Here is a 57,671-nt window from a genome sequence, read left to right as displayed (position 1 = left end):
GAACTTCATTACCAATGCTGTAAAGTATAGACATCCAGACAGACAGCCCATAATTAATCTTAGTGCAACAAGTGAAAACGGATTCATAGTTCTTTCTATTGAAGACAATGGGTTAGGTATTGATTTAAAGAAATATGGCGAAAAATTATTTGGCATGTACAAGACCTTTCATGACCATAGTGATTCTAGAGGTATTGGTCTTTACATTACAAAAAACCAAATAGAGGCAATGAACGGTAAGGTTACAGTTGCCAGTGAGGTAGGCCTAGGTACTACTTTCAAAATATATTTTAATGAACAAAATTGAGAGTATTTGTATTATTGATGATGATCCGATTACGGTATTTGGCATTCAAAAAATGTTAAGTCTCGTGGTTGATTGTGATGATATTGCAGTATACCGTAATGGTAAATTGGCAATTGAGGGTATAAAGAAGCGAATAGAAGAAAACAAAAAAGCTCCTCAAGTCATTTTCCTTGATATAAACATGCCCATTATGGATGGATGGCAATTCCTAGATGAGTTTATCACTTTAGATTTAATGAATAAAGTAAGGGTTAACATCATCACCTCTTCCATAGACACTTTTGACTTACAGAACTGGGAAAATTTCAAGAAAAAAACAGAACATACCATTACTTATAATAACAAACCTATCCGTAAAGAACACGTTGCCGAGATTACCAAAATTGCATAGTAAAAGCTTATCTGTTTTTGCTTATTTTTGATATATGCGACGAATATCAATCAGAACTACTCCCTTTCTACTCACTATTTTTTTTATAGTCGTGCTTATCTGTTATTCATGCGAAACAGAACAGGAGGACAAAACCGCAGATTACAAAACACATTTTGAACTTAGTAACGGTACTGAAACAGCTACCTATCTAGAAACTATAGATTTCTACATTCACCTAGCCAAAGAGTTTCCTGAAATTAATATGCAAACCATTGGCGAAACAGATAGTGGATACCCTCTTCATATCATTACTTATAATCCAGATGGCGATTTCAACTTTCAAAAAATAAACGACAAAAAGACTATTCTATTTGTAAATAACGGCATTCACCCTGGCGAAAGCGATGGTATTGACGCCACTATGATGTTATATAGGAATCTAGCTACCGGCAAATTAAAAACACCCAAAAACACCGTGTTGGTTACCATACCTATTTACAATATAGGAGGTGCATTAAACAGAAACAGTACTACCCGTGCCAACCAAAACGGACCAAAATCATACGGCTTTAGAGGAAATGCTTTAAATTATGACCTTAATAGGGATTTCATAAAGGCAGACACAAAAAATGCCCGTACCTTTTTTGAAATCTTCCATATGGTCAATCCTGATATTTTTATTGACAATCATGTAAGCAACGGAGCGGACTATCAATATACACTAACACACCTGTTTACACAACACAATAAATTGGGTGGGGAATTAGGCGATTATGTAAATACTAAAATGATGCCCGCATTAGAGAAATCGCTACAGGACGCAAATTGGGATATTACACCTTACGTAAACGTCTTTAACCAAGTACCTGAAAAGGGATTTTCTCAGTTTATGGATTACCCTAGATATTCCACAGGCTACACCACATTGTGGAATACCTTAGGTATGATGGTAGAAACCCACATGCTAAAACCCTACAAACAGAGAGTAGAAGGCACGTACGAGCTTATGACAAAAATGATTGCCTTGGCAGAGACGGATTATAAAGAAATAAAACGGTTAAGAACCGAGGCAAAATATAGACATAAGGATTGGACCCACTACCCCACTAAATGGGAAATAGACACCACCAAAACAACAATATTGGATTTTAAGGGATATGAGGGAGATACGCTTACGAGCGAGATTACAGGATTTACACGACTTAAATATGATAGAAACCGGCCTTTTACTAAAAAAGTCGAATATCAGAATTTTTATAAGCCTATTGATTCCGTAACAGTTCCCAAAGCATATGTAATTAGAAAAGGATGGCGCAGAGTTCTTTCACTATTGGAGCTAAATCAAATTAAGTATAGTACAATACAAAAAGATACTATAATTAGTGTTGAGACGTATAAAATAGACCATTACAAGACATTAAACTACCCGTACGAAGGGCATTATCCTCACTATAATACTACAGTTTCTCAATCAACAGAAAAAATAAGATTCCAACAAGGTGATATTTTAATTCCTACAGATCAAAAAGGAATACGGTATATCATGGAAGCTTTGGAACCAGAAACTAAGGATTCTTTTTCTAACTGGAATTTTTTCGACTCCATATTGCAACAAAAAGAAGGATTTTCTCCGTATGTTTTTGAAGATGAGGCAACACAACTACTAAAGGAAAATCAGGTATTGAAAGACAGTTTTCTAGCCAAAAAAACTACGGATTCTATTTTTAACAGTAATTGGTACGCCCAACTAGATTATCTCTTTAAGCATTCCAATCATTATGAGGCGGCCCATATGCAATATCCGGTGTATAGAATCAAGAAAGATTAATACCTACCTACGCACCAAAAAGAATTTTAATATTATTGTAAGAGTTTTGCAGCGCTTCTTGAATTTTCTTGGGCCCTTTCCACTTCACCTTCATAATACCCTCTTTTTTTTCTGGCTTTAGTTTACCTGTGTAACTGGTTCTCATGGCATACCAGTGTACCTCTTTTAAGGTAAACACCCCATTATTGCTAAATATATGATAGGTTGTTTTTAAGAAATTCTCTATCCGTAAATCTTTTACACCGGTCTCCTCCATCACTTCCCTTACGGCGCAAGCCTCAATAGATTCGCCCTTATCCAATTTCCCTTTTGGTAAATCCCATTTATCGTTTCTGTAAATAAACAACACTTCTCCCAGGTCATTTGTAACCACGCCACCAGCAGCAACTACAAGCGGAATTCTATGTGTGAATTTCTTAAGAATATCCTCGTGATTTGGGTGATAGATGTAGGCTTCGGTCAATTTTTTCTTCCTCAACGCCTTTATAGCTTCCTGAATAGAAGCCTCGTTCAACAAAAAATATTCACCGCCACCAGTTTCCGAGAGCTTATTTGTTAAGATCAAAGGCAATTCGTTCACAAAAACTTTATACATTTGCGTCATGGTTTTAGACAAAAATACCGCCAAGAAAACGGCCGAACTTCTATTGCAAATTAATGCAATTAAGTTGAAACCGGAAAATCCTTTCTCATGGGCTTCCGGATGGAAATCTCCAATCTATTGTGATAATAGAATAATACTCTCCTACCCTGTCATAAGAAACTTCATAAGAGAAGAAATGGCAAAGCAGGTAGAAACGCTTTATGGCAAACCGGATATAATTGCCGGAGTAGCTACAGGTGCTATAGGAATCGGTGCTTTAGTAGCAGATTTTTTAGGACTTCCGTTCATTTACGTACGCCCTGAACCTAAAGCACATGGGCGTAAAAATCAGATTGAAGGACAGTTAGAACCCAACCAAACCGTTGTGGTTATTGAAGATTTGATCAGTACGGGAAAAAGCAGTTTAAACGCTGTAGATGCTCTAAAAGAATCCGGAGCCAACGTTAAAGGCATGTTGGCTATTTTTACCTATGGTTTTGATGTTGCCCAAACTAATTTTGAAGAAAGAAATGTCTCTTTAAATACACTCAGTGATTACGACCATTTGATAGAGCAAGCTTCAGAAACTCATTTTATTAAAGAAGACCAGTTAAATACCTTGTTAGAATGGAGAAAAAATCCATCTAAATGGGAACAATAATATTGATATGCACATAGAAACACCCCAAAAGAATATAGCCAAAGGAGATAAGGAGGTTTTTGATTTCCTAACCGATTTAAAGAATTTCGAAAAATTAATGCCGGAGAATATCGATAAATTTGAGGTCATCAATGAAGATCGTTTTCTTTTTGCGTTAAAAGGAATGCCACAAATTGTATTGCAACGTCAAACGCAAACACCAAATAGTCAGATTGTTCTGGGTGCAGCAAGTGACAAACTACCTTTTACCCTAACTGCAGATATCATTGCAGTAAGTGATACAGAAAGCAAAGTTTCGTTAAGTTTTGAAGGTCAGTTCAATGCTATGATGGCCATGATGATCAAACATCCAATAACAAATTTCATGGGTACTTTATCTGAAAACTTAACGAAAATTTAATTAGTAAAGGAGCTTTACCTCTTTAATATCAAATTCCTTGATTACGTTGTCCTCCAGAACTATTTGTAGTTTTCCTGTAGGTGAAACTCCGCGAATAAAACCCATAAACAGTTCATTTTCTTTATTCTCAAAAGTAGAAGGTTTGTCTTTTCTAAAAAGAACCTTTTCGTAAGTTTGCCAAAGACTTTCAGTGCTTCTGGAATGTGAATCTAAGAAAGCTGATTTCAAGTTTTCTATCAGTTCCAACAGTAACTCGTCCAGGTTGAAATTCTTGCCCAATATCAGTTTTAAGGAGGATGCATTTTCAAGCTCGCCAAAAAAGGTTTGGTTAACATTAAGGCCAATTCCTATAATACCGGTATTTATTAAATTTCCAGAAAGAATATTTTCAATGAGAATACCACAAATTTTTGAAGTACCTGACAGAATGTCGTTGGGCCATTTAATACTTAAATCTGGCACGTGATGCGCCTTTAAAGTTTTGTACACGGCTAAAGAGACACAAATATTCAATACAAAATAATCATTCACACTTAAATTCAAACCCTTCCTTAACACACTAAAAGTAAGGTTTTTACCAGAATCAGACTCCCACTTAGCGCCCATTTGCCCTTTTCCACTACGTTGTTCTTTTGCCGTCACCACAGTAAAATCAGCCCCTAAACCATCAGACAACAAACGCTTAAAATATGCGTTTGTAGAGTCCGTGGCATCAAGTTTGATTATGTTCATGCTAAGTTCTTTTAGAATATATTGTATCTATTATAAAAAACTAGCTCTAAAAGAACAAAAAAATAATAACTTTGTACAAACTAAAATTTTTGAATGCAAAAAAGCAAAGCCAGTGCAGATGAACTAATTGCATTGATATTACAGGGGATAGAAGAAGTTAAAGGTCAAGATATACATTTACTTGATCTCAGAGATATAGAAAACACCGTTTGCGACTACTTTATAATTAGTAATGGTACTTCAAATACGCACGTAAACGCAATAGTAGGGTCGATTCGTAAAATCGTTAGTAAATCCATACAAGATAAACCTTGGCATGTAGAAGGTGAAGATAATGCCGAATGGGTGTTAATGGATTACGTCAATGTTGTAGTGCATGTTTTCCAAAAACAAATTCGAGAATATTATGATATTGAAGGACTTTGGGGAGATGCCAAAGTAACCAAAATAGAGAGTAGCAGTAGTTTGAATCAGTAAAAAAATATAATGGCTAAAGATAACAATACGAATACAAAAAAACCGAAGTTCAGCTCATGGTGGATATATGGATTGATCGCAATACTTTTAATTGGTTTTCAATTTATAGGCAGTGGCAATTTAGCCAGCACCAGAAAGACAACAACTTCTGAGTTGCAAGAATACCTTAGAAACGGTGATGTCAAGGAAATAATGATCATTACCAATACACGCCAGGCAAAAGTTTTCCTTACGGAAGAAGCTATGGCCAAAGACGTTCATAAGGATGTAGCTGAAAAGCCATTTCTTCCTGCAACTGGTGCTGTTCCCCAATATGTATTGGATTATGGGGATTTACAGAACTTTGAGAATGAAATAAAGAACATAAAAAAAGAGAACAATTTAGATACTATTGTTGATTACGATACCGACAATAACTATCTAATGGACCTTCTATTAGGCATATTACCATTTGTATTGATTATTGGTATATGGATTTATCTGATGAGAAGAATGTCTGGCGGCGGCGGCGGTGGCGCTGGTGGTCAAATCTTTAATATAGGCAAATCTAAAGCAAAGCTTTTTGATGAAAAGACAGATACCAGAACCTCATTTAAGGATGTTGCCGGTCTTGAAGGTGCAAAAGAAGAAGTAGAGGAAATTGTAGAATTCCTCAGAAACCCGGACAAGTACACTTCTTTAGGCGGGAAAATACCAAAAGGAGCGCTTCTAGTAGGCCCTCCGGGAACAGGTAAGACACTTTTGGCCAAAGCTGTTGCAGGAGAAGCTAAAGTGCCTTTCTTCTCACTGTCTGGGTCTGATTTCGTTGAAATGTTTGTGGGTGTTGGTGCATCTAGAGTACGTGACCTATTTAAACAAGCAAAAGATAAATCACCTGCCATTATATTTATAGATGAAATTGATGCTATTGGTCGTGCTCGGGGTAAAAATAACTTTACCGGTTCTAATGATGAACGAGAAAACACGCTAAACCAATTATTGACGGAGATGGATGGTTTTGGAACAAACACTAACGTTATTGTACTGGCTGCTACCAACCGCGCAGATGTATTGGATAAAGCTTTGATGCGTGCGGGTCGTTTTGACAGACAGATATACGTAGACCTGCCGGACATTAGAGAAAGAAAAGAAATTTTTGAGGTTCACTTAAGACCCATTAAAACATCTGAAGCTTTGGATCTAGAGTTTTTAGCAAGACAAACACCAGGATTTTCTGGTGCAGATATAGCCAATGTTTGTAATGAAGCTGCATTGATAGCCGCTAGAAAAGAGAAGAAAGCTGTATCCAAACAAGATTTCTTAGACGCTGTGGACAGAATTGTTGGCGGATTAGAGAAAAAGAACAAAATTATAACCCCTGGCGAAAAGGAAACTATCGCTTACCACGAGGCCGGTCATGCCACTACAAGCTGGATGCTTGAGCACGCTGCACCGTTGGTGAAGGTTACTATTGTTCCAAGGGGCCAATCCTTAGGTGCCGCATGGTACTTACCAGAAGAACGCCTTATTGTTCGTCCGGAGCAGATGTTAGATGAAATGTGTGCTACCATGGGCGGCAGAGCTGCTGAAAAAGTTATTTTTAACAAAATATCTACCGGGGCGTTAAGTGACTTGGAAAAAGTAACCAAACAAGCCAGGGCAATGGTTACCATTTATGGTCTTAATGATGAGATCGGTAACATAACCTATTACGATTCCTCAGGACAAGATTCATACGGTTTCTCTAAACCTTACAGCGAAGACACTGCTCGTAAAATCGATAAGGAAATATCTAAAATTATCGAGGAGCAATACCAAAGAGCTATTCAGGTATTGACCGATAATAAAGATAAACTAACAGTTCTGGCTGAAAGGTTATTGGAAAAAGAAGTCATCTTCAAAGAAGATTTAGAGAAAATTTTCGGTAAAAGATCTTTCGGTGAAGAGTTTGATTTAAAAGGTCAGGAAAAAATTGCTGATGATACATTATCCGCCGAGGATAAGTTAGCTGAAGAAGGTGAAGAAAATAAATAACAACATTTAACGTTTTCTTTAACTAGAGGAGAACGCATATTGAGTTTTATAAGAGCAAATGGGGCTATTTGACAAATTATTCGGCGGCGGTAAGCAAAAGAAGGTTTCCAAAGAAACAGCGGAAACCAGAGGTGCGCATATGCCCGACCTGAACATTCCTGTAGATGAGAAATTTACCATACATTTTAAACAAAATGGCGGTAAATTTCTTTACTGCGATTCATTTTCGGAAATTTCTCAAGCGGTAAAAAACATCGTTAATGAGAACAGTTGGCAAGAACATCCCTTTTATGTTATAAATCAAAAACTTAAAGAGAAGTTCTCTAAGGAGAATATTAGCTTTACTGACAGAAGTAGAGATAGTGAAGTTTTTTTTACAACTTGCGAGCATCTAATTGCTCAAAATGGCTCTATATTAGTTTGTTCGAACCAGCTTATGGACAAGAAACTGAACGAACTTCCTTATAATGTAATCGTATTTGCTACCACTAGCCAATTGGTTGAGTCCATAGGTGAAGGTTTAAAAACGATTAAAAAGAAATACGGCCACAATATCCCTGCGAACATTACTACATTAAAGCATTTTCAAGCCAATGAAGGAAATTCAAACGATTTCCTAACGTACGGGAGCAGCTCTAAAAATCTGTATCTTTTACTTTTGGAAGACCTATAATAACATGAAGGAAGTTTTAAGGCGTTCAATTACAGGAGCTGTTTACATCTTTTTATTGTTGTCCGCGGTCTTTTTAAGTTCAGATGCCTTTGACTTTTTGTTCATGATTTTTGGGCTTGCTTGCTTAAATGAATACAAAAAGCTGGTAGACTTAAAAGGACTTCATATTTATGGTGCCTATTTAATTCTTTGGTGGGCATTCATATACTTTGTAAGTGACATGACATTGGTCTACGTTCTATTGGGCTGTACCCTTGTTGTAAATTGCATGTTGCTTTTTTACCTTTTCTCAAAAAGGACCAAACTTTTCAATACCGTTCAAAAATTTCTTATTGGTTTATTCTATGTAGGAGGAGGTTGCATCTTCCTTACAATGATCCCATATACCAATAATGACTTTGCCAAGTTTCTAATTATAGGTATTTTTATCTTAATTTGGGTAAATGATTCGTTTGCTTACATTGTGGGTCGTAGCTTTGGGCGGACCAAGTTATTTTCTGCGGTGTCACCAAAGAAAACTATAGAAGGTGCTCTTGGCGGATTAGTTTTTGCCGTTGGATCAGCTTATTTTATGGCTAAATATGAACCTATTTTAAACCCCATTCAATGGGTAATATTAGCTGTAGTGATTGTAATATCGGGTAATCTGGGAGATTTAATAGAGTCCAAATTTAAAAGAACGGCAGGCGTAAAAGATAGTGGTGCTATTTTACCCGGCCATGGCGGCATGCTAGATCGCCTAGATAGTTTAATATTTGCAGCGCCGTTTGCGTACTTAACCTTAAAAATATTTGCCCATGTTTCATAGAGAGGGTCAAAAAATTATTCTGATCACCTTTTTTATAGTCGCAGCAGTTATACTCGGCTCTCAATATGCTATAGAAATTCCATGGCTTCGATTAGGAATTCAATTATTGGCCGTAGTATTTTTAATTTTAATTCTTCAATTTTTTAGAAACCCAACTCGTAAAGTAGCAAAGAACTTTGATGACATATTGGCTCCCGTAGATGGCAAAGTGGTTGTTATTGAAGAGGTTGAAGAAACAGAATTCTTTAAGGATAAACGTATACAGGTATCTATTTTCATGTCTCCAACAAACGTTCATGTTACACGTTATCCTGTGAGCGGAAGCGTAAAATATTCAAAATATCATCCTGGAAAATATTTGGTGGCATGGCATCCTAAATCCAGCACAGAGAACGAACGAACCACTGTAGTTATCCGTACACCGAAATTTGGAGATATCCTTTACAGACAGATTGCGGGTGCCTTAGCGCGACGAATAGTGAACTATGCGGAAGAAGGTGACAACGTTCAACAAGGTGAAGATGCAGGTTTTATAAAATTCGGTTCTAGAGTAGATTTGTTTTTACCCTTAGATTGCGCGATTACCGTTAAACTAAACCAAAAAGTAATAGGTGCAGAGACTTGTGTTGCCGCAGTTCTAAAAAAGAATGAAGAAGGAGAAATTACATACTGATTTCGACAGGGCGGTAGAGTTCATGAACAACTTTACCGAACCTCTGCCAGCCGATCTACTGCTTAAGCTCTACGCCTATTATAAAATAGCGAATAGAAACTATAGCAATCCAGGAAGTAGAACTCCTTTAATCAATGCATTTAAGGCCAATGCCCTAATTCAGGCTAAAAACATTAAACGAGATGATGCAATGAAAGCATATATAAAGCTCGTTAAGGCTGAAGTCAAAAATAAAAAATAATATTTTTCAATTATTACAAGACCGATTTATTCATAAAGGTCTTTTTTATCTGCCTTACAAAGCTCATAGATAAAACCACCCAATTTTTCAGTTACGTCCTTGAAAAAACGTTCACCTTTTTCTTTTGTAGACTTATGAGGATTACCAACACCAGTATCTTCACTTATTTTTGACCATTCCCTTTCAGCCCAAGCCCAACCTTCCGAAAAGGCTTTAATCTTATACTTCTTAGAAAATCCATCTCCCCATTCCTCTTTAGGTAACACCAAATCTGGCTGAAGGTAGAGCATTAGACTAGTCTCCATTTCATCTGCATGATCTCCTTTTTCATCAAAATACAAATCCTTGTCCAACACGCCTGGAAAAAAACAAAAGCTAATGAACATTTTAGGAAACTTGTACCCTAGTTCACGAACCAATGGCTTAAAATTATTGCCTCCGTGGCCATTAAAAATCAAAAGCTTGTAAATTCCCTGTCTGTTCAAGACCTCAACAATATCAGTCAATATTGCCAACTGTGTACTCGGATTTAAGTTTATATCAAGATAGATATCAGATTGGCCCGTATTAACCCCAAACGGAATAGTAGGCAACACAATAGGTTTACATCCTTTGTCCCATGCAATGCGCGCAGACTCCGCGGTCATATGGTCTGCTTGAAAATTATCCGTTGCATAAGGCAAATGATAATTATGGGCCTCTGTAGCTCCCCATGGCAATATGGCTAAATCAAATTTCTCATTCTTCAAGGCTTTCCAATTGGTCTCCGCTAAAATATATGGTCTCATAAATGACTGTTATCTAAAAAAATAATATACTAGGTTTAAGTAAACATCGGCTTATGCTAAAGTATAAAAAGCCATCACACTATTGTTTTACTATCGTGAACAGCTGATTCAAAATAGGTAAAATAAAAACCGCAAAATATAGTAATCATAAAATAGATAGCAACAAGCCAACTACCAAAAGTGATATAGTTATTTAATCCAAACCAATCTCCCGAAAATAATAATAACAGCAATCCTAATGCCCCTCTAAACAACTCTATATAAACAGCGTAGTGCTTACGGTCCATTAGTGTTGTGTATCCATAAATACCGGTAAAGACTACAAAGCCAAATAACAAAAGGCCACTTACACCTATCTCCGTATAATTGTAGAACATAAACCATAAAAACAATGTGGTGGTAATAAGCTGAAAAATTGCATAGCTTTTTAAGGCATTGGAGGCCGGTGTTTCATAGCGCTGGAAGGTATAAACATCCTTAATTACCTGAATAGGATATCTTGTCTTTACATCACTAGGCCGCCAACCCGTTGGCATAAACCATATGCGTATTTTATCCCAGTAGCTTTTCGTATGCCAAGCATCTTTAATCAACCGCCAAATATGTTGGAAATTAATAGGAATTGGATTCCACGTAGAAGCAGGTTTCAAAACACCATATTGAGGCGGCACATCTTTCAGTTCTTCTTGAAACGTACCAAACCAACGATCCCAAACACAAAGAATCTGACCTAAATTCTTATCTATATATTCCGGGTTGATAGCATGGTGAACCCTATGTTGAGACGGCGTAACTATTATATATTCCGCCCAACCCAGTTTACCTATATGTTGTGTATGATACCAAAATTGCGCAAACAAGTGAACGGGAGCTAGAATAGCTATGATCTCGTTAGGCACCCCAAAAAAAGCAGCAGGAATCAATAACAGAGGAAAATAACCGATTAAATTAGAAATCGATTGACGCAGCGCACATGCCAAATTGAACTCTTCACTACTATGATGAATAACATGTTGGTTCCAAAAAAAATTTACTTTGTGATTCAACCGATGGTTCCAATAGCCAGCAAAATCTATTACTACAAAAGCCACAAGCCAAAGAAGCCATGTACTTTCTAATTTAAATACCGCCAAATGCTCTAGTAAAAAAGGATAGGTAATCAAAATAAAACCCAAACCCAAAGTATCTTTTATAATGTTTGTAAAACCGGAGCTGATACTTGAAACAGAGTCCATTACCTTATGTTTCTGATTTTTAACAAAATAGCCATATCCTATTTCTATGACTAAAAGCACCACAAAAAAAGGAATTGCATATAAAAGAGCCTTAGCATAAGTTTCCACCTAGGATGTTTTAAATTTTGAATATTGACGCAAACTTTTTAAGTTCTGTCTTAATTAAATGGTCCCACCATGATATGAGCTCGAAAAGTGCCAGGATCCATTAACCAAGGCATTCCCTTTTCATGAGGTTTTATTGGCAACCCAGTAGATTCTGCAGTAGCAAAAGGCGTATAAATTACATAACGGTATTGCCCATCTCCCAATTCACCCGTTTCTTTGTCATAGGCCTCATCACTTCCGTAATAAATATAAAGCATACTGGGCACGATAGGCATTTGCCACTTACCCGCAGCTACTTCAGCACCTTGAATTTCACGTTTCTCTTTAGTGTTTTTTCCTTCAGCGGTTAACTCCCTTCCTCTTTTCATAAAAGGTTCCAATGTTTTGGAATAGCAAGCAACACTTACCCCTTCTTTTTCCGGGTCATCTCCAATACATATTAAATTACTAGTACCCTCCCTTAACACCATTAATTTTCCAGAGCTATCATACCCATAAACCATGGCTGTATTTTTATCAGCTTCCGGTGCCGGGAGGACCGCGGTTTTAATTTGAATATCAGTTGATAGTATCCCGGTCTTAGTTTCTTGTGAAGTCACAAAACAAACCGACAATAGAGTTGTTAGAAATATAATTTTTTTCATATCATATTGGTTTTACATAAATATAAACATGAAAAGTTAATTAAAAAGATTAACGGAACAAAAAAGAAGGACCCCGAAGTCAGAAAGTGGGGGAACAAATATATTCATGACAAATGGGGCCTCCAATGACTTAAGCAGATTGAACAAATCTCAAAAAATATGTATCCAAGTAAGAATATGGAGCTACTATTAACCAATTTTCGATACTGCAAATCTGATAAGACATTACAATATACGCCTATAAATGAATTTTGGTTCATTTATAAATGTTAAAATTTTAAGACTTTATAGCATCCCAACAGATAGAAAATGTTTGATTAATAATTTCGTCGGTAACATCTACCTTATCCAAAGACAATTGTCTTGCCAATGTATTTGCATAACCATATAACATTGGTATTATCAAATCATTATCTATATCCTTAACAATCAGCTCTTCTTTACCTCGATCCAAAAGATTATTTATAAAACTAATAAACTGCTCGTCTAGCTTATTGCTTTCCGCGGAAACATAGGATGAATATCTAAACTGATGCATAAAAATAACCTCCGAACTATTGGAAACACGGAACTTTAAAACATTTGACCAAATTACTTGAAATTGTTTTTTAAGAGGTAGATGTTGAATGGACGGAAGTATAGAAAGTGTACCCCCCATCAATAAATGCATATATAATTCATTAAGCAACTGCTCCTTACTATCAAAATATATATAAAGTGTTCCCGCTGCTACTTTTGCTTTTTTTGCTATTGATGACATGGTTAGTTTATCAAGCCCCACCTCTGAAGTCAGCTCTGTAGCCGCCTTAAAAATCGAATTTATTTTGGTGTCGTCTTTTAATCTCACATTACTGATATTACAATTAAAGTGAATATAAATTCATTTATAAATTTACAACTTAATATTAAATAAAATCCATAAATCCCTGAATACAGGGAGAATGAAATACAATCAACGTCATACCTTTGACGTTAAAGAATAACAAAAGGTTGTCACCAAGCCTATTAATACAATTAAACTATATGATTTTCTTTTTCGGCACGCGCGCCAGTAAAATCAAGGAACGAAAACTGAGGAGAACAACATGTCTTTACTGCCAATCGCAAGATTCTTTTACCGTATCTACCTATGGCAACTATTTTCACTTCTTCTGGATACCAATGTTCCCGCTTTGGAAAAAGCACATAGCAGAATGTAGTCATTGTAAAAAAAGTTACGCATTTGCAGAGTTTACCCCTGAGATGCTCAAAAGCCTTGAGGTAGAAAATAATACAAACCCTGCCAAACGACCCTTGTGGCAGAGCTCAGGATGTTTGATTCTTGTTTTATTTTTCATAATCGTCTTTTCATTGTCAATTTTTGGAGTTTATTCTCGCTCCGGAGATACCAATAACACTGCCGATATAGACCCCAGAAAAGAATGGTTGGATGCTGATTTAAAAAAAGTTGCCAAATTAACTAAAAACCATAAAGATTCTATTTCAACATCTCTAAAAAGTTGTGTTGATTATGAAATAGTAAGTGGGGTAGATACAGAAAACATTGAATACTATTCAAAGCAGAACGCAAACAAACTTTTAATACTTTTAAGAATAAAAGATATTAAAAAGATTGAACCCAAATTTAGAAAAGACATTCTTGAAATATTAGAAGATTGTATTTATCAAATAGATTCACAAAAACAATTCGATTCGCTCTATATTGGTATTAAAGGAAAGTGGAATACCGTTCTTGTACGCACACCCACACAGGAAGATATTAGAGGACGATTTGCCGATAAATACAAACTACTCCCCTTTTATGGGAATGACAGCCCTAATCGCCCTTTAACAAAACAGCCGGATACTCTATTAATAGAATAACCGACTGTATTTAATTTAGTAGAAAAGCTTACTCCAAACTAGCTAAACTTTTCTCTAATGTTTCTATTTTAGCCTCAGCATCCGCTTGCTTTTGGCGCTCTATACTTATCACTTTTTCTGGTGCATTATTAACAAAACGCTCATTGGAAAGTTTCTTCTGTACGGATTTTAAAAAGCCTTTAGTATACTTCAATTCTTCTTCTATCTTTTTAATTTCTGCCTCAATATCTATTGCGCCACTCATGGGCACAAAGTATTCATTACTCTTTACTCTAAAAGACAAAGCGCCGTCTACCGTGGTCTCAACATAAGATACTTCAGAAATATTAGTCAGTTTTTCTATAACTACGTCCCAAATTTTAGCCAAATCACCTTCGTTTAAAACCATAAGCTCTAAACTCTCCTTCATTGGTATATTCTTTTCTTTTCGGATATTTCTAACCCCAGAAACAACTTCAGCCGCAATATCAAAACTGTCAATAAGTACTTCGTCTACCTTCTCCACTTTTGGCCATTCAGCAACAACCAAAGCATTTTCCGGTGTACGTTCCGTAATGTGTTGCCACACCTCTTCTGTTAAGAAGGGCATAAACGGATGTAACAGTTTCAAGTTTTGTTCAAACAAAGAAATAACCGCTTCGTAAGTAGTCCTATCAATAGGTTTTTGGTAATCAGGTTTTATAATCTCCAACAACCAGGAACTATAATCATCCCAAACCAATTTATAAATAGCCATTAAAGCATCCGAAATACGGTATTTACTAAAATGGTCTTCAATCTCAACCAAGGTTTTATTGAATTTGGCTTTATACCAATCAATTCCTAGTTTAGACGCTTCAGGTTGCGGTAAATCTGCTATTTCCCACCCTTTTAACAGTCGGAAACCATTCCATATTTTATTGGCGAAGTTCTTCCCTTGTTGGCATAAATCTTCATCGAACATTAGATCGTTACCCGCAGCAGAACTTAATAAAAGTCCAACACGAACACCATCTGCACCGTAATCCTCTATCAATTTAAGTGCATCTGGTGAATTTCCTAGCGACTTAGACATTTTTCTACGTTGCTTATCCCGTACCAACCCAGTAAAATATACATTTTGAAAAGGACGCTCATCACGATATTCATACCCGGAAATAATCATTCTGGCCACCCAAAAGAAAATAATATCCGGACCCGTAACCAAATCGTTGGTAGGATAATAATAGTTTACTTCTTCATTGTCAGGTTCCAAAATACCGTTAAAAACACTTATTGGCCATAACCACGAAGAAAACCAAGTATCCAAAGCATCTTCATCTTGCCTAAGGTTAGCTTCTGTCAAATTGGCATTCCCCGACTTTTCTTGCGCCAATTTCAAGGCCTCTCCGGCAGTTTCTGCAACTACAAAATCTTCTTGCCCGTCACCGAAATAGAAAGCGGGAATCTGTTGTCCCCACCACAGCTGACGGGAAATATTCCAATCGCGAATATTCTCCATCCAATGGCGATACGTATTCTCGAATTTTTTTGGGAAGAACTTTACTTCTTCAGTTTCAAGTACTGCCTTGATAGCAGGCTTTACTAAATCTTCCATCTTTAAGAACCATTGATCACTCAAACGTGGCTCAATGACCGCTTTAGTACGTTCAGAAGTACCAACTTTATTTACGTAGTTCTCTTTCTTTACCAAAAATCCTTTTTCTTCAAGTTCCTTGGTAATTTCTTTTCGGACAACAAAACGGTCCTTGCCTTCGTAATGCAGTCCAAATGAGTTTAAAGTAGCATTAGCATTGAAAATATCTATGGTTTCAAGATTATGCTTTTCCCCTAATGCCTTATCGTTAATATCATGAGCTGGAGTTATTTTTAAACAACCTGTTCCAAATTCAATATCTACATATTCATCTTCTATGATAGGTATTACCCTTCCGGAAATAGGGACCACTACTTTCTTACCACGTAAATGGCGGTACCGTTCATCATTAGGGTTAATGCAAATAGCAGTATCCCCTAAGATTGTTTCAGGCCTTGTTGTAGCAATAGTTACACGCTCATCAGAACCTTCAATTGGGTAAGACAAGTAATATAAAAGACCTTGCTTTTCCTCATAGATGACCTCTTCATCAGAAAGTGTGGTCTGCGCTTCTGGATCCCAGTTAACCATACGATGCCCTCTATAAATCAGACCTTTATTGAATAAATCAACAAAAACCTTGATTACAGATTGGTACATGTCATCATCCATGGTAAACTTCGTGCGTTTCCAATCGCAGGATGCTCCTAATTTTTTAAGTTGCCCAAGAATAGCACCACCGTATTCATCCGTCCAATCCCACGCATGTTTTAGAAACTCTTCTCTACTTAAATCAGCCTTATCAATACCTTCTGATTTTAATTTAGCCACAACTTTGGCCTCAGTGGCAATAGAAGCATGGTCCATACCAGGCACCCAACATGCATTTTTCCCCATTAGACGCGCTCTTCTAATTAATACATCTTGTATGGTATTATTAAGCATATGCCCCATATGAAGTACTCCAGTAACATTTGGAGGAGGAATTACTATAGTATACGGCTCTCTTTCATCTGGCGTAGAAGAAAAATAGTCATGCTCCATCCAGTAGTCATACCAGTGGCTTTCAGCTTTTAAGGCCTCATATTTAGAAGGGATATCCATATTTTTGGAACGGTTTTTGTCTAAGGAATGACGGTCGTAACAATAAAGACCGAAATAAGTAGTTACGTTATATATAGTTTATGGCAATTTTGCCGAATTTTAAATACGAAACAAAAATAAGTAACGTTAACAGATAACAAAAGAATTTTGGAGGTTCATCTGAAAAGATTTATCTTTATTATTCCCTAAATTTAACAAAATGAAAAAAATAGTACTTGTATTATTTGTTGGCCTAATGGGCTTATCCCTAACCGCACAGGACAAAGCGGCCAAAATTGAATTCAAATCTGAAACCGTGGATTACGGTGAAATCCAAAAAGGAGCCGATGGTGTTCGCGTTTTTGAATTTACGAATACGGGGCAAGCACCTCTTATTATCAGTAAGGTAAGCTCTAGTTGTGGTTGTACAATTCCTAAAAAACCCGAAGATCCAATTTTACCGGGAAAAACAGGTGAGATTTCTGTAAAATATGATACTAACCGTGTAGGTCCTATTAGAAAAGCGATTACCGTTATCTCTAATGCAGACACACCTACTAAGGTTCTAAAAATTAAAGGTGAGGTTAAGGCCGCTGAAGGCAAATAACATTATCTATAAAATTCAAAAAAGCCCTGATCGAACGATCGGGGCTTTTTATTTGAGCATATTTTTTAGAACGAACGTAAAAAGCAAATCAGAATTGTAGCGCTCAATTAAGAGTTTAATACGTTTGCCTTCCTTTTCATTGATCATCTCCAAAATATCCTGAAGTTTGTATTTGTGAATTTTTTTTCCGTTCACTGCCAATATAACATCACCCTCCTTTAGACCCACTTCGTGTGCAGGACTTCCAGCCCTAATAGCGGATACAATTATTTCCGGAGCCACACTAAGTCTAGTTTGATCTTCAAAAAGTACCTGTACATCACCAAATTCTCTTTTATCATTATATACCACTCCCCTTTCATCAGCAATACTTTCCGCTATGTAACGGATTCCATCATGTTGGAGGTCCAATCCGGATAAATTGTATTTAAAAGGCTTATTGAAGTTAGAATTCTTACTCAGTACAATACGGTTACGCCGGTAATCAAAAACCACATGAAAACGTTTTAATACACAGCCACCAAGACTGCCGTTACGACTCACCAGATTCTTGAGTGCACGCATAGATTCTTTATCCGGAAAAGCCGCTTTTGCATCCTTTAAAACAAAACGCCCTATGCGCAGGCCGTCTACTTTTGTTCTTTTTCCATATATATTTCCATTTAGACCTTTACCTAAAAAATCATCATAGTGCTTATCCGGAACATTTATTGAATCGTTCTCAAAAAGCCAAAGCGCATCACTACTACCGGTATCCAAAAGTAAGCGAACAGGAAGCTCCTTGCCTTGCTTTAATTGAAGGCCAGTATTTAAATACGCCTTCTTAGCCCTTATTGATAGAGGTAAAACCTCCTTGTTTTCACTTTTTTTATATGTATAACTGTTGGAATCTCTGAATTTGATGATTTTTTTGATGTAGTTGATGTCCACCACAAAATCTCTAAAAAGGTCATACCCTATGATACCGTGTACGGGAATACCCAAAGAGGTAGAAAAATTAATACTCTTATCCATTACAATGAAAAGCTTCTGATTCTCATTCGTTATATTTTTTAGTCGAAATTGATTTCCTTTTGAAATCAGGGCTTTTATAGGCGCATCATTTCCAAAACCTTTAATACTAACCTCCGAGACATTGTTGATCTGTACCGAATCGGTTTCGGATATATTGAACAAAATAGGCGTACTTACCCCAGAATCAAGTATAAAAGATAATTCTGTGCCATTAACGTCAATAGGCACTATCATAAGATTATTTAGGAACTGAAATTTTATTTTTTGCACTTTCTGCCCCTGAGGCAAATAGAAGCCCTGTGCCGTTACCAATGAAGAAAGTAACATTAAAAAGAATATGATATGTGGTTGCAGCTTTTTCAACTTTTTTCATATTATCCTCTTTAATCTACGATATTTTAAGATACACATATGATTTTTTAACAAAAGACCAATAAACGATTTCCTTATCTCGCATGGTTTTCTCGTTTGGTTTCCTCATTTTTGCAGCAAAATAGCACCTATATGCCTTTAGTATCACAAAAAGGGCTTTCTATGCCCGAATCGCCTATTAGAAAATTAGTTCCTTTTGCTGAAGAAGCAAAGAAGAAAGGCGTTAAAGTAATTCACCTAAACATTGGTCAACCTGATATCAAAACACCCCAGGTAGCCTTAGATGCAGTAAAGAATAACACATTAGACGTTATAGCCTACAGCCGTACCGAAGGTTCCGAAGAATATCGCGAAAAACTTGCCGCATACTATGCTAAAAACGATATTCTGGTAGAAGGGAAAGATATAATTGTAACCACCGGTGGTTCTGAAGCTCTTGCTTTTACAATGGGCAGCATTGCAGATAATGGTGATGAAATTATTATTCCAGAACCGTTTTACGCGAACTATAACGGCTTTGCAACCGCTACAGGAGTAAAAGTTGTTCCCGTAATATCTCACATCGATTCTAATTTTGCCCTTCCTGCCATTGAAGAATTCGAAAAGTTGATTACCCCAAGAACAAAGGCTATACTTATATGTAACCCAGGGAACCCTACGGGCTACCTGTACACCAAAGAAGAAATTAAGAAACTAGCTGCCATCGTTAAAAAGCATGACCTATTCTTAATTGCGGACGAAGTATATAGAGAATTCACTTATGATGGTAAGGAGCACTACTCTATTCTACAAGAAAAAGGATTAGAGGAAAATGCCATTATCGTAGACTCCGTAAGCAAGAGATATAGTATGTGTGGCGCTCGTATTGGTTGTTTAGTAACAAAAAACAGAGAGGTTATTAAAACGGCTTTAAAGTTTGCACAAGCACGATTATCACCGCCAACTTATGCCCAAATTGCTAGCGAAGCCGCTTTGGAAACACCACAAAGTTATTTTGATGATGTCAAAGAAGAATATGTTGGCAGAAGAAATATACTTATTGAAGAATTAGAAAAAATAGATGGTATTAAAATTGGTAGGCCCCAAGGTGCCTTTTACTGTATTGCAGAATTACCTATTACAGATGCAGATGATTTTGCACAGTGGCTATTGGAAGATTTTAGATTGAACAATGAAACTGTTATGGTCGCACCTGCCGCAGGGTTTTATGCCTCGGAAGGTTATGGGAAGAACCAGATAAGGATTGCCTATGTTTTGGACAAGGACAACTTAAAAAGGGCCGTTAACATACTAAAGGAAGCGTTAAAAAGTTATATAGCTTAATGGAGGTCAAAAAAGATATATCCCTTAAGCCCTATAATACTTTTGGAATTGATGCCAAGGCACGGTTCTTTATAGAAATCAATAGTTTAAAAGATCTTAAACAGGCGCTTCAATTGGATGGATATCCTAATAAATTCATATTAAGCGGTGGCAGTAATATGCTTATAACCAATGATGTTGATGCCTTGGTTTTCCATATCAATCTAAAAGGAAAAGAAGTCATTGAAGAAAGTGATGACAAGGTTATCTTAAAGGTAATGGCCGGCGAAAACTGGCATCAAATGGTGCTATGGACCTTAGACCACAATTTTGGAGGTCTAGAAAACATGTCACTTATTCCAGGCAATACAGGCACAGCTCCAATTCAAAATATTGGCGCTTATGGTGTAGAATTAAAAGACAATTTTGTTTCTTGTGACGCAATGCATATGGAAACACAGACCATAAAGACTTTTTCAAAAGAAGATTGTAAATTTGGTTATCGTGATTCTTTTTTTAAGAATGAAGGAAAGGGAAAATACATTATTACATCGGTAACATTTCAATTAAGCAAAAACAACCATAAGAAGAACACCTCATATGGCGCCATTGAAACCGAACTAACGAAAATGGGGATTTTAGACCCAACCATAAAAGATATTTCAAATGCTGTAATAGCAATTAGGCAAAGTAAATTGCCAGACCCCGCAGTTTTGGGCAATAGCGGGAGTTTTTTCAAAAACCCGATCATAAGCCTAGAAGACTACACAAAGTTCATTGCACTCCACCCCGAAGCTCCATCTTATAAAATTACAGATGAAAGCTATAAAATACCAGCAGGTTGGCTAATTGAACAATGTGGTTTCAAAGGCAAGAGATTCGGTGACGCAGGGATTCACGAAAATCAAGCATTAGTGCTTGTAAACCATGGTGAAGCTACAGGCCAGCAAATATTAAACTTGGCATATAGAATCATTGATGAAGTGGATAAAAAATTCGGTATTAGTATATTACCGGAGGTAAACATCATAAAATAAATAACCCCCAAAGAAGAATCTCGGGGGCTATACCAAACCAAACTAACCAAAAATTAAATGTGCAGTTACCAAGTGCACATTTATATTATTAATATTTTTAAAACGCCTATATAAAAATCAATTTTATAAATTAGCGTTTAAACATATACGGTATTAACATTTAAATTGGATGCCCAAACATTCATTTTTTTTATGGCCGGAACCAAAATATGAGTACACTACTTGAAAAACACATTGTAGAACTGCTTCAAGAAAGAGATGAAAAAGCCATTTCTCTCCTATATGAACATTATGGCGATACGCTTTTGGGGGTAGCCAATAAAGTAGTACGCAATGAGGAATTGGCACAGGATGTCTTACAGGAAAGTTTTATAAAAATCTGGAAAAAATCTGATTCGTATGATTCGTCTAAAGCAAAACTTTTTACGTGGTTATTCCGTATTACACGTAACACTGCTATAGATAAATTAAGAAGTGTAAATACAAAAAGCGATAAGGAAATCCAAATTGATGTTTCAGACGTATATAATTTAGGCGTCAACAGTACAAGACCAGAGTTTATGGACGTCCGTGAGAATTTAGAGAAAATAGAGACCAAATACCAAATTGTGTTGGACGCCTTGTTTTTTGAGGGAATGACACAACAGGAAGCTAGCGATGAGCTTAATATTCCGCTGGGAACTATTAAATCTAGATTGAAAATTGGACTCAGGGAACTCAAGAAAATTTACGGCCCTACATTACTGTTGGTGTTATCATTAAACCTGATATCCTAATAACATGAAAGAAAAAATAAAAACATTTTTAGACTCCGATCTACTGGAAAGCTATCTATTAGGTGCCACCTCTCCCGAGGAAACATTACAAGTAGAACGCTACCTATCCATGTACCCAAAGGTACGTGAGACTTACGAAGAATTGCAGGACAATTTAGAAACGTATGCTAAAATGCATGCCGTTAAAGCTCCTGAAGCCCTTAAAGAAAGAATTCTTAACAGCATTAACAAAGAATCTAACTTTAAAAGAAATTTTTACCGCATGGCAGTTGCTGCTAGTTTTGCCGTATTAATTTCTGCAGGTGCATCCTATTTCTTTTGGGATAAGAACCAAAGTCTACAAGAAGAGAATTCTATCGTTAACAATAAAATAGACGATTTAGAAGAAACAATGCGCGCGCAGTTAGAAGACGTTAGAAATCAATTTATCGTTCTTCAGAATCCTGAAACGAAAAAGTATACCGTTAAAGGAAACAAGAAAGCACAGGAACTCAAGGCTGTTGCCTATATAAACCCTGTTAAAAGGCTTTCTTATATTAATGTTAGCAAACTTCCACATTTGCCAAAAGACCAATGTTACCAGATGTGGACCGAGGTAAATGGCGAAATGTTAAACCTAGGTATTATAAAGGAAGCTAGCAGTCAAGAAAAACTTTTGGCTTTGCCATATGCAGATGATGCCGTTAGTTATATTACTATTGAACCACAAGGAGGCAATCCAAGTCCCACTGTTGAAAATATAGTCGCGAATATAGCATACTAAGCAATCATTTTATTTAAGATATCATTAAGCCCCGAAACTTCCATTTCGGGGCTTAATTTTATATCTTTGTGGCAAAATAATCTTTATGAAACTCCTTTTATTGACCATCGGGTTACTAGCATTGGGATTTGCGGGAATAGCCATTAAAATCTGGGCTAAAAAAGACGGAAAATTTGCAGGCACTTGTGCTAGCCAAAGTCCGTACTTAAATCAGGACGGACAAGCCTGTGGCATGTGCGGTAAATTACCAAGCGAACAAGATTGTAGAAACGAAGCGTAACTTTAATCTCCAAAGCTCAAATCAGAATTTTCATTTTCAAACTATTTTCTTTTGGCAAAAGCCGATGACAATATCCAAATCACTATTCAAAAAGCCCTTGCTGGCAGTCAAATAGCCTACAGCACACTTTTAGATACGTTTTGGAATGGAGTTTATGGTTTTCAGCTAAAACGTACGGAGAACGAGAATGATGCAGAAGATATAACGGTACAGACATTTTCAAAGGCATTTGACAAACTGAGCACCTATAATGCGGATTACGAGTTCAAGACATGGCTCATTACGATCTCCAAAAACATTCATATAGATTTGATTCGGAAACGTAAAAAGAATCTAGAGACCAATGCCAGCCATGATGTAGTGAAAAAAGTACTTGATGATTCCTTATCTGCAGAAGACCAATTAATTAGAGAGCAAAACTTGGCTACTCTTTTAATGCATATAAAAAAGCTGAAGCCACATTACCAAGAAGTTATTAATCTCAGATACTTTAAGGAATTAAGTTATGCTGACATAGCTCAAGAACTTAATGAACCTATTAACAATGTAAAGGTTAAACTATTGAGAGCCAAAAAGCTTTTGGCCGAAGTCATTAGAAGAAAATAACGCTCCCTAGTAAATCCCATATTTGATTCTTTTTTAATCTGAAATTATCAAAAATTCCACAAAAAGGACAAATTGCATCAAAGCAAAAACAGCCCTTTAACATCGGTGCTGCTTCGCTAAATCGTATATTTGTACAAAATTGCATCAAATTATGAGCACAAACACCTTAGATAACGTCCACCCTCCAAAAGGAAAGCCAAAATGGCTTAGAGTGAAGCTTCCTACTGGTAAAAAGTACACGCAGCTTAGAGGATTGGTAGATAAATATGATCTTCACACCATATGCACCTCAGGTAGTTGCCCAAATATGGGAGAATGCTGGGGAGAAGGAACGGCCACTTTCATGATTTTAGGTAATGTTTGTACAAGATCATGTGGTTTTTGTGGTGTTCAGACCGGTCGTCCGGATACCGTAGATTGGGCAGAACCGGAAAAAGTAGCGCGTTCCATAAAGATTATGGGTATTAAACACGCTGTTATCACCTCCGTAGATAGAGATGACCTTAAAGATATGGGCTCTATTATTTGGGCGGAAACCGTTAAGGCCATTCGCAGAATGAATCCTGAAACTACCTTAGAGACATTAATTCCTGATTTTCAAGGAATAGAAAAACATTTAGACCGTATTATAGAGGTAGGTCCGGAAGTAGTTTCCCATAATATGGAAACTGTAAAAAGACTCACTCGAGAAGTGCGTATTCAAGCCAAATATGAACGTAGTCTTGAAGCTCTTCGTTACCTACGGGCCAATGGTGTAAACCGTACAAAATCCGGTATTATGCTAGGTCTTGGTGAACTCGAAGAAGAAGTAATCGAGACTATGAGAGATTTGCGAGATGCCAACGTAGATGTGGTTACCATAGGACAATACCTGCAACCCTCTAAAAAACATTTGCCCGTAAAAGAATTTATTCTTCCTGAGCAATTCAAAAAATATGAGGAAATTGGCCTAGAAATGGGTTTTAGACATGTTGAAAGCGGTGCATTGGTAAGATCTTCCTACAAGGCTCACAAACATATACATTAACCGTTTTTTATTGTAGTTAACTTAACTGTTTAAAAACATTTTTTGGCAAATGAAAAATAGCTTTAGATAGTTCTATTCTTTGGCCACTACCTATCTTATGAAAAAGATCAATATAGGCATTAACGGATTTGGCCGAATAGGTCGAACTCTTTTTAGACTTTTAGACACCCAACCCAATCTAAATGTAGTTGCCATAAATGATTTGGCAGACACCAGAACATTATCGCACTTACTGAAGTATGATAGTATTCACGGGGTTTTCAACCATCAGATTTCCTATGGGGACAACACGATTCTTGTAGACAATAAGCCAATTGCATTAACCAATCACAAAACTCCAAATGACATTATATGGTCTAACTATGATGTTGATATTGTTGTGGAATGTTCGGGGAAATTTAAAACCAAGGAAAGCCTTGAACCTCATTTGAAAAATGGAGCAAAAAAAGTAATCTTATCCGCTCCCCCTGCAGAAGATGATATTAAGATGATTGTGCTTGGAATAAATGAATCATCGCTAAAAGAGAATGATGACATCATTTCAAACGCATCCTGTACCACCAATAATGCAGCCCCTATGATCAAGATAATTGATGAGTTGTGCGGTATAGAACAAGCTTATATCACCACAATACATTCATACACTTCAGACCAAAGTTTACACGATCAACCTCATCATGATTTGAGAAGAGCTCGAGCGGCGTCTCAATCCATTGTTCCTACTACAACTGGAGCGGCAAAGGCTCTAACTAAAATTTTTCCTCATTTGGGTGATGTAATCGGGGGTTGTGGTATTCGGGTTCCAGTTCCCAATGGATCATTAACAGATATTACTTTTAATGTTAAAAAAGAAACTTCAATAGCTGAAATTAATAGAGTTTTTAAGGAAAAATCCGATAATGAGCTTAAAAACATACTTTTATATACAGAAGACCCTATAGTATCAATAGACATAAACAATAGTTATTACTCTTGTACGTTTGACTCTATGATGACTTCGGTCATCGGTAAAATGGTGAAGATTATCGGTTGGTACGATAATGAAACCGGTTATAGCAGTAGGCTTATAGACCTTATATTAGTGTTGTCACGAAATAATTACGTTTGAATCTAGATTTTTCACATATCGGATTAAAAAGAATTCTATCAATATTTATATTGATTTGGGTTGTTCAAAACGCACATGCCCAGGATACACTTGCTTTAGAAAATAGCGATGTTCGCATTTATTTTGAAGAAGCACGTGCTTTTCGAAACCGAGACCAAACCGATCTTGCTCTCGAAGCCTTAGAGAAAGCCTCTAAAGTAGCTGAGGAAAACCAGGACGTAAAAGCACTTATAGATTGTTATCACAAATTTGCGCTGGTCTATCTCAAACTGAAAAAAGAAGAAACCACCTATTTTTATTGGGACAGAGCTAAAGCTTTGCTAAAGGATATAGAATACCCCTATGGCCATGCCATGCAGAAGTACATAGAAGCCATTTTACTTTTCCACGATGAGAAAAACTTCCAGGCTATCTTTATGCTTAACGAGGCTAAACAACTGAACAACGACCGTAATTTTTTCAATAACATTTTACTCGCAGAAGGTAATATTTATCTAAAATTGGAAAAATACGAAAGTGCCGCCAAAAATTTCAACTCGTTAATTATCAATACGGATATTTATGAGAGCGATTACCTTGCTACCAAGGCTCATTTAGGGTTGGCACAATTGCATCTTAAAACAGAGGATTTAGAACAAAGTGCCGAAAACGGCGAAAGTGCATTGAAACTGGCAAAAAAGAATAAATTTTTTAAAGAAATATGGGAAGCCAATGAAATGCTTACCACGGTTTACGAAAGACTTGGTGAATACAATAAGTCACTAGCCAATAACCGTAACCTATTGCATATTCGGGATTCACTCTTCAACATTGCAAAAATGAAGACCGAAGCGAAAACTGCGGAAAAAATTCAGTTTGATTTTATGAGCGATGAAATAAAACGCCAAGAACAAAAAATTGAAGAACTGAACGAATCCAAAAACAAATCTGATATTACGGCAATACTTACCTCTGCCCTATTGACCATTATTACCTTATTGGCAGTTTCTCTATTTAGGAATAACCAGATAAAATTAAAAACCAACGATCTTTTACAAACAAAGAACAACGAACTTAAAGCTGCCAGAGACGCCGCGGTAACAGCCATGGAAGCTAAGACCAACTTCCTGTCTACAGTTAGCCACGAACTTAGGACTCCACTTTATGCGGTTACAGGTCTTACTCATTTGCTTTTGGAAGAAAACCCTAGTAAAGGTCAGAAAGAACACCTTAAAGCGCTAAAATTCTCAGGAGATTACCTGTTGAATTTCATAAACGACATTCTACAAATCAATAAGATCGACGCCGATAAACTGGAACCGTTGAATGTAGAATTCAATCTTAAAAAAGTACTTCAGGAAGTTATTGATTCACTTAAGCAAAGTGCTCAAGGCAATAACACAACACTCGTTTTGGATTATGATAGGAATATTCCATATCACTTAATGAGCGACCCATTAAAACTTTCCCAGATATTCTTGAATCTAGTTGGTAACGCTCTGAAATTTACTAAGGGAGGAGAAGTTAAGGTTACCGCCAAAGTCATGAAAAAAGAAGATGAAGACGTTACTCTTTATTTTGAAGTGAAAGATAATGGTATTGGTATTGCCAAAGAGCAACAACAGAACATCTTTGATGGTTTTGAACAAGGTTCCATCCAAATTAATAGAGAATATGGCGGTACAGGCCTTGGTCTTACCATTGTTAAAAGTTTATTGGGGCTTTTTGAAAGTAGAATAGAACTAGAGAGTGAATTAGGTGTTGGTAGTACCTTCTTCTTTCAGTTGGAAATGAAATGTAAGGATAGTATTGTTGACGATATTCCGTTTGAGGTAACTCCAGAGGAGTACAACTTTAAAGGTTTGAATATTTTAATTGTTGAGGACAACAAAATCAACCAGGTCATCACCAAGAAAATGCTCACCAAAAAAGAAATTACCAGCGACATCGCCAACAATGGTGGCGAAGCAATTGATATGGCCCGTGAGAACTATTATGATGCCATATTAATGGATATTCATATGCCAGGTATTGGTGGTGAAGAAGCTACGATTGAAATTCGCAAATTTGATATTGTTACGCCTATTATAGCGCTTACCGCTATTTCTTTGGACGATAGTTTGGAAAGCTTCTATGCTGCCGGATGTAATGACGTGGTTACCAAACCTTTTAAACCAGAGGTGTTCTATCAAAAAATAGGAGAAAATATCTTCAACAAGAAAAAACTTAAGAATGCTACTTCATAAATTCTTGTAATCTAACTTTTAACAGGGATTCGCCTTCTTCTAAAAATTGATGTTTTACGGGTATAAATAAGATGTCTTTTACTTCATGCTTTAACCGTACGAAATCCTTTTCCGTAGTAAGTATACATTCCTTTTCTCGTAGAACCGAAAGTTCTGAATCACTAAAATTATGATGATCCTTAAATTTTAGATGTTCAAATTTGAGTCCTTTGGTTTTTAAGTAATCCACCAGTGGTTTAGGATTAGCAATACCAGTTACAAGAGTTACATTTCTCGACTTTAAATCAACTAATGAGAGAGATGAATTAATTGTTTGCAAGTTATCATTATAAGCAAGATAAGAGAACAACACTTGCTGATGAGACTTTGGTTTAAGCTTCGCAATAATTGCTTTCCGTTCCTTTAGACTTAAATCTTTAGGACATTTTGTTACCGCAATAACCTGTGCTCTACCTGCCTCTTTCTTACTATCCCTTAAATTGCCCGTTGGCAGGTACCAGTCATCAACATAAAGATCGCCAAATGAAGTTAAAAGAATAGAGAAGTCACAGTTTACCTTGCGATGTTGGTATGCATCATCTAACAGAATAACTCTGGGGTTAATATTCTTCTCTAGTAATCTTATACCATTTCTTCTGTCCGCATCAACTGCTAGTGAAATATCAGGGTATTTAGAAAAAATTTGAAAAGGCTCATCACCAAGGGTTTTGACGGTTGCATTTTCATCTGCCAAAACAAAACCTTTTGATTTCCTCCTATACCCCCTACTCAATACCGCAACTTTAAAATCCTCCTTAAGCAAACCCACCAATAACTCCACCATAGGCGTCTTACCCGTACCACCTGCGCTTAGATTACCAATACAGATAGTAGGCGTTTTGAAACTTGTGGAACTAAAAATTCCTTTATCATAGAAATAGTTCCTAAGGTAAACGACCAAAGCATATAGTAATGAAACGGGAAATAATATTTTTCTGAGTACTTGCACAAAGGCGAAATTATAATATTTTATCTTTAGACCTCATAAAAATACGTATGACCGTAAAAGAAGTTACAGATATACTAGAAGATTTAGCCCCTTTATCCTATGCGGAAAGCTTTGACAATGTTGGGCTGTTGGTTGGTAATCCCAGTACTAAAGTTACTGGAATACTAGTTACTCTAGATACGCTAGAGAATGTTGTTGATGAAGCTATAGAAAACAAATGCAACCTAATCGTTAGCTTTCATCCTATTATCTTTGGGGGACTTAAGAAACTTACCGGTAAATCCTATGTAGAGCGTGTAGTTATAAAAGCGATAAAAAACGATATCGCAATTTACAGCATGCATACTGCTTTAGATAACGTCACCCAAGGTGTAAATGGAAAAATCTGTGACGTATTGGGGATTAAAAATCCGCAGATACTTATTCCCCAAAAAGAATCAATTAAAAAATTAACCACCTACGTACCCATAAAAGATGCTGACGCCCTTAGAGATGCTCTTTTTGACGCAGGCGCGGGAAATATTGGTAATTATAGTAACTGCAGTTTTAACACCAACGGAAAAGGAAGTTATAAGGCGGGTGAAAACGCCAATCCAACTATGGGAGAAATTGGAAAAACCCATTATGAAGAAGAAACTCAGCTAAGCGTTACTTTTTCTAAAGCTTATCAAGCCAAAATAATGAAAGTTCTCTTTTCATCCCACCCCTATGAAGAAGTAGCTTATGAGGTGATTACTTTGGAAAATACCGATCAAAATATTGGCATGGGTATGGTAGGTAGACTTCAAAATCCGATTGATGAAATTAATTTTCTGAACGAGGTAAAGAAAAAAATGGGTTCAGAAGGTATAAGACATTCGAAACTATTAGGCAAAAAAATTATGAAAGTTGCTGTCTTAGGAGGTAGCGGAGCCTTTGCTATAGAAGCAGCAATGGCTTCAGGAGCTGATGTTTTGATTACATCAGACATAAAATACCACGAGTTTTACAAAGCGGAAGGTAAAATGATAATTGCCGATATCGGACACTATGAAAGCGAGCAGTTTACAAAAAACCTTTTAGTTGACTATCTTACAAAAAAAATCCCTAATTTTGCAATCCGTTTATCGGAAAGTAAAACCAATCCCATCAAGTATTTATAAAGTATATGGCAAAAAAATCAGAAGCAACGGTAGAGGAAAAATTAAGGGCATTGTACGACTTGCAATTGATTGATTCTAGAGTAGATGAAATACGTAATGTACGAGGCGAACTTCCTTTAGAAGTAGAAGATTTAGAAGATGACGTTCTTGGTCTTAAAACAAGATTGGATAAGTTGAAGACAGATGTTGAGACCATCAATTTTGAGATTGGTGCAAAGAAGAATCTTATTGATGAGGCTAAAGCACTTATAAAGAAGTACACAGAACAACAAAAGAACGTTCGCAACAGCAGAGAATTCAACTCTATCAGCAAAGAACTTGAATTTCAAGAGCTTGAAATTCAATTAGCCGACAAGAACATTAAAGAATTCAAAGCACAAATTGAGCAGAAAAAATCAGTTATTTCTGAAACGAAAGAACGTCTTTCTGAGCGCGAGTCCCATTTGAAGCATAAGAAAAGTGAGCTTGACGCTATTTTGGCAGAAACCGAAAAAGAAGAGAAGGCACTTATAGCCCAGTCCGAAAAATACCAAAGCGAAATAGAGGAACGTCTAGTTAAGGCATATACTCGTATCCGTAACAACGTGAAAAACGGATTAGCTGTTGTTCCTATCGAAAGAGGTGCATCGGGCGGTTCCTTCTTTACTATTCCTCCTCAGGTACAGGTTGAAATTGCTTCCCGCAAGAAAATCATTACCGACGAGCATAGTGGCAGAATACTAGTAGATCCTGTTCTTGCCGAAGAAGAACAAGAAAAAATGGGTAAGATGTTCACTAAAATGTAATATCTAATTACCAAATTAAATCAAAGCCATCTACTACTAAGTAGGTGGCTTTTTTAGTATCTTAAGAATTGAAAACCAATGCTAATGAGACTCTTAAGATATACCCTACTGATTTTAGGTTTTATAACTTCTTCCCATATGACAGGACAAGACTTACAGGACTATAAATGGAAGAACAGACTCCTAATATTCGTTGCTGAAAATACCGACAACAAAATTCTCAAAACCAACCTAACTGCTTTTACAGAGCAACAAAAAGAACTTACCGAACGAGATTTGATGATTTTTGTAATAAACCCGACTCATATTTATAATCAAGACGGTAGCAAAGCAAATCTAAACCCAGGAGCTGTATATAAACAGTTAAATCTGTCTTCTGGATTTAAAGGCCTTCTATTAATTGGTAAGGATGGTTTTATTAAAGCAAAAAAAGCCTATCCGGTGGCTCCTGAGGCCATCTTTACCAAAATTGATGGTATGCCCATGCGCCAAGCGGAACAACACGATAAGGAACGCTAAATTAAACTTAGAATTTTCTGTTCAACCTCTTTACTATCCCATTTTTCTTCAATATTGGGTATTAGCATCACCTCTTGCATGATTTTTTCCTGTGCATCCCCAAGAGCAAGCGCCTCTGCATAAGGTCTATTGGAGAAAGTAACCCTAGAATAGGCTGGAATCCATTTATCTGGATGCAGACTAGCAAAATACTTTTCAATTTTTTTCTGTAACAAAAATTTTGGGTCTGCGGTCTTGCTACTCATTTCAACAAAATTTCTATAGCTAAGTTCTGCAATGGCATCGGCATTAGGTTTTCGTTCTTCTTGGTATGCTTTAAAAACAGCCTCCCAATCATCACCGTATTTTTGAATCTTTTGCTTTAAAACAAAAATATCTTCAAAACCTGCATTCATACCTTGTCCGTAAAACGGAACTATGGCATGCGCCGAATCTCCCACTAAAGCAACTTTATCCCAGTAGGTCCAAGGATAACACTTCATCGTGACCATGGCACTTGTTGGGTTTTTAAAGAAGTCTCCCGTTAGGTTCTCAATTTCCTTTCTGACATTGGGAAAATAAGTCTTGAAAAAGACTTTTGCCTGTTCTTTGGTCTGAATACTATCAAAAGAAGTTTCACCTTCAAATGGCATAAACAATGTACATGTAAAACTACCATCTATATTGGGCATAGCTATTAACATGAACTTACCTCGCGGCCAAATATGAAAAGAATTCTTATCTAACTTATGACTTCCATCCTCATTGGCCGGAATGGAAAGTTCCTTGTAACCAACATCTATAAAATTCTGAGAATAATCAAAACGGCTACGGCGCTGCATTTTATGACGTACACGTGAAAACGCGCCATCACACCCAAAAATAATATCGTAATTATACTCCTTCCACTCCCCTTTTTCTGTATCGCCCGTAAATAAAGTTGCTTCAGGAAGATTTACGTTCCACACTTTTTCGTCAAAACGAAACTCAACTCCAGCCTCCTCTGCTAAGTCAATCATCCTTTTATTTAATACACCTCTAGAAATAGACCATATAGCCTCGCCCTCCTTACCATACTTCTGAAAATAAATGGGCTTATCTATTACGTGCATGGCGCGCTTATCCAAAGGAATGGCTATTTTCTTGATTTCATCGGCTATACCAACTTCGGCCAATGACTGCCAACCTCTATTACTCATAGCCAGATTAATGGATCGTCCTGAGAATTTTATATTCCGGATATCAGGTCTTCTATCAAAAACTGTTATGGTATGGCCCATTTTTTTGAGATAAATGGCCAATAATGAGCCCACAAGGCCTGAACCTATAATGGCTATATTCTTGGAAGATTGTTTCATATATTTTTCGCTGAGAAGCTTTCTTAAGCCCGAAAGTAAGATATCAAAATTAAAAGTGTCGTTATACTTTCAAAAATTGATCCAAATACACAGAGTAAAGAAATAATGTTTAATAATTATTTAATTTAGTGAAACAAAATAAACAAAATGTTTCATTACAAATCAACGGACCTAGAGAAATTACCATCTCGTTATCGCGCCAATTTAATAAATAGCTGTACGGGTTATAAATCTGTAAACCTTTTAGCTACTAAATCTAATCAGGGCAATACAAATCTAGCAATTTTTAATTCAGTAGTTCACATTGGTAGCAACCCAGCTATGTTAGGATTTATTTCTCGCCCTTTAACAGTGCCTAGACATACCTATCGGAACATTCGCGAACATAATTTATTTACTGTAAATCAAGTAAACAAACATATTTTTGAAAAAGCACATCATACCTCGGCAAAATATGATGAAAAAATATCCGAGTTTGACAAAACCAATCTAACCGAAGAATACCTAGATGATTTTGATGCCCCCTATGTAAAAGAAAGCGCTATTAAACTTGGGTGTGAATACGTAAGCGAATACAAAATTGAAGAAAACGGATGCTTACTTATAATTGGGGCAATTAAACATATCTATCTTAATAGTGATATCGTAGCCGAAGACGGTTGGGTAAAATTAGATGATGTAGATACGATGTCATCAGTTGGGTTGGATGGTTATGCTTTACCAAAAATCATTGACCGTTTAAGCTATGCAAAACCGGATGAAAATATAAATTCACTCTGGAATGAGTCATAAGAAAGTGAATCTTCCCACCAAAATATGTACAGTTTGCAAGAGACCCTTTACCTGGCGCAAAAAATGGGAACGCAATTGGGAGTCTGTAAAGTATTGTAGTGATAAGTGCCGTAAATCCAAGTGAGATTTTAATACTCATGAATAACATTTCTAAAAATGAATTTAATCTGGTTTAGAAACGATTTAAGAGTGGCGGATAATTTAGCATTGCAGCAAGCTTGCAATGGTGGTAAAGTATTGGCTATCTACTGTTTTGACCCACGCCAATTTAGTGACCTTCGGTTTGGTTTTAAAAAAACATCTCAGTACAGAGCCCAATTTTTAATTGAAACCGTTACCGAATTAAAGCAAAGTTTAGGCCAACTAAATATTTCGTTATTAATTTATCATGATAAGCCCGAAAATATTATTCCAAAGCTCATTTCGCAATACAATATTAATAAAGTATACCTTCAGAAGGAGTGGACTTCAGAAGAAAAAACCGTGGCCGACTCAGTCATTTCAGCATCTTCAAAAGATGTTACATTTAAAAGCTCGTACAACCAGTTTTTAATACATCCTGAAGACATTCCTTACAATGATTTTAAACAAATTCCCGAAGTTTTCACCAATTTCAGAAAAGCTTGTGAAGCACATCTAAAAATTAGACCGCTCATTCCCATTCCAGAACCTTTACCAAAAGATAACCTGGTAAAAAATGACACAAACGTGGTTGAACTTACGGACTTTGGTCTAGATTACTTTCAATTAGATTACAGGAGTGCTTTTCCTTGGAAGGGAGGAGAACTACAGGCGTTAGCAAGAGTAGATGAATACCTATGGAAAACTAAAAGATTATCGGTTTATAAGAAAACGCGTAACGGACTTATCGGAACGGATTATAGTTCAAAATTTTCTGCATGGTTAGCTAACGGGAGTATATCACCACGAACCATATATTGGCAGATAAAACAATTTGAAAAAGAAATCGTCAAAAACGAAAGTACCTATTGGTTGTTTTTTGAACTATTGTGGAGAGATTTTTTCAAGTTCGTTTCACTAAAACACAAGAATAAAATTTTTCAAATAAAGGGTATTTCTAATGAATCTTACCAATGGGAAAATTCTAAGGAAACCTTAAAAATGTGGATTGAAGGGCGTACAACATCTTCATTTATAAACGCGAATCTGAAAGAATTAGCCTTAACAGGTTGGATGAGCAATAGAGGAAGGCAAAATGTAGCTAGCTTTTGGTCAAAAGAATTAAAACAAGATTGGCGCATAGGTGCTTCCTATTTTGAAAGTATGCTTATTGATTATGACGTTCACAGTAATTGGTGTAATTGGATGTATACCAGCGGAGTAGGAAACGACCCAAGAAACAGAAAATTTAATCCTAGCAGACAAGCAACGGTGTATGACCCCCAAGGGAAATTTCAAAATTTATGGTTACAACCAACGTTGTTCTAATGCTTACTATTATAAAAACAGAATAGGAAAAATGAAAACATTACGATTAATATTAGGCGATCAACTAAATGAAAATCACTCATGGTTTCAAACCGTAGACGATAATATAATTTACATAATGGCAGAAATGCGCCAAGAAACAGATTACGTAAAACACCATATCCAGAAGGTAGTCGCCTTTTTTATTTCTATGCGTAATTTTTCTGAAATACTAACATCAAAAGGACACCAATGTATTTACTTAAAAATATCGGATGATACAAACCCACAGGATTTAAAAGCTATCATTAAGCGCCACCTTAAAGCAACAGGTTCCCAAAAATTTGAATACCAATTGCCTGATGAATATAGACTGGACCAACAACTAAAGCAGATTTGCGAAGAACTGAATTGCGATTATGAGATTGCGGATACCGAACATTTTTACACCACCCGCTTTGAATTAAAGAATTTTTTCTCCGGAAAGAAACAACTTATCATGGAAAGTTTCTACCGGATGATGCGTAAGAAGCACCATATATTAACCACCGGAGACCAACCAGAAGGGGGCAAATGGAACTATGACCATAGCAATCGTAAGAAATGGAAAGGGCAGCCTATTATTCCAGAAATAAAAAAATTTGAACGTAACGTTTCAGCAGTAATCGAAGAAATCAAAAATAGCGGCGCAAAGACTTTTGGACATATAGAGCCAAACGACTTTAATTGGCCTTGCTCCAGAAAAGAATCACTTTCTGTATTGTCCTACTTCTGTGAAAATCTTTTAATGCATTTTGGTGATTACCAAGATGCTCTTCATACCGAAGAAAAATTTCTATTTCACTCTCGCTTATCTTTTGCCATGAACAGCAAGATGATAGCTCCCAAAGAGGTAGTGGATAGCGTCATAGCCCATTATCGCAATAACACAGATTCCATTCAAATTTCTCAAGTAGAAGGTTTCGTTAGGCAGATACTAGGATGGCGGGAATATATGCGTGGTATGTATTGGAAAGAAATGCCCCTATATGCAAATCATAACAAGCTTAACAATAGCAACTCCCTACCTAACTTCTTTTGGACAGGTAAAACCAAAATGAATTGTTTACATCATGCCATAGACCAAAGTCTTAATGAGGCCTACGCGCACCATATACAACGTTTAATGATTACCGGAAATTTTGCCCTTTTAAATATGACCGATCCCAAGGAAGTAGACGAATGGTACCTAGGTATTTACATAGATGCTATTGAATGGGTAGAAATTACCAATACCCGTGGTATGAGCCAGTTTGCAGATGGAGGTCTTGTTGCCACAAAACCCTATGTAAGCAGCGCCAATTATATTAACAAAATGAGTAATTATTGCAGCAGCTGTCACTACTCCCACACTAAAAAACTGGGGGACAAAGCCTGCCCTTTTAACGCGCTATATTGGAATTTTCTTGATGAAAAACGCCAATACTTTAGCTCCAATAACCGCATGGCCATGATGATGAGCCTTTTAAACAAAAAACCATCGGAAGAACTGAAAGCATTGAAAGAAAGAGCAAATGAAATAATAAGCAATCCGGACCAATTTTAGTTTAATATTTTTTTAACGAAAACAGAACGTCCCTAGATAATTGTTGAAACGTAAATAATATGAAAATTCCGCGAGAGCGTCTATATATATATCCAAAAAAAGACCTTCATAATTTCTAATTACGAAGGTCTTTTTTATTTGTTATTAGAATAGAGTTTCTATTCCAGAATACCATCTACAATACCATATGCAATGGATTCTTCCGCATTCATCCAATAATCCCTATCAAAATCTTTCAATACTTTTTCATAATCTTGACCACAATTATCCGCTAAAATACGAGCGCTTAATTCTTTGGTCTTGATTATTTCTTTAGCTTGAATTTCAATATTCGAAGCCTGACCTCTTGCTCCCCCACTTGGCTGATGAATCATTACCTGTGCATGTGGCTGAATAAATCTTCTACCTTTTTTTCCAACAGAAAGCAAAATTGAACCCATAGAAGCTGCAAGACCTGTACAAATTGTAGAAACAGGGCTTTTTAGCGATTTTATGATATCATACATTGCAAAACCAGAAGTAACATAACCACCTGGACTATTAATATATAATTGAATCTCTTTATTATTCTGCATATCTAAATACAACAAACGATCAATTACGTGCTTGGCAGAATCATCATCTACCATGCCCCATAAGAAGACTTTTCTTTCTTCTAACAATTTTTCGTCTATCGCTTCTTGAACTTTTCCTTTTTTAGCACTCATTTCCTATTGTTTATACATATCAAAATTAAACAATTTATCTGTACCATAACAGTGTATATCCAATATCAATATAATTACCTTTTATCGTTCTTTTTGACGACCTGTCCGAAGCAGTCCAAATATGCTCATCGATATTTACGAACCACTCGTCTATAGATAATAGCCGCTGGCGAATAAAACGTTCATTCAACGGTTACTCTACTAAATAACAAGACTTTAAGCGAACTTTGTAGTGAATGCAATAAATATATGCTATAAAATTACAGCACTTTTTTATCCCAAATAACCTAGTTGCTACAAATTGAACTTGACCTTAATTACACCATTACAAAACTTTACAGGTAAAGACCGTATTGTAGCTTCTGATTATATGTACATCAACTTAAATTGATAGACACACCTATAATTATGAAGAAACCTATACCCCTTAAAAATTTAACGAGAACCTTTGGGTTCCTTTTATTCCTTTTGGCTTTTAATACAACCAGTGCACAGCTACAAAAAGGATTTACTCCAAGGTATTCAGAAACTATCACAGGTGATTTTACTATGATCGCCAACAATGTTCTGTCTAGACATGCTACCAACAGTTATAATGGTAATGGTAGTAATCACGATTTTTCAGACAATGTATTTGTAGATATAGATAGTGACCCCACTACTTTTAACTCCAGTAGCGCAAACTTGGCTAACCCTTCACCTGGAAGCTCTTGTTTGACTATTGAACGTGTTTTTCTTTATTGGGCAGCGGCCGATAAGGAATACGAGGTAAATGGGTCCGGTACTATTATTGCCGGAAATGGAGGTGTTGAACCTTCTTGGAATTATAACGATATAAAACTAATGTTGCCCGGATCTAGTACTTATGAGGCAACACTAACTGCGGATGAAGTTATTTACCGCGGTAGAGATGACCATTTTGTGAATGACCCGTATATCTGTGTTAAAGATATTACCAGTTGGGTACAGGGGCTAAGTGATCCTTTTGGAACTTATCAAGTAGCAAACGTTAAGGCTACGGAAGGACAGTTACTTTCTCATGCCGGAGGAAGAACCGGTACTTCTGGTGGATGGCAAATTGTTGTAGTATGGCAAAGCCCCCTTTTACCACAAAAGAACATTACTCTTTTTGACGGGTACGCTCATATTACCAGAGACGATAATAATTTTGATGTTACTTTTGATGGATTTCAAACCGTCCCGAATGGCGAAGTAAAAGCTAATATGGTAATTGGTTCTTTAGAAGGAGACAGAGGTATTTCCCGTGATCAGTTACTTATGATGGATACTTCAGGTTCATGGGAACCTCTAACTACGGCAATGAGACCCGCAAATAACTTTTTCAATAGTTCTATTACCACACACGGTTCTGATTTTTTAGACCGTACTCCTGCCAGTTCAAATACCTTGGGGTTTGATGCCAGTTTATTTGATTTATATAATTCAGGAAACTCATTAATGACCAATAACCAAACCTCGGCAACGGTACGTATGACCTCTGATCAAGAAGTATACGGTCTTTACCTTCTTGGAATGGCCGTAGAGGTTTACGAACCTTCATTGAACACCTTGGATTTATACGCTACGCCTTCAGACGAGAATCCGCGTACCGGAGAAACTGTTCAGATATATTTGGATGTTGCCAATACCGGAAACGACAATATTAGAGATTTATCATTTACTACTAGTGTTCCAGAAGAAATGGATTTTATAGGTGTTGAGCCTCTACCAAGCGAAATCACATACAATTTTGACACTGTAACACGTGAACTTACTTTTAATGTGGCCGATGGATTAACAGATGTTACTAGCGCACCATATACAATTCAATACTCTGTACGCGTTAAAGATGATGCATATTTTTCAAGTATTCCAGCTTGTGAATTTAACTCAGAATCTCAAACCGTAGCAATGTACATGGGTGAAATTAATATGACACAGCAAACCTCTAATAGTTCATTCACTTTTGATGAATGTGGTATTGGAAATGGAGACCCAACTAGCATAGTAATTCATATTACCGATGTACAAGCTCCTGTTTTTGCAGAAAACCTTCCAAGTGATATTACCGTGCCATGTAATGGTGTGCCAGATGCAGCTACGCTGACCGCTATTGATTATTGTGACCCCAATCCTGTTACTACTTTTACGGAAACGGCAACTAATGATCGTAGTTGTGAGACCGGATATGAAATAACCAGAACTTGGACGGCAACTGACAATGCCAATAATACTTTTACCCATACTCAGATTATTACGGTTATATCCGATGAATGCATAATGGATGAAGAAGCCCCTGTATTTGTTGAGGAACTTCCAGAGAACATTACGGTAGATTGCGATTCCGTTCCTGAGGCAGATATATTAACCGCTATTGATAATTGTGATACTGACCCTGAAGTAACCTTTAGCGAAACTGCAACAAACGACAGGGATTGTAGTACAGGGTACGAAATAACAAGAACATGGATTGCAGTAGATAACAATGGTAATGAAACGGTTCATACCCAGATTATTATTGTGGAAGCAGATTTACCTTGTGACGCGGAAAACCTTATCGTTTCAAAAACGATTACAGCCAATGGAGATGGTATTAATGACCGCTTTGAAATTACCGGATTGGAAGGGTGTGATTATACCTACCATCTAAAAGTTTTTAATCGTTGGGGCAATATTGTGTATGAGAATAACGATTATACTAATGATTGGAGCGGATTTGCACCGGAGAATTCGTTAGGAAACTCAGGTATGCTTGCATCAGGAACGTATTACTATATAATAGGATTTGGAACTAATGAAGTACAACCTGTAAACGGATACATTTATATTGGATCAAACTAAAAAGGCAACCATGACAGCATTTAGAAATTACCTGGTAATTCTGGCGATATGCTGTGCCTTTTTCTCAAATGCACAACAATTACCACAATTTACCCAATATGTATATAATACAATGTCTATTAACCCAGCTTACGCAGGCAGTAGACAAACGCTAAACGCTACGGCTTTACATAGAAACCAATGGGCAGGAATAGAAGGTAATCCTACAACAAGTACATTATCTGTTCATACCCCAATACGCTTTAGTAATTTGGGAGTTGGTTTATCCTACATAAACGATAAATCAGGTTACGAGAAAACGAACTATATCTATGCAGATGTGTCGTATACCGTACCACTAAGTAGAGAAGTAAACATGGCGTTGGGACTTAAAGGTGGTGCCACTAATTACAAGTTAGAAACTCCAGATGAGAACGATCCCTTTTTCTTTGATGGTTTTACCAAATGGAACCCTAATATGGGTGTTGGTATTTACATAAGTTCAAACAAGTGGTACGTTGGCGCTTCTGCCCCACGTATTTTAAATACCGATTTAAACAAAGGTGAGTTTGTAGCTCTTGAGCGTAATAGTTACTACGCTATTGGCGGCTATGTTTTTGATTTAGGTGAAACAACAAAATTTAAGCCAACGGCCATATTAAAATATACCAATGGTGCACCAGCATCTTATGATGTAACCGCAAATTTTCTTTTCTATGAGAAATTCTGGATTGGAGCTTCATACCGTTTCAATGATTCAGACAGTTTTGGTGTGCTAATGGATTATGCCATTTCCGATTCTTTTAGAATAGGGTATGCGTATGATTTGCCTACATCTACTTTTAGGCCTTACTCAGGTGGTACACATGAGGTTATTCTTATTTATGAGTTGTTTGATAGAGGACTAAAAGCAATGAAATCTCCCCGTTACTTCTAAAAACAACATCTAATTTTTCTTATGAATTGAGATATATTGATTTTTGGTCGGTATCGCGCTTTCATCAAAAGCATTTATCTTTATAAAAAAATTAGCTATGGCAAAGTACTTTTCCGCAATCCTGCTTTTTACAATTCTTATTCTTGGCTGTAAAGAGACCAAAAAAACCGAAACACCTCAACCTAAAAAAGAACCAACGATTCTTGAAAAGATAGCTTACGCTAACGGCTACGAAAATTGGAACAAGGTAGAAGAACTTAAATTTACTTTCAACGTGGATAGAGATACCTCGCACTTTGAACGCACATGGATTTGGAAACCTAAAGCCAACCTAGTAACCGCTATTTCTGCAAACGACACTTTGGTATACAGCAGGAAAGATATGGATAGTACTGCCTACAAAACCAATGGCGGTTTTATAAATGATAAATATTGGCTAATTGCCCCTATTAATATTCTATGGGATAAAAATGGAAGCACCCATAAACTTACTCCACAAGCAGAAGCTCCTATCAGCAAAAAAGAAATGCAGAAACTAACTGTGGTTTACACTCAAGAAGGTGGTTACACGCCAGGTGATGCTTATGACTTTTATTTTGGTGACGATTATCTTGTTAGAGAATGGGTTTTTAGAAAAGGAAATCAAGAAGAACCATCAATGACCACCACTTGGGAAGATTATACAGAAGTAGGCGGACTCAAAATTGCAAAAATGCATCAGAACGAAGATGGCAGCTTTAAACTCTTCTTCTCCAAAATTGACGTAAAAACCAACTAAGAACTCATTTGTTTCAGCTAGTATTCAATATGGAAATGAGAATCCATAAAATATATAATTTTTTAAGATTTATATCATGGAATTTTACATCCTGTCAAAGTAAAAAAAAGACCATCATAAATAGATGGTCTTTTTAATTTGTATTGGGCAGTAAATCTACCCTATCTTAACCCCTGGTTGGTTTTAATTACAATTTTTAATGTAGTTCCAACGCGTAAAATCCCTTTGGTAGAGACGACCGTAGTACAACACATAATCCCCTACGTTATAGCGCTTACTTGATGAATAATTAGCGGTAGAATCACATAAATCCTCAGGTTCCGGGTCTGGATTACCACCACCCGATGAAGGATATGCCGCATTAGTACCTTGAATATCCAGAGTGGATAAACGAGCTTGCCGCTGTGGCAATGTATTGCCGTTAAGATCGGTTATAGTAGGTCTTCCGTTTTTACTGAACGTGTAACTACCATACATCATAATGGAGTTCACATCAAAAGAACCTGTAAGCAATGTAGCTGAACTACTCTTATAGAACTGATCTTGTGCATTAGATTGGATGTTCTCTGTTCTAATGATAATATGATTATCTCTATCTGATCTATTTTGCTCATGAATATAACCCAAGGTATGACCCAATTCGTGAATAATAACAACAGCAGTAGCTCTAGTACCCAGTTGAATATAACCGCGAGAATTGTACATTCCCAAAGTAGCTACTCCAGAATTACTATTAGAACCTGATGAAGATATGGTTACATAATTAGATTGATTGGTACGTTCTTTAAAAGTTACATTGGTTTTGTTAGACCACTCGGCAAATGACTTTTCCAACTCACTGCGCACAGAAGCACTTAGTCCATTTATTACATAATAAACAGTATTGTTCGTCCATTTTCTAATGCCACCTGCTAAAGCCAAGGCCGTAAGTTCCTCACCTGGAACGGGGTTTGGGTTATAGGCATCCGGAGAATCTGCAAGTTGATCTTCAAACAAGCGCGTATCCGTACCCGCCAGACTATAGGTACCATCTTCTTCTAATCGTACCTGAACGGCATCGCCTAAAAAATATTTAGTGATTAATTGGGAATCCTCTTCTAATTCTTCTATTGCTTCAGGATTTACGGAAACCTCGGTTTCTTGCTCAATAGTATCTTCAGTACAGGCACTTAACAGAAAAGTGCATGCCGCCAGAAAAAGCATAATTTGTGTAGGGAACGTTTTGTTTTTCATTTTTACATTTTTAGTGTTCATGTTCATTTTAAATTTTGGGGCCAAAACTTACTTCTTATGTACGCAAATAAATACCGTACTAGCTGTCTAGCTCATAAATAATCGATGAAATGCACAAATGTAAAAGCAAAGAAAAACAACACTAAACCAAATAGATTGGTTAGAGAACGTTCATAGCCAAGAAGAAAAATCAAATAGTGCTGATGCCCTCTTTTAAGATTTGACCAAAACGATACATATCTTCAAACGAACAATAAAAAGGTGCTGGAGCTAAACGAATAACATTGGGTTCGCGCCAATCTGTGATGACACCATTCTCCATCAAATAGTCGAAAAGTGGTCTACCTTGTCCATGTAAAAAAACAGAAAGCTGTGTTCCTCTATCTTCAGGAGTAATGATTTCAAAAGAGGTGCCTTCTATATCCTTATCAATTTCATGAAGAACAAACTCTAGATAAGCAACTATTACATCTCTTTTGGCTATTAAAGCCTCCATACCTACTTCTTCAAACATTTCCAAAGAAGCTAAATAAGGTGCTACGGATAATACCGGCGGATTACTCAACTGCCAAGCGTCTGCATTCTCCATAGGTTCAAATTCCGGTTTCATTAAAAAACGGGTTTCCTTTTTGGTTCCCCACCAACCTTCAAACCTAGGAATATCCCTTTGATTTAAATAACGCTCATGTATAAATACACCGGAAGCATTACCAGGACCGCTATTCATATATTTATAACTGCACCAAGCGGCAAAATCTGCATCCCAATCATGCAATTTCAATTCTATATTACCCGCGCCATGAGCTAAATCCCAACCCACATTGGCTCCTACCGCTTTACCAGCTTTGGTAATGGCTTTCATGTCAAAAACCTGTCCGTTGTAATAGTTCACCCCACCTATAAGAACTAAGGCCAATTCATCACCAACTTCGTTTATTTTTTCTAGAACATCTTCGGTTCTCCAAAAATTTTCACCTTCTCTTTTTTTCACCTCTACCAAGGCATCGTCCGGGTCGAAACCATGATGTCTTACCTGACTTTGCAACATATACTGATCGGATGGAAATGCCTTTTCCTCACAAAGAATCCTATATCTTTTTGACGTGGGCCTGTAAAAGGTGACCATCAAAAGATGTAGATTTACAGTAAGAGTATTCATTACCGATACTTCCTCTGTCTTTGCCCCTACCACCTTAGCCAATGGAGCGGCTAATTGCTCATGATAATCCCACCAAGGTTTATCCGAATGAAAATGACCTTCTACTGCAAGGTCTTTCCAATCCTTCATTACCTCATCAACAAATTTCTGAGTCCTTTTGGGCTGTAAGCCTAGAGAATTCCCCGTAAAATAAATAACCTGCTTACCATTTACTTTAGGAAAGTAAAACTCATCGCGATAGCTTCGCAGTTTATCATCAGCATCCAGTTTCTGGGCAAACGCCAAGGTGTTCTCGAATTTCATAGGGCAGTTTTTTTCAAAAATACAATTTAGGAAATGATATTAAAACTAATACAGCGCTACTTTGAGGTATCAATTCTCATCTCAACTATGTGCGCCTTAAAACCAACTTTCTCATAAGCTCTAATAGCTCCGTCATTATCATTATACACGGTTAGTCGTATTTCAGAAATACCTTTTGATTTGGACCAATCCTTTAATGCCCCAATTACTAATTTGTTCAAACCTTTTCCTCTATAATTAGCATCTGTAAACATAAATCCTAAGTAAGAGTACGCATCATGTTTAAGATAAGGCTTTGCGCTCATAATTTTAGCATAACCCGAGGCTATTAATTGACCTTCGTGTTCAATTACTATAATCTCTGCTTCATCGCTTTTTATCAACTCACCTAAGTCATAATAGCTAATTGGATCTGGCTTAAGAGTAGTATCATAAGGTCTTTCAAAAGCAATGATTCCTTGCTCAAACTCTCTTAAGGTATCCAAGTCACCCAATACTGCGCTTCTGGTTACAAATTCACTCATAGTTTAAAGGGTCTAATTCTTCTGTTACGAAGTTCTAAAATACTATATATTTGTATAAATTTCAGGGCATGCATTTCTTATCTGCGGATTTAGAGGATTATATTCAAAACCATTCCGAAAACGAACCCCAACTACTAAAAGAACTTACCAGGGAAACCCATCTAAAAGTAGTACGCCCACGGATGCTTACAGGTCATTTTCAAGGTAGGGTATTGAGCTTATTATCTAAAATGATCTATCCCAAAAATATTCTTGAAATAGGAACCTATACCGGGTACTCCGCTCTTTGTCTTGCAGAAGGCATGCAAAAGAACGGCCAACTACACACTATAGATATTAACGAAGAACTTCAGGACATTCAAGAGCGCTATTTTTCACGTAGCGTATATAAAGACCAGATCTTTCAGCATGTAGGCGATGCAAAGGAAATTATTCCTCAATTAGAAGCTACTTTTGACCTTGTTTTTATTGACGCCGAAAAAAAAGATTATCCGGATTATTTTGAATTGGTCATGAAAAAGACAAGACCTGGCAGCGTTATATTATCCGATAATGTACTCTGGTCCGGAAAAGTAGTTGAACCGCTAGACAAAAAAGACAAGGTAACACCCATTCTATTGGACTTTAATAGAAAATTGAAAGAGGACCCTCGTATAGAAACCGTATTATTACCTATTAGGGATGGCTTAACCCTAAGTAGGGTGCGATAAGCTGAACGTAAAGTTTGTAGAAAAGCCAAGCCGATAAAACCCCTACTGATGACCCTACAATAATATCTATAGGAAAATGTACTCCAACAAAAATACGGCTGGAAACAAAGAGTAACGGCCAGATGTAAAATAACCAACACCATTTGAACCGTCGTCTCAAAAAGAGAACTACAATAGTAGTTACGGAAAAGGAACTGGATGAATGACCTGAAAAGAAACTGTAGGTAGAAGATGGCTTCAGTATCCTAATCAACGTATTAATATTTTCATTGTTATTGGGTCGCGTACGCGCTACAACTTCTTTGGTCAGGTCCGTAATCGTAGATACGAACGCAATCATTAAAACAATGGTAAGCACAACAAAAATAGCTTCCCTCTTAGGGTATTTAAGAAAAATCAAAACAAGGAATAATAAAAAAAGTGGAATCCAAGTAGAAAAATGTGTGACAATAATCCAAAATTGATCATGATCTTCAATACCTAAGTTATTAAGGTAAATAAAGGTTTCTCTATCCCATTCTAAGATGCGATTCAGCAAATCTAACTTCTTTTGATAGTTCCCGTAACATCATCCACGCTCTTCTTAACGTCACTTACTCCTTTTTTGATGTCATTACCGATTCCTGAAGTAATATTATCCTTAACGTCATCAATATCCTTTTTGATGTCCGTAATAAAGCTAGTATCAATACCCTGCTTATCAGCACTTTTTTGGATTTCTTGTTTAATATCTTCCGTGGCGTCTTTAAGTTGACGCATACCCTTGCCCAGCCCCTTGGCTATACCGGGTATCTTATCAGCACCGAAAACCATTACCACAATAAACATGATAAAGAAGATTTCGCCACCGCTAATGAATATAAAGAACAATGAATGCATACAACAAATATAATCAAGTTTACATAGAAAGTCCTGTCAGGTAAAGAAAACCTAACAGGACTTTTTGTGATATTAACAAAAATTTATTTGCCTTTGACGGCGTTTTCCTTCATCTTATCAAAATCAGATTTTTCCTGTTTCTTAGGCCATGCGTTGTTAGAGGTATCAATATCCGCAGTTTCTGCTTTTGGATCCACCACAATACCGGTAAGTTCTGTCTGTGAGGAGATCACTACGCTCACTTCCTTGTCATTCTTTCTCCAAATTTCAGGTGGGTAGGTTATATTCTTAGTTGTACCGTCTGCATATGTATATTCCACTATTAATGGCATAGGAATTCCTCCTGGCTTATCATAAGTAACCTCATAGAAATATTTAGGTTCTTTAACCGCTGCTCTTTCCTCGGCCGTTAAGTTATCCATCATAAATTCTTTTAAAGACTTAGAACTCTCAGAAGGTGCTTTGCCTTTTAAGTTAGTATCTAAATCATCACTACCTTCTTCTGCCAAATAAACCAATGGTGGTAAATCTGCCTCTGTAATTCCACGAGCAGCCATATACTCTTGCATTTTTTTGCTTGGCTGATCCGTTACATAGTATTTTTTGATTCCCTTTACACCTATATCCACAAAATCCGTAGTATAGAACCATCCTCTCCAATACCAATCCAAGTCTACTGCAGAAGCATCTTCCATAGTTCTAAAGAAATCTTCAGGAGTTGGGTGCTTAAACATCCAACGGTGAGAATAGGTTTTGAATGCATGGTCAAAAAGCTCTCTACCCATTACGGTTTCTCGTAGAATGTTAAGTGCCGTGGCAGGCTTACCATATGCATTAGGACCCAATTGGTATACATTTTCTGGATTTGACATGATCGGAGCAATCGTACTCTGGTCTCCTGCCATGTAAGGAACAACTTTAGAAGGGTCTCCTCTTCGTGAAGGATACTTTTCGTTTGGCGAAATAGCTTCTGGAAATTTCTCACCAAATTCTTGCTCTGCCATGAACTGCATAAAAGTATCAAGACCTTCGTCCATCCATCCCCATTGGCGCTCGTCGGAATTTACGATCATTGGAAAAAAGTTATGTCCAACTTCGTGAATAATTACACTGATCATACCATATTTTACACGATCGGAATAGGTACCATCTTCGTTAGGACGTCCGTAGTTCCAACAAATCATTGGGTACTCCATACCTTGTTGTTTGGCATGTACAGAAATTGCCTTGGGATAAGGATAATCAAATGTATGAGATGAGTATGATTCTAAAGTATGCGCCACCGCTTTTGTAGAATACTCTTCCCAAAGTGGGTTACCTTCTTTTGGATAAAGCGATACTGCCATAACATCTTTGTTACCAACCTTAACCGCCTGCATATCCCAAATAAACTTCCTTGAAGTTGCAAAACCGTAATCTCTTACGTTCTCTGCTCTAAATTTCCATGTCTTTTTCTTTTCGGAAAAACCTTTTTCCGCTTCTTCGGCTTCTTCTTGAGTTACGATTAGAACAGGCTTGTCATAAGACTTCTTTGCTTTCTCATAACGCTTCATCATCTCTTTAGAAAAAATTTCCTTTCTATTCTGAAGTGATCCCGTAGCATCTAACACGTGATCTGCGGGTACGGTAATGTTTACATCATAATCTCCAAATGTAAGGGCAAACTCACCGCTACCCCAGAATTGATGATTCTGCCAACCCTCTACATCACTGTAGACAGCCATTCGTGGAAAGAACTGTGCTATAACATAAGCACGGTTCCCATCTTTTTCAAAATACTCATACCCAGAACGTGCTCTGTTAACCGTATGGTTAGGAATGTTATAATTCCATTTTATTGAAAATGAAATTTGTTCTTTACTCTTCAATGCCTGAGGAATATCAATACGCATCATAGTCTGGTTGATGGTATATTTCATGGGTTTTCCGTTCGCATCTTTCACATAGTCTATATTAAAACCGCCATCAAAAGGCTCGGTCATATATTTCTGTGCAAACGAACCTGCCGGCTCTGCCATGGGAACTCCACCTCCATCGCGCAATGGGGATTTTGACGTCTTGGCACGTACATTTTGATCCAATTGCAACCAAAGATATTCTAAGTCATCTGGTGAATTATTGGTATAGGTAATAGTTTCCGTACCAAAGATTTTAGCATTTTTATCATCAAGCTCAATATCCATTTTATAATCGGCTTGCTGCTGATAATAATCGGGGCCTGGAGTACCGGAGGCAGAACGATAATTATTTGGAGTTGCGAACTCCTCGTATAACTGTTTAAATTTACTTTGGTTGTAATGACCTGGATCCTTTTCTGCATTTACACCTTGTTGTGCCATTAGAACACTGGCAAATACAAAAAGTAACGAGGTTAGACCGTACCTTAATCTGTTCATATATCAATGTGGTTTTAATCTTTGAAAAATAGAGTTTTTTAAGGAATAGTTTCGTAGATGTTATAATTTTAACATTCCTTTAGTACGCGATTTGATCAAAACGAAGCTCTTTTTATCAAATCCGAATTTAAAGTGCACTACATTTTGCTGATCCTCAAAAAGGTCCATCAGCATTTCGTTCTCAATTTGGACCGTTTTTATCGCTTCCAAATCTATGTTGGGTACTTCTATATAAAAAACAACCACATCTGCATCGTACTTTTTACCGATATAATCATAGGAAGCGGTTGTATCATTTACCTCTATTACAAATTTTGAACGCAGGTATTTTTCCAAATATTCATCTGCTAACGGAGATTCATTTTCAGTATCCAATTGAGATTCTAGGTCATATCGCTCCAACAACAATTTATCCAAATCATCTATAAACACACGAGAAGTAATTTGTATTGCCTTGTCTTTTTTGGAATAGTTTACGTTTGTTACGCTAACATAAAACTTATGTACAGCCGAAAACGCCAATAATGGAAGTACTAATAATATCAGAAACTTTTTAAAGGATTTCATAATCTCGTTTTCTATCGCAAAAATAGGCAAATGTTGTGCCAAATTTAGCTATTCTTCGTCTTCGTAATTTTTTAGATACACCACACTTTTCCGTTTCATGAACGCCCAGATTTTTAACCGGTCATGTGTATCAACAATGTCTTGAAAAGTAGCATCTACTTCACAGAAATACATAAATTCAGCTATTTTTTCTAGAGGAATCTTTAGTTCCGTGGTGTAGAGCGAGTCTGCGTAAAATTCACGTACACGCTCTGTTCGGGCGTACGTATTATTTCTTTTTACTCGTGCCTTTAACATCTTTTTTCGACCTGTAATCATATTAATCAACGGATCAAAACTCATATACGGGTTTGCAGTTGCCGCTTTAAATTCTCTTTCAGCTTTGCTCATAGGAACTACATATGCGTTGGGAAGGCCCATTGTTGAGGCCGTAATAACAGGCTCTGTTCTTAAGGTTTCAAGGTCGGTCGCTATATTTCCAGAAAGACTGTAGGGCATAACCACCACCTCATCCAACTCGGTTAACGCCTCCTCCAAAGGTATCATTAGCAGTTTACTTTCTAGAATATTCAGGGTAATTACAATCTCTTTACGCTTGTACTGTATTGCGGAAAAGACCAAAGTGTCATTAAGTCTTGCCGTAATATTGAAAAATCCGTCAATATCAGTAATCGTACCTTTTTTGGTGGTTGTATTTAAAACATGTGTTGCGGCCACATCGCCATCTTTGCTATAGACACGGCCCTTAAGTTCATCGGAAAAGAAATCTTGTGCGCATAAACGCAACAAGAGGAAGAAAAAAATTAGAAAAAGAAGTTTATTTCTCTTCATTCAATTGTTCTCGATACGCCTTGCTTTTATTAACTAGAAAATCAATCAACTCAAATTCATTTTTCTTTAAGAGCAATGCATATTCAGGTTCATGGGTATCTACGTAAATAAGAAAATCGGGGATAGAGGCTTGCGGTAAGTTTAAATCAGCCACAAAAAACTCATCATCGTATACTTGTCTAAGTACTTGGCTCATTTTCATACGAGGACGTGTGTCGCCATCGTCTTTTTTTCCTGCTTTTGCCAACGCCTTAAAAATATTCACAAAGTTAATTCCATCTTTCATCCCTCTTTCTGATTGGCTTAAAGCTATATTTTCTACTTCCGTAGAGCGGTCAATATCATATTCCACCTTTTTAAACTCTTCGTTTTGTAATTTTATGAACTTCTCCTCATTTTCAGGGCTTACCACTACTTCATCCAATTCCGTAACCTTTTCTTTTACCTCAACTACCAAACGACCGTTTTTTATAATTTCTTCGGTAACCTTTACCACTTCCATATTATAGTTAACCGCTGTAAACGCCAATTCATCACCAACTTTGGCCATAATGGCAAACTGGCCATTATCATTGGATATTACCGCATTCTCCGTGGTAATGTTAATTACATTTTCATTGGGTACACTTATGTTCCGGTACAATACGGTTCCACGTAACAAGGAGCGATCACCATCTTGGGCGGTTATAGTTGTAAAACTAAAAAGTACGAGTAGTAAAGTAGGGATAATCTTCATTTGGTTGTTTAATAAGTAGCCTTTGAAAAGGATATGGTTTTTAAAATGAATTTCACGGCAACTTTATAAGAAGTACTTTCGTACTATAATAGAGTTATCGCATTTTTATTAAGTTGATAAAGGAAATACATGTTTTGGTCTTAAAAAAATCGTGGTGGCTAAACTTTTGTTAATTCCCGATTGAACTAAAAAAGATGACATAACTATCTCATTTCTAACACCTGTAATCCTTTTAGCTAGACTTACATGTAGTTTGTCTTGTTAAATTAGAATAATACCCAGATAATTTTATTTTTGTTGACCTTAATACCTTAAATCTTAATTGTATGCAAAAGCGTATCTCGATACCGCTGTTTTTTGTCGGTTTTTTCCTCATCAGTTTTGCTCATGCACAAGTAAAAATAGGTGACAACCCTCAAGTCATTGACCCATCTTCTATTCTAGAACTAGAAAGTTCCGATAAAGTTTTGGTTATTACTAGGGTAGACTCACTACAAATGACGGCCATTGTACCCAACCGTGGTGCCTTGGTTTATAATACTACCGCAGATTGTGTCTATTATTTTGATGGCGCAGCTTGGGTAAGTATGTGCGAGGGAGATGATTTTGAAGTGCCGCTTAACAGTATTACTACAGATCAAATCGTAAATGGTAGTATTAACGGAGTTGACTTGCAAGATGGCTCTATTGGGCCGGGTAAACTAGCTGCAGGCGCGATAGATAAGGCTAGAATTGCAGAAAATGCAGTAGGACCTTTTGCTATTGATCGCGACAGTCTTCCTTTAAGTTTCTTTAATAATGATATTGGTTTCATTACCAGTGGTAACATCATAAGCGATGATGCCAATAACGCCATAGTTGCGGGAGCGGATAGCGGTGCCTTTTTTGATGCTACCCCACTTGAAACGAGCATTGCAGCCAATGCAGCAGCTATTGCGGCAGATAACGACAATAGCCCTACTAACGAATTACAAACTCTAGATTTAACAGGTAACCGACTTTCTATAAGCGGTACGCCCGGTTTTGTTGATTTGCCAACGGCAGATGGATCCGATACCAATATAAACGCAGGAGACAATGTAACTATACAAGGAGATGGTACTGCTGATACTCCTTATGTAATAAATGCTAGTATAGTTGATGGAAGCATTACGAACGAATTACAAGACTTAGATTATAACCCCGCAACAAACATACTAACAATAACTAATGCCGCAACTGCTACTAATGAAGTTGACCTTAGTGCTTTAGCTGGTGGCGGTGGAACAACAGCACAAATAACCTCTACTGCGAGTATTACAGTTGCAGGAGATGGTTCTGCGGCAACACCTTATGAATTAACCGCAGTTGGTGGGGGCGGTGGAAGTACCGAAGTGGCCGACGGAACTACAATAACTGGTATTGGTACAGCTGGAAATCCTTTTAAAATAGAACCTTCAGCAACTACAGGGCAATTTTTAACTACTGATGCAACTGGTGTTGTATGGTCTGACTTACCTCCAAGCGGAGCTTCTGCCCTTTTTGATGCGAATACAATTTCAGGAGCAGGAATTGCAGGTGACGAGTATACTGTAGCTGATGGCGCCATTTCAACAGGCAAAATTGTAGATGCTAATGTAACACCTATTAAAATAGAACCTTCAGCAACCAATGGACAATACCTGAGTACAGATGCCAGTGGTGTAGTAGTTTGGTCTGATCTTCCACCAAGTGGAGCTTCTGCGCTATTTGATGCAAATACGATTTCTGGAACTGGTCTTATTGGTAACGAATACACCGTAGCTGATGACGCTATTAACTCTGCTAAAATAGAAGATGGCACCATTGACTTACTTGATATTGCCCAAAATGGTGCAACGAACAATCAAATTATTAAATGGGATGATACCGCAGCAAGTTGGATTGTTGCATCCGCAGCAAGTCATACCGGTAATACAAATTCTATTTTTTTCGCTGATATAAATGGAGACCCAACTGATGATGGAGATAAGTTTTATTGGGATCCTGAAGGTAGAAAAGTTGGTTCTATAGGTTATGGAGCTCTTTATGTAGGCTTAGATGGCGGACCACAAACTACTGAAGCTAAAGTACACATTGCAGATAATTTCCCTGGAGTAGGATATGCTTTAGAGCTACAAAATCAAAACGCCAACATGCCGGGTGAAGCTACAGGTATATTGTTTTCTACAGAAACTGTCGGTACTTATGGAAAAGGTGCTTTAGTTTATGAAAGTCAAGAATCTTGGGCTAGGGGCGATTTTCATTTTCTTCAAAACGAAACATTTGGTCCAGGTTCTGATGTGAATCCTGATTTAAATGACAAAGCCCTGACTATAAAAAACAACAAAGACATTCAAGTATACGGAAATATAATTGCTCAAAATGGTCCTGGTGCTGTAGGTCAAGTCCTTACTACCGATGCTGCTGGACAAACTGTTTGGGGTACTGGCGGCGCTGGTGCAATAACTACTGACGGAACTACAATAATAGGCGATGGTACGGATGCTGCTAATGCTATTAGTTTAATTGATAACGGAGTTACCTCAATCAAAATTTTAGATGGTGAAGTACAGACTGATGATATTGCAGATGCTAATGTAACCATAGGAAAAATTGCTCCTAGTGCTACAGATGGCGAAGTTCTTATTACGACTGCAGGTGCTGTAGCATGGGGAACTGTTCCTGCAGGTGCAGTTACTAGCGATGGACTAACAATAACAGGAGACGGAAGCGCAACAAACCTTTCAGTAGCTCCTTTAGGAATTAATACCGCTCAATTAGCGGACGATGCTGTAACAGTAGGGAAAATTGCAGCAGGTGTTGACGGTGAAGTTTTAAGTACCAATGCAGCAGGTATAACAGTATGGGCTGTTCCAGAAAATCTGGAAAATGAAGATGTTACTTTAGCTGAAGATAGAACCATCGATTTAAATGGTAATGACTTATCATTTGATACTGGAGGCGGTAATATTGGCATAGGTGCCTTACCTGGTGCTCCCCAAGATCAGTTAGACGTAAATGGATCTATTAGAAGTAGGGGTGGTTTTTCGGGTCCGATTGGATCAGCCAATAGTCCAAGCTATGGGTTTTATACTGAAACTGGAATGGGAATGTATAGAGCTGGTGTAACTCAATTGGCATTTTCAACTGATGGCACAGAAGCCATAAGAATTGACGCTACACAAAACGTAGGTATCGGAACTGCCGCTCCAACAAGAAAGCTACACGTGGCTGGTGACCTTCAAGTAGATGGTGGTGTTTGGGTAGCGGCTACTCAAGTACATCCGGATTATGTATTTCAGAAGTACTTTAATGGATACTCAAAGCTAAAAAGATCTTATAATTTTAAGAGTCTGGAAGAAATTGAAGCTTTTGTAAAAAAGAATAATCACTTGCCAGGCATTTTATCAGCAGAACAAATAAAGGATGAAGGCTCATACAATTTGAGCAATGCTAATACTATTCATCTTGAAAAAATAGAAGAGCTTTTCCTTCATACTATTGAACAAGAAAAAGAAATCAATAGACTTAAAGCGGAAAAAGAAGCCATGGCAAACGAGTTGAAAACCATGAAAAACGATATAGAAGAAATCAAAGCCCTTTTAAATAAATAAAAAGACCAACAGATTCAATCTGCATTGAACATGAAAAAACATCTATACATAGCGGCACTTATTTTGGCATCGGGCATACAAGCACAAGAAGCTTTGTACAATGCCGGTAACCTGCGTATTCATGAAGATGGTGTCATGGGTTTACATACCGATCTTATTAATGACGGCAGTTTTGATGAAAATTTGGGCTTGGTCGGTTTTTACGGAGATGACTTTCGTACCATAAGTGGCAGCTTACCCGCTACCCTTTATGATGTAGAATTTGTAACCGGTAATGCCACAGACGTACAGACCTCGCTAAATGTATTGAACAACGCTAACTTTATAACCGGTAATGTAATAACCGATCGCGCACAACCTGCTATTACCCTTAACTTCTTGGCAGATGCTTTTCCCAATGGCCAGAGCAATATTAGTAAAGTAGATGGTTATGCTAGTGTAAATGACCAACAGAATTTTATTTTCCCTGTGGGAGATACAGAGCAGTTGCGCCCTTTAATATTAAGTTCCGAAGCTGTTAATACTTTGGCAAGATGCGCCTATTTTTTAGAAGACCCCAATAGCCCTTCTACCCTATCCGGTTCGTTTAACACCAATAATAAAGACGCACAGATTGGCGATATCAGTACGGTAGAATTTTGGCGTTTGGAAGGTTCTGTGTCCTCTTCCGTTCAGCTTTCTTGGAACGAACGTAGCAATATTGGGCTTTTGACTAACGATGTAAACGAAATTTCTATAGTTGGGTACAACAAAGCATCCAACAAATGGGAAAGCCTTAGTGAAGCGGCACCTGCAGGAGATTTAAACGAAGGGGTTGTAGCTTCCGGGTCTTTTATTCCGGATGATTATGAGGTAATTACTTTTGCCGCTGCTGGCGAACCCAGAGATTTTCTAGACCTGGAAAACTATTTTGTTTCCCCTAACGGAGATGGCATCAATGACTTTCTTGAGATTCCGGAATTGGCATTATCTCCTAATAACTTTATACAGATCTATAACCGTGAGGGACTCAAAGTTTTTGAGAAATCAAATTACACAAATGAGTTCAACGGACTTTCTACACAAAATAATTTCGTAGTAACAAGAGATCAAGGTCTTCCTTCCGGGGTATACTTTTATATTGTTACTTTAGACGATTTGGACCTTGAATTCCAAGGATTTTTATATTTGGCGAACGATTAATTTAAAAAAAGAGGTCGTGAAAGACCTCTTTTTTTATACCGTTCATCGGATTTTTTTGACTTATTTTTGAAACGAGAGATTTTACCTACAACTCGTTTCCCTTATGACACTACACTTTCTCTTCACTTCACAACAAATTGTGTGTGTTTCATCGATCTAATCCTAATTTTACAGAAAAAAGATTAAAGAGACTCTGATGTATAATTTATAAGTATCAGAGATTTACATTTTATTCTTACCACAAAATAGGTAAGTTTATTCTGTATTTAATGTCGATTCAATGGTATTATTTCAATCCATCTCCCCACAGGGACCCCTCTGTAAGAATCTAAATTTTCTTTAAAGTTATTTACCTGCCCTTTTAAATATGTATTTAAAAAGGATAACTAAAACAGAACCTATCGCTTATCTAATAATAAGTGATTAAAACCAAAATTTAAGATGAAACACGTTCCCCTCGTCGTCCTCCTCTTTTTGACGCACTTTGCATTTTCGCAAGTAAAAATAGGAGATAACATTAACCAAATTGACGCCTCTTCTTTAATGGAACTGGAAAGTTCTACCAGAGTATTTGTGGTTACTCGGGTAACTGATGCTCAAATGAACAGTATTACACCTTTAAATGGCGCATTGGTCTTCAACACCGATCAAAACTGCCTCTTTCAGTACAAAGGTAATATTTGGTCCAGTCTATGTGTGAACATTGCAGCAGGGGAAACCATCACCGCTTTATTGGATAATAATGATGGTACAGTTACCTATACCAATGAAGCCGGTATTACCACTCTAATTTCTAAAGCAAGCTTAGTAGACAACCTAGATGGTAGTTATACTTTTAATAATGGTACCAACGCCATAGATTTTGTTGGTACGGACAACCAAAATTTAGAGAATGCCACTTTAGATGCTGCAACCTCTATTTTAAATATCGATATTGAAAACGGTAATAATACTGCTGCAGACCTTTCCGCATTAGAAGAATCTGCAGATATCACAGCTTTACAAGGGGTCGTGAATCAAAACGAAGCCAATGCAGATGCAGCTATACTAGCAGTGCAAAACGACGTTGATGCAAACGAAGCGGATGCAGATGCAGCTATACTAGCAGTTCAAAATGACGTTGACGCAAACGAAGCAGACGCCGATGCAGCTATACTAGCAGTCCAAAACGATGTCGACACAAACGAAGCCGATGCGGATGCAGCTATACTAGCAGTTCAAAACGATGTTGATACAAATGAAGCAGACGCGGATGCGGCCATAGCTCTAAAAGAGGATGCCGCCAATAAATCAACCGACGTTACCCTTGCTGACCCAACAGATACCAAGTTCCCGACCGAGCTTGCCGTTAAGACCTATGTGGACGGGCAAATTGCCGCAACCGCGGATGACGATATTACAGCCGCTTCCATAGACGCTGCAAGTGTTCTGAAAATCGACGAAGGGACTACTTCCGTAACCGTTGACCTTTCCGATTTGGAAGAGTCTGCCGATATTACAGCGGTACAAAACGACGTTGACGCAAACGAAGCAGATGCAGATGCAGCTATACTAGCA

The 57,671-nt window shown here is 37.1% G+C and carries 57 protein-coding genes (1 of these 57 running past the window's edge); 36 read left to right on the top strand and 21 right to left on the bottom strand.

All coding sequences use genetic code 11. From position 1 onward, the window contains the following. The 3 genes in view from KO521_RS11090 to KO521_RS11080 are tightly spaced (at most 34 nt apart) and all read left to right on the top strand, a layout consistent with a single transcriptional unit that may run on beyond the window. On the top strand, positions 1-307 hold the final stretch of the coding sequence (locus KO521_RS11090; RefSeq protein WP_215939996.1) for a PAS domain-containing sensor histidine kinase. It extends 1,541 nt beyond the left edge of the window; only the last 307 of its 1,848 coding nucleotides appear in the window; its start codon lies off the left edge, out of view; it ends in the stop codon at positions 305-307. After that, positions 294-698: a response regulator gene (locus tag KO521_RS11085; protein WP_215939995.1), complete on the top strand. Its 405-nt coding sequence runs from the start codon at positions 294-296 to the stop codon at positions 696-698. The genes KO521_RS11090 and KO521_RS11085 overlap by 14 nt, the downstream gene beginning before the upstream one ends. Positions 699-732: 34 nt before the next feature. Then, entirely contained in the window at positions 733-2,508 is a 1,776-nt protein-coding gene (locus tag KO521_RS11080) for a M14 family metallopeptidase (protein ID WP_252730029.1), read from the top strand. Between the two features lie 7 nt (positions 2,509-2,515). Here the strand turns inward: KO521_RS11080 and KO521_RS11075 are convergent, their stop codons facing one another. Then, positions 2,516-3,103, bottom strand: coding sequence for an NUDIX hydrolase (locus tag KO521_RS11075; RefSeq protein ID WP_215939994.1), 588 nt, complete (start codon positions 3,101-3,103; stop codon positions 2,516-2,518). Between the two features lie 7 nt (positions 3,104-3,110). On the opposite strand from KO521_RS11075, the gene pyrE reads away from it, so the two are divergent. Both pyrE and KO521_RS11065 read left to right on the top strand, forming a co-directional pair. After that, entirely contained in the window at positions 3,111-3,752 is a 642-nt protein-coding gene (pyrE, locus tag KO521_RS11070; RefSeq protein ID WP_215939993.1) for an orotate phosphoribosyltransferase, read from the top strand. Between the two features lie 7 nt (positions 3,753-3,759). Then, positions 3,760-4,152, top strand: coding sequence for an SRPBCC family protein (locus tag KO521_RS11065; RefSeq protein ID WP_215939992.1), 393 nt, complete (start codon positions 3,760-3,762; stop codon positions 4,150-4,152). On the opposite strand, the gene KO521_RS11060 is transcribed toward KO521_RS11065, so the two are convergent. Further along, positions 4,153-4,884: a biotin--[acetyl-CoA-carboxylase] ligase gene (locus tag KO521_RS11060; RefSeq protein WP_215939991.1), complete on the bottom strand. Its 732-nt coding sequence runs from the start codon at positions 4,882-4,884 to the stop codon at positions 4,153-4,155. It abuts the gene before it with no gap. A gap of 93 nt (positions 4,885-4,977) precedes the next feature. On the opposite strand from KO521_RS11060, the gene rsfS reads away from it, so the two are divergent. From rsfS to KO521_RS11030, 6 genes are read left to right on the top strand one after another with little or no spacing between them, the layout of a single operon-like run. After that, positions 4,978-5,361 (top strand): ribosome silencing factor, encoded by a 384-nt coding sequence (gene rsfS, locus KO521_RS11055; protein WP_215939990.1) that lies wholly within the window; start codon positions 4,978-4,980, stop codon positions 5,359-5,361. A gap of 9 nt (positions 5,362-5,370) precedes the next feature. Further along, positions 5,371-7,374, top strand: a complete 2,004-nt coding sequence (ftsH, locus tag KO521_RS11050; protein WP_215939989.1) for an ATP-dependent zinc metalloprotease FtsH — start codon at positions 5,371-5,373, stop codon at positions 7,372-7,374. Between the two features lie 58 nt (positions 7,375-7,432). Then, positions 7,433-8,047 (top strand): LUD domain-containing protein, encoded by a 615-nt coding sequence (locus KO521_RS11045; RefSeq protein WP_215939988.1) that lies wholly within the window; start codon positions 7,433-7,435, stop codon positions 8,045-8,047. A 4-nt stretch (positions 8,048-8,051) separates the two neighbouring features. After that, entirely contained in the window at positions 8,052-8,855 is an 804-nt protein-coding gene (locus tag KO521_RS11040) for a phosphatidate cytidylyltransferase (protein WP_215939987.1), read from the top strand. After that, positions 8,845-9,528, top strand: coding sequence for a phosphatidylserine decarboxylase family protein (locus KO521_RS11035; protein WP_215939986.1), 684 nt, complete (start codon positions 8,845-8,847; stop codon positions 9,526-9,528). The genes KO521_RS11040 and KO521_RS11035 overlap by 11 nt, the downstream gene beginning before the upstream one ends. Then, positions 9,503-9,769: an acyl-CoA-binding protein gene (locus KO521_RS11030; RefSeq protein WP_215939985.1), complete on the top strand. Its 267-nt coding sequence runs from the start codon at positions 9,503-9,505 to the stop codon at positions 9,767-9,769. The genes KO521_RS11035 and KO521_RS11030 overlap by 26 nt, the downstream gene beginning before the upstream one ends. Before the next feature lie 26 nt (positions 9,770-9,795). Here KO521_RS11030 and KO521_RS11025 read toward each other — a convergent pair whose 3' ends face one another. The 4 genes from KO521_RS11025 to KO521_RS11010 form a co-directional block, all read right to left on the bottom strand. Further along, the gene (locus tag KO521_RS11025; RefSeq protein ID WP_215939984.1) at positions 9,796-10,557 is read right to left on the bottom strand and encodes a creatininase family protein; all 762 of its coding nucleotides are present in this window, start codon (positions 10,555-10,557) and stop codon (positions 9,796-9,798) included. Between the two features lie 74 nt (positions 10,558-10,631). Further along, complete coding sequence (locus KO521_RS11020) at positions 10,632-11,900, bottom strand: sterol desaturase family protein (protein WP_215939983.1); 1,269 nt, start codon at positions 11,898-11,900, stop codon at positions 10,632-10,634. Positions 11,901-11,950: 50 nt separating this feature from the next. Further along, entirely contained in the window at positions 11,951-12,544 is a 594-nt protein-coding gene (locus tag KO521_RS11015; RefSeq protein WP_215939982.1) for a hypothetical protein, read from the bottom strand. A gap of 277 nt (positions 12,545-12,821) precedes the next feature. Beyond that, complete coding sequence (locus tag KO521_RS11010; RefSeq protein ID WP_215939981.1) at positions 12,822-13,391, bottom strand: TetR/AcrR family transcriptional regulator; 570 nt, start codon at positions 13,389-13,391, stop codon at positions 12,822-12,824. A gap of 176 nt (positions 13,392-13,567) precedes the next feature. Between KO521_RS11010 and KO521_RS11005 the strand changes: the two genes are divergently transcribed. Beyond that, on the top strand, positions 13,568-14,407 hold the full coding sequence (locus KO521_RS11005; RefSeq protein WP_215939980.1) for a zinc-ribbon domain-containing protein: 840 nt from the start codon (positions 13,568-13,570) through the stop codon (positions 14,405-14,407). Positions 14,408-14,435: 28 nt separating this feature from the next. Here the strand turns inward: KO521_RS11005 and KO521_RS11000 are convergent, their stop codons facing one another. Further along, a complete protein-coding gene (locus KO521_RS11000) occupies positions 14,436-17,066 on the bottom strand; it encodes a valine--tRNA ligase (RefSeq protein ID WP_215939979.1) in 2,631 nt (876 codons plus the stop codon). Positions 17,067-17,265: 199 nt separating this feature from the next. Between KO521_RS11000 and KO521_RS10995 the strand changes: the two genes are divergently transcribed. Further along, positions 17,266-17,652, top strand: coding sequence for a DUF1573 domain-containing protein (locus KO521_RS10995; RefSeq protein WP_215939978.1), 387 nt, complete (start codon positions 17,266-17,268; stop codon positions 17,650-17,652). A gap of 48 nt (positions 17,653-17,700) precedes the next feature. Here the strand turns inward: KO521_RS10995 and KO521_RS10990 are convergent, their stop codons facing one another. Continuing rightward, complete coding sequence (locus KO521_RS10990; protein WP_252730023.1) at positions 17,701-18,900, bottom strand: aspartyl protease family protein; 1,200 nt, start codon at positions 18,898-18,900, stop codon at positions 17,701-17,703. A gap of 4 nt (positions 18,901-18,904) precedes the next feature. Then, positions 18,905-19,039, bottom strand: coding sequence for a hypothetical protein (locus tag KO521_RS20535; protein WP_289846413.1), 135 nt, complete (start codon positions 19,037-19,039; stop codon positions 18,905-18,907). A 131-nt stretch (positions 19,040-19,170) separates the two neighbouring features. Between KO521_RS20535 and KO521_RS10985 the strand changes: the two genes are divergently transcribed. The 9 genes from KO521_RS10985 to KO521_RS10945 all read left to right on the top strand — a co-directional run bounded on the left by KO521_RS10985 (position 19,171) and on the right by KO521_RS10945 (position 28,162). Beyond that, positions 19,171-20,361 carry a pyridoxal phosphate-dependent aminotransferase gene (locus KO521_RS10985; protein WP_215939977.1) on the top strand — a complete coding sequence of 397 codons (1,191 nt, stop codon included), beginning with the start codon at positions 19,171-19,173 and terminating at the stop codon, positions 20,359-20,361. Then, positions 20,361-21,377 (top strand): UDP-N-acetylmuramate dehydrogenase, encoded by a 1,017-nt coding sequence (gene murB, locus KO521_RS10980; protein WP_215939976.1) that lies wholly within the window; start codon positions 20,361-20,363, stop codon positions 21,375-21,377. Before KO521_RS10985 ends, murB begins: the two co-directional genes overlap by 1 nt. Before the next feature lie 209 nt (positions 21,378-21,586). Beyond that, the gene (locus tag KO521_RS10975) at positions 21,587-22,153 is read left to right on the top strand and encodes an RNA polymerase sigma factor (protein ID WP_215939975.1); all 567 of its coding nucleotides are present in this window, start codon (positions 21,587-21,589) and stop codon (positions 22,151-22,153) included. Between the two features lie 4 nt (positions 22,154-22,157). Then, positions 22,158-22,916 carry an anti-sigma factor gene (locus tag KO521_RS10970; protein WP_215939974.1) on the top strand — a complete coding sequence of 253 codons (759 nt, stop codon included), beginning with the start codon at positions 22,158-22,160 and terminating at the stop codon, positions 22,914-22,916. A gap of 85 nt (positions 22,917-23,001) precedes the next feature. Next, positions 23,002-23,196 carry a membrane or secreted protein gene (locus KO521_RS10965; protein WP_215939973.1) on the top strand — a complete coding sequence of 65 codons (195 nt, stop codon included), beginning with the start codon at positions 23,002-23,004 and terminating at the stop codon, positions 23,194-23,196. Between the two features lie 51 nt (positions 23,197-23,247). Further along, complete coding sequence (locus KO521_RS10960) at positions 23,248-23,802, top strand: RNA polymerase sigma factor (RefSeq protein ID WP_215939972.1); 555 nt, start codon at positions 23,248-23,250, stop codon at positions 23,800-23,802. Positions 23,803-23,953: 151 nt separating this feature from the next. After that, the gene (lipA, locus tag KO521_RS10955; protein WP_215939971.1) at positions 23,954-24,829 is read left to right on the top strand and encodes a lipoyl synthase; all 876 of its coding nucleotides are present in this window, start codon (positions 23,954-23,956) and stop codon (positions 24,827-24,829) included. A gap of 97 nt (positions 24,830-24,926) precedes the next feature. Next, the gene (gene gap, locus KO521_RS10950; RefSeq protein WP_215939970.1) at positions 24,927-25,937 is read left to right on the top strand and encodes a type I glyceraldehyde-3-phosphate dehydrogenase; all 1,011 of its coding nucleotides are present in this window, start codon (positions 24,927-24,929) and stop codon (positions 25,935-25,937) included. Continuing rightward, positions 25,934-28,162, top strand: a complete 2,229-nt coding sequence (locus KO521_RS10945) for a tetratricopeptide repeat-containing hybrid sensor histidine kinase/response regulator (protein WP_215939969.1) — start codon at positions 25,934-25,936, stop codon at positions 28,160-28,162. Before gap ends, KO521_RS10945 begins: the two co-directional genes overlap by 4 nt. Here the strand turns inward: KO521_RS10945 and lpxK are convergent. Beyond that, positions 28,152-29,150 (bottom strand): tetraacyldisaccharide 4'-kinase, encoded by a 999-nt coding sequence (lpxK, locus tag KO521_RS10940; protein WP_215939968.1) that lies wholly within the window; start codon positions 29,148-29,150, stop codon positions 28,152-28,154. The genes KO521_RS10945 and lpxK overlap by 11 nt on opposite strands. 47 nt (positions 29,151-29,197) lie before the next feature. Between lpxK and KO521_RS10935 the strand changes: the two genes are divergently transcribed. The 3 genes from KO521_RS10935 (at position 29,198) to KO521_RS10925 (ending at position 31,596) form a co-directional block, all read left to right on the top strand. After that, positions 29,198-30,292, top strand: a complete 1,095-nt coding sequence (locus KO521_RS10935; RefSeq protein ID WP_215939967.1) for a Nif3-like dinuclear metal center hexameric protein — start codon at positions 29,198-29,200, stop codon at positions 30,290-30,292. A 5-nt stretch (positions 30,293-30,297) separates the two neighbouring features. Next, positions 30,298-31,077: a zinc ribbon domain-containing protein gene (locus tag KO521_RS10930; RefSeq protein WP_215939966.1), complete on the top strand. Its 780-nt coding sequence runs from the start codon at positions 30,298-30,300 to the stop codon at positions 31,075-31,077. 84 nt (positions 31,078-31,161) lie between these two features. Beyond that, entirely contained in the window at positions 31,162-31,596 is a 435-nt protein-coding gene (locus KO521_RS10925) for a DUF4174 domain-containing protein (protein WP_215939965.1), read from the top strand. On the opposite strand, the gene KO521_RS10920 is transcribed toward KO521_RS10925, so the two are convergent. Then, entirely contained in the window at positions 31,593-32,933 is a 1,341-nt protein-coding gene (locus KO521_RS10920; protein ID WP_215939964.1) for an FAD-dependent oxidoreductase, read from the bottom strand. The genes KO521_RS10925 and KO521_RS10920 overlap by 4 nt on opposite strands. A 147-nt stretch (positions 32,934-33,080) precedes the next feature. On the opposite strand from KO521_RS10920, the gene KO521_RS10915 reads away from it, so the two are divergent. Genes KO521_RS10915 through KO521_RS10900 form a run of 4 tightly spaced genes read left to right on the top strand, consistent with a single transcriptional unit; the run spans position 33,081 to position 36,738 of the window. Continuing rightward, positions 33,081-33,725 (top strand): flavin reductase family protein, encoded by a 645-nt coding sequence (locus tag KO521_RS10915; protein ID WP_215939963.1) that lies wholly within the window; start codon positions 33,081-33,083, stop codon positions 33,723-33,725. Further along, positions 33,715-33,849 carry a DUF2256 domain-containing protein gene (locus KO521_RS10910; RefSeq protein WP_215939962.1) on the top strand — a complete coding sequence of 45 codons (135 nt, stop codon included), beginning with the start codon at positions 33,715-33,717 and terminating at the stop codon, positions 33,847-33,849. The genes KO521_RS10915 and KO521_RS10910 overlap by 11 nt, the downstream gene beginning before the upstream one ends. A 32-nt stretch (positions 33,850-33,881) precedes the next feature. Beyond that, positions 33,882-35,174 (top strand): DASH family cryptochrome, encoded by a 1,293-nt coding sequence (locus KO521_RS10905; RefSeq protein ID WP_215939961.1) that lies wholly within the window; start codon positions 33,882-33,884, stop codon positions 35,172-35,174. 31 nt (positions 35,175-35,205) lie between these two features. Next, positions 35,206-36,738, top strand: coding sequence for a cryptochrome/photolyase family protein (locus tag KO521_RS10900; RefSeq protein ID WP_215939960.1), 1,533 nt, complete (start codon positions 35,206-35,208; stop codon positions 36,736-36,738). A 158-nt stretch (positions 36,739-36,896) separates the two neighbouring features. On the opposite strand, the gene KO521_RS10895 is transcribed toward KO521_RS10900, so the two are convergent. Next, complete coding sequence (locus KO521_RS10895; protein ID WP_194526267.1) at positions 36,897-37,445, bottom strand: ClpP family protease; 549 nt, start codon at positions 37,443-37,445, stop codon at positions 36,897-36,899. 408 nt (positions 37,446-37,853) lie between these two features. On the opposite strand from KO521_RS10895, the gene KO521_RS10890 reads away from it, so the two are divergent. The 3 genes from KO521_RS10890 to KO521_RS10880 all read left to right on the top strand — a co-directional run bounded on the left by KO521_RS10890 (position 37,854) and on the right by KO521_RS10880 (position 41,980). Next, positions 37,854-40,286 carry a gliding motility-associated C-terminal domain-containing protein gene (locus tag KO521_RS10890; protein WP_215939959.1) on the top strand — a complete coding sequence of 811 codons (2,433 nt, stop codon included), beginning with the start codon at positions 37,854-37,856 and terminating at the stop codon, positions 40,284-40,286. Positions 40,287-40,296: 10 nt separating this feature from the next. Continuing rightward, positions 40,297-41,202 carry a PorP/SprF family type IX secretion system membrane protein gene (locus KO521_RS10885; RefSeq protein ID WP_215939958.1) on the top strand — a complete coding sequence of 302 codons (906 nt, stop codon included), beginning with the start codon at positions 40,297-40,299 and terminating at the stop codon, positions 41,200-41,202. 97 nt (positions 41,203-41,299) lie between these two features. Beyond that, positions 41,300-41,980, top strand: a complete 681-nt coding sequence (locus KO521_RS10880) for a hypothetical protein (RefSeq protein WP_215939957.1) — start codon at positions 41,300-41,302, stop codon at positions 41,978-41,980. Between the two features lie 183 nt (positions 41,981-42,163). Here the strand turns inward: KO521_RS10880 and KO521_RS10875 are convergent, their stop codons facing one another. The 3 genes from KO521_RS10875 to KO521_RS10865 form a co-directional block, all read right to left on the bottom strand. After that, the gene (locus KO521_RS10875) at positions 42,164-43,213 is read right to left on the bottom strand and encodes a M12 family metallopeptidase (protein WP_215939956.1); all 1,050 of its coding nucleotides are present in this window, start codon (positions 43,211-43,213) and stop codon (positions 42,164-42,166) included. A gap of 190 nt (positions 43,214-43,403) precedes the next feature. Beyond that, on the bottom strand, positions 43,404-44,675 hold the full coding sequence (kynU, locus tag KO521_RS10870; protein WP_215939955.1) for a kynureninase: 1,272 nt from the start codon (positions 44,673-44,675) through the stop codon (positions 43,404-43,406). 56 nt (positions 44,676-44,731) lie between these two features. Next, on the bottom strand, positions 44,732-45,199 hold the full coding sequence (locus tag KO521_RS10865) for a GNAT family N-acetyltransferase (protein ID WP_215939954.1): 468 nt from the start codon (positions 45,197-45,199) through the stop codon (positions 44,732-44,734). A gap of 68 nt (positions 45,200-45,267) precedes the next feature. On the opposite strand from KO521_RS10865, the gene KO521_RS10860 reads away from it, so the two are divergent. Then, entirely contained in the window at positions 45,268-45,909 is a 642-nt protein-coding gene (locus KO521_RS10860) for an O-methyltransferase (protein WP_215939953.1), read from the top strand. Here the strand turns inward: KO521_RS10860 and KO521_RS10855 are convergent. From KO521_RS10855 to KO521_RS10830, 6 genes are all read right to left on the bottom strand, one after another. After that, a complete protein-coding gene (locus KO521_RS10855; RefSeq protein ID WP_215939952.1) occupies positions 45,875-46,447 on the bottom strand; it encodes a phosphatase PAP2 family protein in 573 nt (190 codons plus the stop codon). The two genes, KO521_RS10860 and KO521_RS10855, sit on opposite strands and share 35 nt — an antisense overlap. Positions 46,448-46,449: 2 nt before the next feature. Then, complete coding sequence (locus tag KO521_RS10850) at positions 46,450-46,788, bottom strand: Sec-independent protein translocase subunit TatA/TatB (protein ID WP_215939951.1); 339 nt, start codon at positions 46,786-46,788, stop codon at positions 46,450-46,452. 83 nt (positions 46,789-46,871) lie between these two features. Then, positions 46,872-49,184 (bottom strand): M1 family metallopeptidase, encoded by a 2,313-nt coding sequence (locus KO521_RS10845; RefSeq protein ID WP_215939950.1) that lies wholly within the window; start codon positions 49,182-49,184, stop codon positions 46,872-46,874. Between the two features lie 60 nt (positions 49,185-49,244). Then, a complete protein-coding gene (locus KO521_RS10840) occupies positions 49,245-49,751 on the bottom strand; it encodes a DUF6702 family protein (protein ID WP_215939949.1) in 507 nt (168 codons plus the stop codon). A 48-nt stretch (positions 49,752-49,799) separates the two neighbouring features. Further along, entirely contained in the window at positions 49,800-50,582 is a 783-nt protein-coding gene (locus KO521_RS10835) for a carboxypeptidase-like regulatory domain-containing protein (protein ID WP_215939948.1), read from the bottom strand. Then, positions 50,569-51,318, bottom strand: coding sequence for a hypothetical protein (locus KO521_RS10830; RefSeq protein WP_215939947.1), 750 nt, complete (start codon positions 51,316-51,318; stop codon positions 50,569-50,571). Before KO521_RS10830 ends, KO521_RS10835 begins: the two co-directional genes overlap by 14 nt. 326 nt (positions 51,319-51,644) lie before the next feature. Between KO521_RS10830 and KO521_RS10825 the strand changes: the two genes are divergently transcribed. From KO521_RS10825 to KO521_RS10815, 3 genes are all read left to right on the top strand, one after another. Then, entirely contained in the window at positions 51,645-54,932 is a 3,288-nt protein-coding gene (locus tag KO521_RS10825; RefSeq protein WP_215939946.1) for a beta strand repeat-containing protein, read from the top strand. Between the two features lie 30 nt (positions 54,933-54,962). Beyond that, positions 54,963-56,114, top strand: coding sequence for a gliding motility-associated C-terminal domain-containing protein (locus KO521_RS10820; RefSeq protein ID WP_215939945.1), 1,152 nt, complete (start codon positions 54,963-54,965; stop codon positions 56,112-56,114). Between the two features lie 441 nt (positions 56,115-56,555). Further along, the coding region (locus KO521_RS10815) for a hypothetical protein (RefSeq protein ID WP_215939944.1) at positions 56,556-57,671 on the top strand (1,116 nt) is incomplete at its 3' end.

The sequence above is a fragment of the Zobellia uliginosa genome (assembly GCF_018860745.1).
Lineage (GTDB): Bacteria > Bacteroidota > Bacteroidia > Flavobacteriales > Flavobacteriaceae > Zobellia > Zobellia uliginosa_B.
Note: the sequence above shows the minus strand (reverse complement) of the source record. Positions and strands in the feature narration are given on the sequence as shown.

What these genes read in the sequence shown, in the direction of transcription:
- KO521_RS11085 (WP_215939995.1), top strand. Translation starts at nt 294, where the DNA reads ATGAACAAAATTGAGAGTATTTGTATTATTGATGATGATCCGATTACG.
- KO521_RS11080 (WP_252730029.1), top strand. Translation starts at nt 733, where the DNA reads ATGCGACGAATATCAATCAGAACTACTCCCTTTCTACTCACTATTTTT.
- KO521_RS11075 (WP_215939994.1), bottom strand. Translation starts at nt 3,103, where the DNA reads ATGTATAAAGTTTTTGTGAACGAATTGCCTTTGATCTTAACAAATAAG.
- pyrE (WP_215939993.1), top strand. Translation starts at nt 3,111, where the DNA reads ATGGTTTTAGACAAAAATACCGCCAAGAAAACGGCCGAACTTCTATTG.
- KO521_RS11065 (WP_215939992.1), top strand. Translation starts at nt 3,760, where the DNA reads ATGCACATAGAAACACCCCAAAAGAATATAGCCAAAGGAGATAAGGAG.
- KO521_RS11060 (WP_215939991.1), bottom strand. Translation starts at nt 4,884, where the DNA reads ATGAACATAATCAAACTTGATGCCACGGACTCTACAAACGCATATTTT.
- rsfS (WP_215939990.1), top strand. Translation starts at nt 4,978, where the DNA reads ATGCAAAAAAGCAAAGCCAGTGCAGATGAACTAATTGCATTGATATTA.
- ftsH (WP_215939989.1), top strand. Translation starts at nt 5,371, where the DNA reads ATGGCTAAAGATAACAATACGAATACAAAAAAACCGAAGTTCAGCTCA.
- KO521_RS11045 (WP_215939988.1), top strand. Translation starts at nt 7,433, where the DNA reads ATGGGGCTATTTGACAAATTATTCGGCGGCGGTAAGCAAAAGAAGGTT.
- KO521_RS11040 (WP_215939987.1), top strand. Translation starts at nt 8,052, where the DNA reads ATGAAGGAAGTTTTAAGGCGTTCAATTACAGGAGCTGTTTACATCTTT.
- KO521_RS11035 (WP_215939986.1), top strand. Translation starts at nt 8,845, where the DNA reads ATGTTTCATAGAGAGGGTCAAAAAATTATTCTGATCACCTTTTTTATA.
- KO521_RS11030 (WP_215939985.1), top strand. Translation starts at nt 9,503, where the DNA reads ATGAAGAAGGAGAAATTACATACTGATTTCGACAGGGCGGTAGAGTTC.
- KO521_RS11025 (WP_215939984.1), bottom strand. Translation starts at nt 10,557, where the DNA reads ATGAGACCATATATTTTAGCGGAGACCAATTGGAAAGCCTTGAAGAAT.
- KO521_RS11015 (WP_215939982.1), bottom strand. Translation starts at nt 12,544, where the DNA reads ATGAAAAAAATTATATTTCTAACAACTCTATTGTCGGTTTGTTTTGTG.
- KO521_RS11005 (WP_215939980.1), top strand. Translation starts at nt 13,568, where the DNA reads ATGATTTTCTTTTTCGGCACGCGCGCCAGTAAAATCAAGGAACGAAAA.
- KO521_RS11000 (WP_215939979.1), bottom strand. Translation starts at nt 17,066, where the DNA reads ATGGATATCCCTTCTAAATATGAGGCCTTAAAAGCTGAAAGCCACTGG.
- KO521_RS10995 (WP_215939978.1), top strand. Translation starts at nt 17,266, where the DNA reads ATGAAAAAAATAGTACTTGTATTATTTGTTGGCCTAATGGGCTTATCC.
- KO521_RS10990 (WP_252730023.1), bottom strand. Translation starts at nt 18,900, where the DNA reads ATGATAGTGCCTATTGACGTTAATGGCACAGAATTATCTTTTATACTT.
- KO521_RS20535 (WP_289846413.1), bottom strand. Translation starts at nt 19,039, where the DNA reads ATGAAAAAAGTTGAAAAAGCTGCAACCACATATCATATTCTTTTTAAT.
- KO521_RS10985 (WP_215939977.1), top strand. Translation starts at nt 19,171, where the DNA reads ATGCCTTTAGTATCACAAAAAGGGCTTTCTATGCCCGAATCGCCTATT.
- murB (WP_215939976.1), top strand. Translation starts at nt 20,361, where the DNA reads ATGGAGGTCAAAAAAGATATATCCCTTAAGCCCTATAATACTTTTGGA.
- KO521_RS10975 (WP_215939975.1), top strand. Translation starts at nt 21,587, where the DNA reads ATGAGTACACTACTTGAAAAACACATTGTAGAACTGCTTCAAGAAAGA.
- KO521_RS10970 (WP_215939974.1), top strand. Translation starts at nt 22,158, where the DNA reads ATGAAAGAAAAAATAAAAACATTTTTAGACTCCGATCTACTGGAAAGC.
- KO521_RS10965 (WP_215939973.1), top strand. Translation starts at nt 23,002, where the DNA reads ATGAAACTCCTTTTATTGACCATCGGGTTACTAGCATTGGGATTTGCG.
- lipA (WP_215939971.1), top strand. Translation starts at nt 23,954, where the DNA reads ATGAGCACAAACACCTTAGATAACGTCCACCCTCCAAAAGGAAAGCCA.
- gap (WP_215939970.1), top strand. Translation starts at nt 24,927, where the DNA reads ATGAAAAAGATCAATATAGGCATTAACGGATTTGGCCGAATAGGTCGA.
- KO521_RS10935 (WP_215939967.1), top strand. Translation starts at nt 29,198, where the DNA reads ATGACCGTAAAAGAAGTTACAGATATACTAGAAGATTTAGCCCCTTTA.
- KO521_RS10930 (WP_215939966.1), top strand. Translation starts at nt 30,298, where the DNA reads ATGGCAAAAAAATCAGAAGCAACGGTAGAGGAAAAATTAAGGGCATTG.
- KO521_RS10925 (WP_215939965.1), top strand. Translation starts at nt 31,162, where the DNA reads ATGAGACTCTTAAGATATACCCTACTGATTTTAGGTTTTATAACTTCT.
- KO521_RS10920 (WP_215939964.1), bottom strand. Translation starts at nt 32,933, where the DNA reads ATGAAACAATCTTCCAAGAATATAGCCATTATAGGTTCAGGCCTTGTG.
- KO521_RS10915 (WP_215939963.1), top strand. Translation starts at nt 33,081, where the DNA reads ATGTTTCATTACAAATCAACGGACCTAGAGAAATTACCATCTCGTTAT.
- KO521_RS10910 (WP_215939962.1), top strand. Translation starts at nt 33,715, where the DNA reads ATGAGTCATAAGAAAGTGAATCTTCCCACCAAAATATGTACAGTTTGC.
- KO521_RS10905 (WP_215939961.1), top strand. Translation starts at nt 33,882, where the DNA reads ATGAATTTAATCTGGTTTAGAAACGATTTAAGAGTGGCGGATAATTTA.
- KO521_RS10900 (WP_215939960.1), top strand. Translation starts at nt 35,206, where the DNA reads ATGAAAACATTACGATTAATATTAGGCGATCAACTAAATGAAAATCAC.
- KO521_RS10895 (WP_194526267.1), bottom strand. Translation starts at nt 37,445, where the DNA reads ATGAGTGCTAAAAAAGGAAAAGTTCAAGAAGCGATAGACGAAAAATTG.
- KO521_RS10890 (WP_215939959.1), top strand. Translation starts at nt 37,854, where the DNA reads ATGAAGAAACCTATACCCCTTAAAAATTTAACGAGAACCTTTGGGTTC.
- KO521_RS10885 (WP_215939958.1), top strand. Translation starts at nt 40,297, where the DNA reads ATGACAGCATTTAGAAATTACCTGGTAATTCTGGCGATATGCTGTGCC.
- KO521_RS10880 (WP_215939957.1), top strand. Translation starts at nt 41,300, where the DNA reads ATGGCAAAGTACTTTTCCGCAATCCTGCTTTTTACAATTCTTATTCTT.
- KO521_RS10875 (WP_215939956.1), bottom strand. Translation starts at nt 43,213, where the DNA reads ATGAAAAACAAAACGTTCCCTACACAAATTATGCTTTTTCTGGCGGCA.
- kynU (WP_215939955.1), bottom strand. Translation starts at nt 44,675, where the DNA reads ATGAAATTCGAGAACACCTTGGCGTTTGCCCAGAAACTGGATGCTGAT.
- KO521_RS10865 (WP_215939954.1), bottom strand. Translation starts at nt 45,199, where the DNA reads ATGAGTGAATTTGTAACCAGAAGCGCAGTATTGGGTGACTTGGATACC.
- KO521_RS10860 (WP_215939953.1), top strand. Translation starts at nt 45,268, where the DNA reads ATGCATTTCTTATCTGCGGATTTAGAGGATTATATTCAAAACCATTCC.
- KO521_RS10850 (WP_215939951.1), bottom strand. Translation starts at nt 46,788, where the DNA reads ATGCATTCATTGTTCTTTATATTCATTAGCGGTGGCGAAATCTTCTTT.
- KO521_RS10845 (WP_215939950.1), bottom strand. Translation starts at nt 49,184, where the DNA reads ATGAACAGATTAAGGTACGGTCTAACCTCGTTACTTTTTGTATTTGCC.
- KO521_RS10840 (WP_215939949.1), bottom strand. Translation starts at nt 49,751, where the DNA reads ATGAAATCCTTTAAAAAGTTTCTGATATTATTAGTACTTCCATTATTG.
- KO521_RS10835 (WP_215939948.1), bottom strand. Translation starts at nt 50,582, where the DNA reads ATGAAGAGAAATAAACTTCTTTTTCTAATTTTTTTCTTCCTCTTGTTG.
- KO521_RS10830 (WP_215939947.1), bottom strand. Translation starts at nt 51,318, where the DNA reads ATGAAGATTATCCCTACTTTACTACTCGTACTTTTTAGTTTTACAACT.
- KO521_RS10825 (WP_215939946.1), top strand. Translation starts at nt 51,645, where the DNA reads ATGCAAAAGCGTATCTCGATACCGCTGTTTTTTGTCGGTTTTTTCCTC.
- KO521_RS10820 (WP_215939945.1), top strand. Translation starts at nt 54,963, where the DNA reads ATGAAAAAACATCTATACATAGCGGCACTTATTTTGGCATCGGGCATA.